58 protein-coding genes, 1 pseudogene and 3 riboswitches (2 of these 62 cut by a window edge) are annotated in these 57671 nt (G+C 36.9%); of the genes and pseudogenes, 20 read left to right on the top strand and 39 right to left on the bottom strand.

Going from position 1 to position 57671, the window contains the following annotated elements; translation table 11 throughout:
- Positions 1-4, bottom strand: partial view of a nucleotidyltransferase-like protein gene (locus tag C1N55_RS17025; RefSeq protein WP_137729906.1) — the 5' end (the start) only. The gene continues 887 nt to the left of window position 1, outside the view; 4 of the gene's 891 nt are visible here — the first part of the coding sequence; its start codon is at positions 2-4; its stop codon lies off the left edge, out of view.
- A gap of 214 nt (positions 5-218) precedes the next feature.
- Between C1N55_RS17025 and C1N55_RS17030 the strand changes: the two genes are divergently transcribed.
- Positions 219-566, top strand: a complete 348-nt coding sequence (locus C1N55_RS17030) for a YgzB family protein (RefSeq protein ID WP_137729907.1) — start codon at positions 219-221, stop codon at positions 564-566.
- Positions 567-703: 137 nt separating this feature from the next.
- Here the strand turns inward: C1N55_RS17030 and perR are convergent, their stop codons facing one another.
- The 3 genes from perR to bcp all read right to left on the bottom strand — a co-directional run bounded on the left by perR (position 704) and on the right by bcp (position 2806).
- Positions 704-1150, bottom strand: a complete 447-nt coding sequence (gene perR, locus C1N55_RS17035) for a peroxide-responsive transcriptional repressor PerR (RefSeq protein ID WP_137729908.1) — start codon at positions 1148-1150, stop codon at positions 704-706.
- 214 nt (positions 1151-1364) lie between these two features.
- A complete protein-coding gene (locus tag C1N55_RS17040; RefSeq protein ID WP_137729909.1) occupies positions 1365-2312 on the bottom strand; it encodes an NAD(P)-dependent oxidoreductase in 948 nt (315 codons plus the stop codon).
- A 35-nt stretch (positions 2313-2347) separates the two neighbouring features.
- Positions 2348-2806, bottom strand: coding sequence for a thioredoxin-dependent thiol peroxidase (bcp, locus tag C1N55_RS17045; protein ID WP_137729910.1), 459 nt, complete (start codon positions 2804-2806; stop codon positions 2348-2350).
- Positions 2807-2922: 116 nt separating this feature from the next.
- Between bcp and C1N55_RS17050 the strand changes: the two genes are divergently transcribed.
- Both C1N55_RS17050 and C1N55_RS17055 read left to right on the top strand, forming a co-directional pair.
- Entirely contained in the window at positions 2923-4212 is a 1290-nt protein-coding gene (locus tag C1N55_RS17050; protein ID WP_137729911.1) for a glutamate-1-semialdehyde 2,1-aminomutase, read from the top strand.
- Positions 4213-4359: 147 nt separating this feature from the next.
- Positions 4360-5448 carry an FUSC family protein gene (locus tag C1N55_RS17055; protein WP_137730676.1) on the top strand — a complete coding sequence of 363 codons (1089 nt, stop codon included), beginning with the start codon at positions 4360-4362 and terminating at the stop codon, positions 5446-5448.
- Between the two features lie 43 nt (positions 5449-5491).
- On the opposite strand, the gene C1N55_RS17060 is transcribed toward C1N55_RS17055, so the two are convergent.
- The gene (locus tag C1N55_RS17060; RefSeq protein WP_168193890.1) at positions 5492-6091 is read right to left on the bottom strand and encodes a Crp/Fnr family transcriptional regulator; all 600 of its coding nucleotides are present in this window, start codon (positions 6089-6091) and stop codon (positions 5492-5494) included.
- Between the two features lie 155 nt (positions 6092-6246).
- On the opposite strand from C1N55_RS17060, the gene C1N55_RS17065 reads away from it, so the two are divergent.
- From C1N55_RS17065 to cysK, 4 genes are all read left to right on the top strand, one after another.
- Positions 6247-7098: an ABC transporter ATP-binding protein gene (locus C1N55_RS17065; protein WP_137729913.1), complete on the top strand. Its 852-nt coding sequence runs from the start codon at positions 6247-6249 to the stop codon at positions 7096-7098.
- Positions 7031-7816, top strand: a complete 786-nt coding sequence (locus tag C1N55_RS17070) for an ABC transporter permease (RefSeq protein WP_137729914.1) — start codon at positions 7031-7033, stop codon at positions 7814-7816. Before C1N55_RS17065 ends, C1N55_RS17070 begins: the two co-directional genes overlap by 68 nt.
- A gap of 11 nt (positions 7817-7827) precedes the next feature.
- Entirely contained in the window at positions 7828-8844 is a 1017-nt protein-coding gene (locus tag C1N55_RS17075) for an ABC transporter substrate-binding protein (protein ID WP_137729915.1), read from the top strand.
- Between the two features lie 127 nt (positions 8845-8971).
- Positions 8972-9898, top strand: coding sequence for a cysteine synthase A (gene cysK, locus C1N55_RS17080; RefSeq protein ID WP_137729916.1), 927 nt, complete (start codon positions 8972-8974; stop codon positions 9896-9898).
- A 37-nt stretch (positions 9899-9935) separates the two neighbouring features.
- On the opposite strand, the gene C1N55_RS17085 is transcribed toward cysK, so the two are convergent.
- The 9 genes from C1N55_RS17085 to mutY all read right to left on the bottom strand — a co-directional run bounded on the left by C1N55_RS17085 (position 9936) and on the right by mutY (position 20263).
- The gene (locus C1N55_RS17085) at positions 9936-10838 is read right to left on the bottom strand and encodes an ABC transporter permease (protein WP_137729917.1); all 903 of its coding nucleotides are present in this window, start codon (positions 10836-10838) and stop codon (positions 9936-9938) included.
- 15 nt (positions 10839-10853) lie between these two features.
- Positions 10854-11858: an ABC transporter permease gene (locus C1N55_RS17090; protein ID WP_137729918.1), complete on the bottom strand. Its 1005-nt coding sequence runs from the start codon at positions 11856-11858 to the stop codon at positions 10854-10856.
- Between the two features lie 78 nt (positions 11859-11936).
- Positions 11937-13574 (bottom strand): ABC transporter substrate-binding protein, encoded by a 1638-nt coding sequence (locus tag C1N55_RS17095; RefSeq protein WP_137729919.1) that lies wholly within the window; start codon positions 13572-13574, stop codon positions 11937-11939.
- Between the two features lie 122 nt (positions 13575-13696).
- Positions 13697-14665 carry an ABC transporter ATP-binding protein gene (locus C1N55_RS17100; RefSeq protein ID WP_137729920.1) on the bottom strand — a complete coding sequence of 323 codons (969 nt, stop codon included), beginning with the start codon at positions 14663-14665 and terminating at the stop codon, positions 13697-13699.
- Entirely contained in the window at positions 14637-15662 is a 1026-nt protein-coding gene (locus C1N55_RS17105) for an ABC transporter ATP-binding protein (RefSeq protein ID WP_370452542.1), read from the bottom strand. The genes C1N55_RS17100 and C1N55_RS17105 overlap by 29 nt, the downstream gene beginning before the upstream one ends.
- Before the next feature lie 385 nt (positions 15663-16047).
- A complete protein-coding gene (locus tag C1N55_RS17110; RefSeq protein ID WP_137729922.1) occupies positions 16048-17793 on the bottom strand; it encodes an ABC transporter ATP-binding protein in 1746 nt (581 codons plus the stop codon).
- A 328-nt stretch (positions 17794-18121) separates the two neighbouring features.
- Positions 18122-18670, bottom strand: coding sequence for a nucleoside tri-diphosphate phosphatase (locus tag C1N55_RS17115; RefSeq protein WP_137729923.1), 549 nt, complete (start codon positions 18668-18670; stop codon positions 18122-18124).
- A 298-nt stretch (positions 18671-18968) separates the two neighbouring features.
- The gene (locus C1N55_RS20620; RefSeq protein WP_168193891.1) at positions 18969-19139 is read right to left on the bottom strand and encodes a hypothetical protein; all 171 of its coding nucleotides are present in this window, start codon (positions 19137-19139) and stop codon (positions 18969-18971) included.
- Between the two features lie 68 nt (positions 19140-19207).
- Positions 19208-20263, bottom strand: a complete 1056-nt coding sequence (gene mutY, locus C1N55_RS17120; protein ID WP_137729924.1) for an A/G-specific adenine glycosylase — start codon at positions 20261-20263, stop codon at positions 19208-19210.
- 143 nt (positions 20264-20406) lie between these two features.
- On the opposite strand from mutY, the gene C1N55_RS17125 reads away from it, so the two are divergent.
- Positions 20407-21393: a metal-dependent hydrolase gene (locus C1N55_RS17125; protein ID WP_137729925.1), complete on the top strand. Its 987-nt coding sequence runs from the start codon at positions 20407-20409 to the stop codon at positions 21391-21393.
- A gap of 91 nt (positions 21394-21484) precedes the next feature.
- Here the strand turns inward: C1N55_RS17125 and C1N55_RS17130 are convergent, their stop codons facing one another.
- Genes C1N55_RS17130 through recX form a run of 3 tightly spaced genes read right to left on the bottom strand, consistent with a single transcriptional unit; the run spans position 21485 to position 22896 of the window.
- A complete protein-coding gene (locus C1N55_RS17130) occupies positions 21485-21763 on the bottom strand; it encodes a YfhJ family protein (RefSeq protein ID WP_137729926.1) in 279 nt (92 codons plus the stop codon).
- Between the two features lies 1 nt (position 21764).
- The gene (locus C1N55_RS17135; RefSeq protein ID WP_137729927.1) at positions 21765-22094 is read right to left on the bottom strand and encodes a YfhH family protein; all 330 of its coding nucleotides are present in this window, start codon (positions 22092-22094) and stop codon (positions 21765-21767) included.
- Positions 22087-22896 (bottom strand): recombination regulator RecX, encoded by an 810-nt coding sequence (gene recX / locus C1N55_RS17140; protein WP_137729928.1) that lies wholly within the window; start codon positions 22894-22896, stop codon positions 22087-22089. The genes C1N55_RS17135 and recX overlap by 8 nt, the downstream gene beginning before the upstream one ends.
- 128 nt (positions 22897-23024) lie before the next feature.
- Between recX and C1N55_RS17145 the strand changes: the two genes are divergently transcribed.
- Entirely contained in the window at positions 23025-23816 is a 792-nt protein-coding gene (locus tag C1N55_RS17145; RefSeq protein WP_137729929.1) for a polysaccharide deacetylase family protein, read from the top strand.
- A gap of 40 nt (positions 23817-23856) precedes the next feature.
- On the opposite strand, the gene ribE (C1N55_RS17150) is transcribed toward C1N55_RS17145, so the two are convergent.
- The 3 genes and pseudogenes from ribE (C1N55_RS17150) to ribE (C1N55_RS17160) form a co-directional block, all read right to left on the bottom strand.
- On the bottom strand, positions 23857-24324 hold the full coding sequence (gene ribE, locus C1N55_RS17150) for a 6,7-dimethyl-8-ribityllumazine synthase (RefSeq protein WP_137729930.1): 468 nt from the start codon (positions 24322-24324) through the stop codon (positions 23857-23859).
- A gap of 80 nt (positions 24325-24404) precedes the next feature.
- A pseudogene (ribB, locus tag C1N55_RS17155) lies at positions 24405-24992 on the bottom strand (3,4-dihydroxy-2-butanone-4-phosphate synthase); the annotation flags it as partial.
- A 17-nt stretch (positions 24993-25009) separates the two neighbouring features.
- Positions 25010-25648, bottom strand: coding sequence for a riboflavin synthase (gene ribE, locus C1N55_RS17160; protein ID WP_137729932.1), 639 nt, complete (start codon positions 25646-25648; stop codon positions 25010-25012).
- A gap of 119 nt (positions 25649-25767) precedes the next feature.
- A riboswitch (FMN riboswitch) is annotated at positions 25768-25904 on the bottom strand.
- Between the two features lie 173 nt (positions 25905-26077).
- A riboswitch (FMN riboswitch) is annotated at positions 26078-26210 on the bottom strand.
- Between the two features lie 197 nt (positions 26211-26407).
- Between ribE (C1N55_RS17160) and rlmD the strand changes: the two genes are divergently transcribed.
- Positions 26408-27769 carry a 23S rRNA (uracil(1939)-C(5))-methyltransferase RlmD gene (rlmD, locus tag C1N55_RS17165; protein WP_370452625.1) on the top strand — a complete coding sequence of 454 codons (1362 nt, stop codon included), beginning with the start codon at positions 26408-26410 and terminating at the stop codon, positions 27767-27769.
- 171 nt (positions 27770-27940) lie between these two features.
- Here rlmD and C1N55_RS17170 read toward each other — a convergent pair whose 3' ends face one another.
- The 5 genes from C1N55_RS17170 to C1N55_RS17190 all read right to left on the bottom strand — a co-directional run bounded on the left by C1N55_RS17170 (position 27941) and on the right by C1N55_RS17190 (position 31429).
- Positions 27941-28720 carry an ABC transporter permease gene (locus C1N55_RS17170; protein WP_137729934.1) on the bottom strand — a complete coding sequence of 260 codons (780 nt, stop codon included), beginning with the start codon at positions 28718-28720 and terminating at the stop codon, positions 27941-27943.
- Entirely contained in the window at positions 28717-29622 is a 906-nt protein-coding gene (locus C1N55_RS17175) for an ABC transporter ATP-binding protein (protein WP_137729935.1), read from the bottom strand. The genes C1N55_RS17170 and C1N55_RS17175 overlap by 4 nt, the downstream gene beginning before the upstream one ends.
- Entirely contained in the window at positions 29622-29825 is a 204-nt protein-coding gene (locus C1N55_RS17180; RefSeq protein ID WP_137729936.1) for a PLDc N-terminal domain-containing protein, read from the bottom strand. The genes C1N55_RS17175 and C1N55_RS17180 overlap by 1 nt, the downstream gene beginning before the upstream one ends.
- Positions 29826-29943: 118 nt before the next feature.
- The gene (locus tag C1N55_RS17185; protein WP_137729937.1) at positions 29944-31038 is read right to left on the bottom strand and encodes a DUF1648 domain-containing protein; all 1095 of its coding nucleotides are present in this window, start codon (positions 31036-31038) and stop codon (positions 29944-29946) included.
- A 13-nt stretch (positions 31039-31051) separates the two neighbouring features.
- Complete coding sequence (locus tag C1N55_RS17190) at positions 31052-31429, bottom strand: GntR family transcriptional regulator (RefSeq protein WP_137729938.1); 378 nt, start codon at positions 31427-31429, stop codon at positions 31052-31054.
- Positions 31430-31997: 568 nt separating this feature from the next.
- Between C1N55_RS17190 and C1N55_RS17195 the strand changes: the two genes are divergently transcribed.
- Together C1N55_RS17195 and nspC are read left to right on the top strand one after the other, a co-directional pair.
- Positions 31998-33224, top strand: coding sequence for a saccharopine dehydrogenase family protein (locus tag C1N55_RS17195; RefSeq protein WP_137729939.1), 1227 nt, complete (start codon positions 31998-32000; stop codon positions 33222-33224).
- Positions 33225-34367, top strand: a complete 1143-nt coding sequence (gene nspC, locus C1N55_RS17200; RefSeq protein WP_137729940.1) for a carboxynorspermidine decarboxylase — start codon at positions 33225-33227, stop codon at positions 34365-34367.
- Between the two features lie 102 nt (positions 34368-34469).
- On the opposite strand, the gene C1N55_RS17205 is transcribed toward nspC, so the two are convergent.
- Positions 34470-35660, bottom strand: a complete 1191-nt coding sequence (locus C1N55_RS17205; protein ID WP_137729941.1) for an MFS transporter — start codon at positions 35658-35660, stop codon at positions 34470-34472.
- A gap of 502 nt (positions 35661-36162) precedes the next feature.
- Between C1N55_RS17205 and C1N55_RS17210 the strand changes: the two genes are divergently transcribed.
- Both C1N55_RS17210 and C1N55_RS17215 read left to right on the top strand, forming a co-directional pair.
- Entirely contained in the window at positions 36163-36360 is a 198-nt protein-coding gene (locus C1N55_RS17210) for an SE1561 family protein (RefSeq protein WP_137729942.1), read from the top strand.
- Between the two features lie 171 nt (positions 36361-36531).
- The gene (locus tag C1N55_RS17215) at positions 36532-38082 is read left to right on the top strand and encodes a fumarate hydratase (protein WP_137729943.1); all 1551 of its coding nucleotides are present in this window, start codon (positions 36532-36534) and stop codon (positions 38080-38082) included.
- A 169-nt stretch (positions 38083-38251) separates the two neighbouring features.
- Here the strand turns inward: C1N55_RS17215 and C1N55_RS17220 are convergent, their stop codons facing one another.
- On the bottom strand, positions 38252-39610 hold the full coding sequence (locus tag C1N55_RS17220; protein ID WP_137727085.1) for an IS1182 family transposase: 1359 nt from the start codon (positions 39608-39610) through the stop codon (positions 38252-38254).
- Positions 39611-40108: 498 nt separating this feature from the next.
- Here C1N55_RS17220 and C1N55_RS17225 point away from each other — a divergent pair, with 498 nt between their 5' ends.
- A complete protein-coding gene (locus C1N55_RS17225; RefSeq protein ID WP_137729944.1) occupies positions 40109-42007 on the top strand; it encodes a heavy metal translocating P-type ATPase in 1899 nt (632 codons plus the stop codon).
- A gap of 173 nt (positions 42008-42180) precedes the next feature.
- Here C1N55_RS17225 and C1N55_RS17230 read toward each other — a convergent pair whose 3' ends face one another.
- Positions 42181-43107, bottom strand: a complete 927-nt coding sequence (locus C1N55_RS17230; protein WP_240758324.1) for a YihY/virulence factor BrkB family protein — start codon at positions 43105-43107, stop codon at positions 42181-42183.
- A 26-nt stretch (positions 43108-43133) separates the two neighbouring features.
- Positions 43134-43463 carry a YtxH domain-containing protein gene (locus tag C1N55_RS17235; protein ID WP_137729945.1) on the bottom strand — a complete coding sequence of 110 codons (330 nt, stop codon included), beginning with the start codon at positions 43461-43463 and terminating at the stop codon, positions 43134-43136.
- Between the two features lie 169 nt (positions 43464-43632).
- On the opposite strand from C1N55_RS17235, the gene C1N55_RS17240 reads away from it, so the two are divergent.
- Positions 43633-43854 (top strand): DUF1128 domain-containing protein, encoded by a 222-nt coding sequence (locus tag C1N55_RS17240; RefSeq protein WP_137729946.1) that lies wholly within the window; start codon positions 43633-43635, stop codon positions 43852-43854.
- Positions 43855-43951: 97 nt separating this feature from the next.
- On the opposite strand, the gene C1N55_RS17245 is transcribed toward C1N55_RS17240, so the two are convergent.
- The 4 genes from C1N55_RS17245 to motA form a co-directional block, all read right to left on the bottom strand.
- Positions 43952-44866, bottom strand: coding sequence for a pseudouridine-5'-phosphate glycosidase (locus C1N55_RS17245; protein WP_137729947.1), 915 nt, complete (start codon positions 44864-44866; stop codon positions 43952-43954).
- Position 44867: 1 nt separating this feature from the next.
- Positions 44868-45956, bottom strand: a complete 1089-nt coding sequence (locus tag C1N55_RS17250) for a PfkB family carbohydrate kinase (RefSeq protein ID WP_137729948.1) — start codon at positions 45954-45956, stop codon at positions 44868-44870.
- Positions 45957-46311: 355 nt separating this feature from the next.
- Entirely contained in the window at positions 46312-47073 is a 762-nt protein-coding gene (gene motB / locus C1N55_RS17255; protein ID WP_137729949.1) for a flagellar motor protein MotB, read from the bottom strand.
- Positions 47057-47860: a flagellar motor stator protein MotA gene (motA, locus tag C1N55_RS17260; RefSeq protein WP_137729950.1), complete on the bottom strand. Its 804-nt coding sequence runs from the start codon at positions 47858-47860 to the stop codon at positions 47057-47059. Before motA ends, motB begins: the two co-directional genes overlap by 17 nt.
- A gap of 368 nt (positions 47861-48228) precedes the next feature.
- Between motA and C1N55_RS20625 the strand changes: the two genes are divergently transcribed.
- Positions 48229-48369, top strand: a complete 141-nt coding sequence (locus tag C1N55_RS20625) for a hypothetical protein (RefSeq protein WP_168193756.1) — start codon at positions 48229-48231, stop codon at positions 48367-48369.
- Positions 48370-48460: 91 nt separating this feature from the next.
- A complete protein-coding gene (locus C1N55_RS17265; protein WP_240758325.1) occupies positions 48461-49060 on the top strand; it encodes a beta-class carbonic anhydrase in 600 nt (199 codons plus the stop codon).
- A 73-nt stretch (positions 49061-49133) separates the two neighbouring features.
- On the opposite strand, the gene C1N55_RS17270 is transcribed toward C1N55_RS17265, so the two are convergent.
- Positions 49134-49685 (bottom strand): GNAT family N-acetyltransferase, encoded by a 552-nt coding sequence (locus C1N55_RS17270; RefSeq protein ID WP_137729951.1) that lies wholly within the window; start codon positions 49683-49685, stop codon positions 49134-49136.
- A 162-nt stretch (positions 49686-49847) separates the two neighbouring features.
- Positions 49848-50108 carry a polyphosphate kinase 2 family protein gene (locus C1N55_RS20830; RefSeq protein ID WP_240758326.1) on the bottom strand — a complete coding sequence of 87 codons (261 nt, stop codon included), beginning with the start codon at positions 50106-50108 and terminating at the stop codon, positions 49848-49850.
- A 261-nt stretch (positions 50109-50369) separates the two neighbouring features.
- On the opposite strand from C1N55_RS20830, the gene C1N55_RS17280 reads away from it, so the two are divergent.
- Complete coding sequence (locus C1N55_RS17280) at positions 50370-51101, top strand: hypothetical protein (protein ID WP_240758327.1); 732 nt, start codon at positions 50370-50372, stop codon at positions 51099-51101.
- 22 nt (positions 51102-51123) lie between these two features.
- On the opposite strand, the gene map is transcribed toward C1N55_RS17280, so the two are convergent.
- Positions 51124-51876 carry a type I methionyl aminopeptidase gene (map, locus tag C1N55_RS17285; RefSeq protein ID WP_137729952.1) on the bottom strand — a complete coding sequence of 251 codons (753 nt, stop codon included), beginning with the start codon at positions 51874-51876 and terminating at the stop codon, positions 51124-51126.
- Between the two features lie 335 nt (positions 51877-52211).
- Positions 52212-52769 (bottom strand): energy-coupled thiamine transporter ThiT, encoded by a 558-nt coding sequence (gene thiT, locus C1N55_RS17290; protein WP_137729953.1) that lies wholly within the window; start codon positions 52767-52769, stop codon positions 52212-52214.
- A 123-nt stretch (positions 52770-52892) separates the two neighbouring features.
- Positions 52893-53000, bottom strand: a riboswitch (TPP riboswitch).
- 133 nt (positions 53001-53133) lie between these two features.
- Between thiT and C1N55_RS17295 the strand changes: the two genes are divergently transcribed.
- On the top strand, positions 53134-53466 hold the full coding sequence (locus C1N55_RS17295) for a magnetosome magnetite crystal formation protein family (RefSeq protein WP_137729954.1): 333 nt from the start codon (positions 53134-53136) through the stop codon (positions 53464-53466).
- A 194-nt stretch (positions 53467-53660) separates the two neighbouring features.
- On the opposite strand, the gene C1N55_RS17300 is transcribed toward C1N55_RS17295, so the two are convergent.
- Together C1N55_RS17300 and C1N55_RS17305 are read right to left on the bottom strand one after the other, a co-directional pair.
- Positions 53661-56738, bottom strand: coding sequence for an AAA family ATPase (locus C1N55_RS17300; RefSeq protein WP_137729955.1), 3078 nt, complete (start codon positions 56736-56738; stop codon positions 53661-53663).
- Positions 56735-57671, bottom strand: partial view of an exonuclease SbcCD subunit D gene (locus tag C1N55_RS17305; RefSeq protein WP_137729956.1) — the 3' portion only. It continues 233 nt past the right edge of the window; 937 of the gene's 1170 nt are visible here — the last part of the coding sequence; the start codon falls outside the window, past its right edge; its stop codon occupies positions 56735-56737. The genes C1N55_RS17300 and C1N55_RS17305 overlap by 4 nt, the downstream gene beginning before the upstream one ends.

Raw genomic sequence — 57671 nt, forward strand, 5'->3', positions numbered from 1 at the left:
CCATAATAATCCTCCTAATACAATTACATTATTTTGTTTTTCGACATCCATAAAAAGAATCCTTCTTATTTTCTATTTGCTAATAAAGAACTTATATTGAAAGTAAAAGTTCCAACTTATATTTTATGTATCTATTCTTAAAAATTTCTATGCTTTCTTATCCTCATATGAAAAAGTTCTATGTTATAGTAGAATCTAGATTGGGAGGCTAAAGAATTATGGCAAAGACATATAAAAATAAAATAAATAAGATTCGCTCATTTGCCCTATCACTAATTTTCATCGGTTTTGTAATAATGTACGGGGCAATTTTCTTCCGCGAAAATCAAATATTGGTTATCATCTTCATGACATTAGGGTTATTATGCATTATTGGCAGTACGGCAGTATATGGTTGGATCGGTTTACTTTCAACTAGAGCTGTACAAGTAGTATGCCCGAATTGCAATAGACATACCAAGGTACTAGGACGAGTTGATATGTGTATGTATTGTAATGAACCACTTACACTAGATCCTACATTAGAAGGCAAAGAATTCAATCAAGATTACAATAAGAAAAATTAACACTTTAGTCGACTCCTAAGCAGAGTCGGCTTTTTTAATTTGCTGCTTCTTGCCAAATCATGATGTTAAGGGTTTTCATCCACGCAAGCTTTGTAAAAAAAAACCTAGCAACATACCGTTACTAGGCTTAAGCGTGACTACAATACTTGTTTACCGGCATTTTCAAGACATTCTTGACAAGTACCATATAATTCTAGACGATGTGAATGTACCTTATAGCCTGTTACATGCGATGCAAATTGTTCCACTTCGTTTAAACCTGGATAATGGAAATCCACAATCTTTCCACAGGACTCACAAATCATGTGATAATGGTCATTTGTAACGAAATCAAATCGACTTGCTGCATCTCCATATGTTAGTTCCTTCACTAAACCTGATTCACGGAAAACGCGTAGGTTATTGTAAACAGTTGCTACACTCATATTGGGAAACTTACCTTCAAGAGCTTTATATATTTCATCTGCAGTTGGATGTGTCATTGATTCAATTAAATATTCCAAAATAGCATGACGCTGCGGAGTAATTCTTACACCAGTTGTCTTTAACGTGTCTAGGGCATCTTTTAAATGCATTTCAGACATCGCCATGCACCTCTTTCTAAATAATTCTTAGTTTATAATAGTTATAATTAGTGTACTCAAATTATCGATTTGAGTCAACAAATCTCTACCTTCTACTATTAGTTTAGCGTGTTTGATAATAAAAAAATACCATTATTAATTATTTATTATTATAAACATAAGAAATATTCAGTATATGAGCCATGCTGCGTCCTTCAATACAAATATTTTATTCTCAATAACCACGTAAAATATCCATTTTATTCTCAATGCCAGTCTCACCATTTAGATATTTCTTCAGGCTTGGGATAAATATTTCAAAACTTCTCTCCAAATAACGAGAAGAGTGGCTTGAGCAATGAGGGGAAATCGTTATATTATCCAATTCCCAAAGCCTGCTATTAAGCGGAAGCGGCTCTTCCTCAAAAACATCTAGGACCGCATGCAGAATTTGATTCTCTTCAAGTGCACGAACAAGTACATCTGTACTCACTAGATTTCCTCTGCCAAAATTCAGAAAGATTGCATTATCCCTCATTAATTGGAAATGCTCGTATTTTATTAGATGCTCCGTTTCATCAGTGCTTGGCAAAACCGAAATAACGATATCTGCTTTCGGCAAGTGTTCTGCTAAATCATCTATACGATAGGTTTCATTCATATAATCTGCAGGATTTCCACTTCGATTGCAGCCGATTGTGTAAACTTCAAAAGCCTGTAACAGTCTTCCAATTTCACCACCTATTGCCCCCGGACCAATGATTAATGCCGTACTTCCATTTAGTTCTGTTGGGCGACCGCCTCTTTTATCCCAAACTTTATTTCTTTGGTTTTGATATATTGTTGGTAAAATTCGTTTTATGGACAAGATATGTGCCAGAATCGATTCCGTCATCGGCTTTTTATGAATTCCTCGAACATTTGATACGAGGATATTTCGTTCGGCAATTGCATTTTTAGGCATTTTTTCAACACCTGCGGAAGCCACGAAGATCCATTTTAGGTTTTGAGCTTTAGCGATATCTTCTTCCGATAAATCTTCACCATATGTAACAATTACTTCTGCTGATTCTAAATCCTCCACAACTATTCCCTTACGAAACGCAAACTCGATTTCAGGAAATTCATCAACTAATTGTTTTTGTAAATCGGGCCTTGAATCAAATGTAAAATATACTTTCATCGCTCTTTCCCCTCCACTATGAAAACTTGCTATATTTAACGTAAACTTTCTAAAACTTCTTCAATATGATTTTTCACTTTTACTTTACGCCATTCTTTTTCAATAATTCCCTCTTCATTAATAAGGAAAGTCGAGCGTTCGATTCCCATAAATTCGCGACCATACATTTTTTTCAATACCCAAACACCGTATTTTTCGGCTACCTCGTGATGTTCGTCAACTAGTAACGAAAAAGGCAGGCCGTACTTTTCTATAAATTTTGTATGCTTATTTGCTTCATCACCACTGACGCCAAGTATCACCGTATTTAAATTAGAAAACTCTTCATGGTGATCACGAAAATCGCATGCTTCTGTTGTACAACCCGGTGTCATATCCTTCGGGTAAAAATAGAGTACAACCTTTTTACCTCTATAATCTTTTAAAGATACTTTCTCTTCTTTTTCATTTAATAATATAAAATCTGGTGCTTCCATATTGACTAACGAATCCATAGATCTCCCTCCCTTCTCTCTATCGTACAAAAGAAGGGTACGAGTTTCAAATTCTTTGGCATTCGCTTTCGAATAGGTCTACAATAAGATGTGAAATCAATGAGGAGGCTTTACAAATGAATCATACTAAATCTGAAGAAATCCAAATACAGGCTTTAGAGCATATCGTTGGTGGAGTAAACAGTCCATCACGTTCGTATAAAGCAGTTGGCGGTGGTGCACCTGTTGTCATGGCAAAAGGAAAAGGTCAGTACTTTTGGGATGTAGACGGTAACCGCTACATTGACTACTTAGCTGCTTACGGTCCAATTATTACAGGATTTGGTCATCCACATATCGCAAAAGCAATCGCTCACGCTGCGGAAACAGGTGTTTTATACGGAACTCCTACTGAGCATGAAGTAAAATTCGCCAAAATGTTAAAAGACGCAATTCCTTCTTTAGATAAAGTGCGTTTCACAAACTCAGGTACAGAAGCAGTAATGACGACAGTACGTGTTGCCCGTGCTTATACGGGACGTACTAAAATCATTAAATTTGCTGGATGCTACCATGGACATTTTGACCAAGTACTAGTTGCTGCCGGTTCCGGTCCTGCTACACTAGGCTCTCCAGATTCAGCAGGTGTGCCTGTTGCTGTAGCTACTGAAGTAATTACAGTGCCGTTTAATAATAAAGAAGAATTCCAATTAGCGATGGATAAATGGGGCGATGAGGTTGCAGCAATTCTAATCGAGCCAATCGTAGGAAACTTTGGTATAGTTGAGCCTCAACCAGGATTCTTAGAGTTCGTTCATGCGACAGCAAAAGAAAAAGGTGCACTAACAATCCATGATGAAGTTATTACCGCTTTCCGATTCCATTATGGTGCTGCGCAGGATTTACTTGGCTTAACGCCTGATCTTACAGCTATGGGTAAAATTATTGGTGGTGGATTGCCAATCGGTGCTTATGGTGGTCGTAAAGAAATTATGGAAACTGTTGCACCACTTGGACCTGCATACCAAGCTGGAACAATGGCTGGAAACCCAGCGTCGATGCTTGCAGGAATCGCATGTCTTGAAGTGTTAAAACAACCTGGTGTTTACGAAGAGATGGATCGACTAGGTGCCCTACTCGAAAAAGGCATTTTAGAAGCTGCAGAAAAACACGGTGTACCAATTACTCTCAATCGCTTAAAAGGGGCATTAACTCTGTACTTTACAAATGTAAAAGTTGAAAACTACGAGCAAGCCGAAAACTCTGATGGTGAAATGTTCGGTCGCTTCTTCAAATTAATGCTTTCAAAAGGAGTAAATCTTGCTCCTTCTAAATATGAAGCATGGTTCTTAACAACTGAACACAAAGAAGAAGATATTGTCGAAACAATTGCAGCCGTAGATTATGCATTTTCACAATTAATATAAAAAAGATTACAAAACTTTACTAATATTTTTAATTCAATATCTATACACTAAACTAGTTGACCCAGGTGAGAAAATTAGGTAAAGTAATGTGATTTCCTCACGTTTCTGAGGGGTAAAGTATTGAAAAAAGAGAGGGCGTATTTTCACATGCAATTAGGTGCCCGTGTATTAAAGACAGGTGTAGCCATTGTATTTGCACTTTTTCTGGCAGAATTACTAAACTTACCTTCACCTGTTTTCGCTGGGATTGCGGCTATTTTTGCCATTCAACCATCTATTTACCGTTCTTACTTGTCCATCCTTGAACAAATTCAAGGAAATCTAATCGGTGCTACTGTGGCCGTATTATTTGGGTTGGTTTTTGGTCATCATATTGTTGCAATAGGGATTGCAGCCATCATAGTGATTGGATTGATGAGAAGGTTCAAGCTGGATAGTTCGATATCTTTAGCACTTGTTACCGTAGTAGCTATTATGATATTTGAAGGGGATGACTTCCTACAATTTGGTGTCGTCCGATTTGCAACGGTCATGGTAGGGGTTTTTGCAGCATTTGTCGTGAATTTAGTATTTCTTCCACCACGATATGAAATTAAATTATTCACAATGATTGACTCATTGCAGGATGACATTATTCGCTGGACTCGACTTGCAGCAAGACAAGCATCTGAACATACATCCACAAAAGCTGCACTAAATAAATTTCAGGGACGTCTTAGTGATGTTGAAAAAATGTATGACTTCTATAAAGAAGAACGACATTACTCCAAGAAAAAAAGATTTGTCCAAGCTCGTAAACTCGTCGTATATCGTCAAATGATTACTACAACGAAAAAAAGTTTAGAGCTCTTGCATCGTTTGCATAAGCATGAAAATGAAATCGCAAATTTACCTGGCCAATTCCGTGCAATGGTACAGGAACGTCTGGACTTCCTACTCACTTTCCATGAACAATTACTGTTAAAGTTTACTGGAAAGTTAAAACCGGAGCATTCAAAATGGGTTGATGAACAAGACAAAAAATATGTTGATGTAATGGAACAGCTTATACAACAAATCGCCTTCGAACAAAAGCGTGAAGGTGAAGAGGAATTCTCAAGTTACCATCTGTTTTACATTTTCTCTCGTCTTTTGGATTACGAGGAAAACTTAGAGCATTTAGATACTTTAATCGTTTCCTATAGAAGCTACCACAGTGAAGAAAAAAACTCCGATTTAGAGCAAAGCTTTTATTAAACTAACTCCCCATGAAGTAACATCATGGGGAGTTTTTTATTTTCTAAAGCTTATCGATATCTACCAATTGTATAAAACCACGATCATATTGAATGATGCCTTCCTTTTTCCACTTATTTAAATAGGTCGTTACCTTTTGTCGGCTACACCCAACCATATAAGAAATTTCTTCATGTGTTAGCGGGATATTTATAGTAGCAATCCCATTTTCCATATTAGCAAGTTTTATCAAAAACCAGCTAATTCTTTCAGGTACTGTCATTTTTGAATGGATATAAACGAATTGCTTAGCTTCAGCAAGTTGCCTAACTAATGAATAAAACACAGCACTTTCAACAGCAGGAAGATTTTCTATATGTTTTAATAATACTTCTATCGGGAATGCGAGAAGTGTGGAATCTTTTAATGCAACTGAATACTGAGTATGCTCTAAATGATTATTTAATCGATCCAAAAAACCAAACAATTCCCCATCTTGTAGTAGTGCGATTGTGACGGGATGGCCATCATCTCCATCTTCAGCTAACTTAACTAGTCCCTGTTTCAGGAAATAGACAGTATTGATGGCATCTCCTGTTTTATAAATCATCTGTCCTTTTTTCACATTTATCTTTTTGCTAAAATGTTCAAGTTCTATAAACATAGAAATCCCCCCTTCTTCCTTACTAATGTTTATTATAATAATTATTCTGAATTTTTGTAACAAAAGTGACAGAAAGATTAAAATACAAAACATAAAATTGAAACTAATTAAATCTTAGTATATTAATATGTTTTATTGGAATGGAGGGTTTAATAATGACGGAACAACATATTATTCTTCAAAATGTTCATAAAGAGTTCCAGAGAAAAGATTACACTCCTACAATCGCGTTAGATGATGTTTCCCTAACGATTAAAAAGGGAGAATTTGTTTCCTTATTGGGCCCATCCGGTTGTGGTAAATCCACACTTTTAAATATAGTGGCAGGACTGGAAAAAGAATCTTCTGGTAGCCTACTAGTTAATGATAAACCTATTAAAGGACCAGGGAACGATAGAATAGTTGTCTTCCAGGAATCCGGATTATTCCCTTGGATGAGTGTTTTGGACAATGTTATGTACGGTCTTCTTATAAAAAAAGTACCTAAAGAAGAAGCAAAAAGTCGTGCACTTGATTGGCTGCAAAAGGTTCACCTTGGAAAATTCGCTCATGCCATGCCCCATGAATTATCGGGTGGGATGAAACAACGCGTTGCCATTGCCCGAGCATTAGTAACAGATCCAGAGATCCTTTTAATGGATGAACCATTTGCTGCATTAGATGAACAGACTCGAATGGTATTACATAAGGAGCTTGAGAAGCTTTGGCGCGAAACAGGAAAAACAATCATTTTTGTAACTCATAATATTCGTGAAGCTGTTGTCTTATCAGATCGAATTGTATTAATGAAAACACGTCCTGGAGGAATAAAAAACATCTTCCCGGTGCAGGCAGCCCGCCCCAGAAGTTCTTCAGACAGCATTTTAATACATTTAGAGAATCGAATACTAACAGAGCTTGAACAAGAAATGGAAAAAGTGCTGAAGGAGGAATTAGGTAGTGATTACGCTCTTAAGACGGACCATCTTCGTGTTGATCCTGATAACAATATGGGAAGCGATATCTAAATTCGAAGTCTTCCCTGCTTTTATGTGGCCGCCATTAATCATCCCTAATGACCCTGGTGGCGTTACAGTTGTAAAAACATTAGTAAACGGAATAATAAGTGGTCAATTATTAGAGGCTACAGGCTCCTCCCTTATCCGATTATTTATCGGCTTCATCGTAGCTGTCATCATCGGATTTGTACTTGGATTCTTAATTTATAAATATAAAATTGTCGATGACACTCTTGGCTTTTTTGTAACAAGCTTACAGGCAATTCCTAATATCGTGTGGATGCCATTAGCAATTCTATGGTTTGGATTAGGTGTTGGCTCTGTTATTTTCATCGTTATTTTAGGAGCTGCCCTTTCCATTACCATTACATCAAGTACTGCTTTTAAAAGTGTTCCTCCCCTACTAATTCGTGTGGCTAGTACAATGGGGTCTTCTGGTTTCCACCTGTTTAGAACAGTCATCTTTAAATCAACCATACCCCAGCAAATTGCTGGTTTACGTTTAGCCTGGGCATTAGCTTGGCGTGCGGTTTTAGCAGGAGAGTTACTAGGTGGTAGTGGCGGACTTGGAACACTGCTTGATTTAGGTCGTTCCATCCAGGCAATGGATTTAATCTTCAGTATTATGATCATTATTGGAATTATTGGTTCCTTTATCGATAACTTTATCTTTGTAAGAATTGAACGAATTGTATTAAGAAAATGGGGTATCCAAACTACCCACTAAGGAGAAGAAAAATGAAAAAGAGTATATTATTTTTAACTATTTTAACACTGGTAATTTCAGTCCTGGCCGCTTGCGGAGGTGGCGAAGAATCAAATGCCGAAAAAGATTCTGCAACTGAAATTCGAATTGGCTACTTTCCAAATATGACCCATATCGCAACAATCGTTGCCCTTGAAAAAGGATTCTATACTGAACAATTTGGTGAAGGGATTACTATTTCTACTAGTACGTTCAATGATGGTTCAGCATTTATGGAAGCAATGTCAACAAACTCCATTGATATCGGTACAGTTGGTCCAACACCTGCCTTAAACACATATGTGAAAAATCCAGAGCATGAAATAATTGCTGGAGCTGTAAATGGTGGTGCTGTACTAGTTGTTGGAAAAGATTCAGGCATTAATAGTGTTGAAGATTTAAAAGGTAAAAAAGTTGCTGTACCAACATTCGGTAGTACGCAAGATGTAGGTTTAATGAAATCACTTCAAGATGCTGGGTTAACTGCCAGCTCTACTGGAAATGCCGACGTTACAACAATTAAGCAAGCTCCAGCTGATACTGCAGCATTAATGCTAAAGGGTGAAATTGAAGCGGCTGCTACACAAGAGCCATGGGGCGTTAACATCGAAACAAATGGTAATGCGAAGCTTCTATTAGATGCATCGGAATTTGCTTGGGGTAGTGAATCTACCAATACAGTTGTTACTGCTAGAAAAGCTTTCACTTCTAATAATCCAGAACTGACGAAAAAGACATTAAAAGCTTACAACCAAGCTGTTGAATTCATCAGCGAAAATCCTGAAGAAGCAATTCAACTATTCCTTGATCACGTAAAAGAACTTACTGGTAAAGATCTATCGAAGGATGAAGTAACAAAAGCCTTTACTCGCTTAACTCCTACGATTGATGTAAAAGAAGATATTTTAAAAGAGATGGCGACGATTTCTAAGGATGCTGGCTATATTTCTTCTGATAACATTGATGGCTTAGTAAATCTTTCTTACTTGGAAGAAGCTCTAAAAGAATAGGTACTAGACACATTAATGTTAGAAATTAGTCAACTTGTTGGAAAAGTTTTATAATTAACGTAAAAGCTAAAGCTAGGCAGTAAATTTGCCTAGCTTTTGTCAATTTACTATGAAAGGTGTTTTGATGATGAAACTTCATAATAATATTCTTGAACTAGTTGGAAATACGCCAATCGTTAAATTAAATAAATTACCGTCCGAAAACGGCGCTGAAGTTTACATGAAATTGGAATCCTTTAATCCAGGAGGTAGTGTGAAAGACCGTGCTGCCTTGAATATGATTGCACAAGCAGAAATTGAAGGTAAACTCATTCCACGTGTAAGTACAGTCATCGAGCCTACTTCAGGCAATACCGGGATTGGTCTTGCAATGGTCTGTGCAGTAAAAGGCTACCCTTGTATAATTACAATGCCTGACAACGCAACAAAAGAACGTGTACAGCTAATGCAAGCCTATGGTGCAGAAGTTCATTTAACACCTGCTAATTTACGTATGCAGGGATCTATTGATGAAGCAGTTCGCATTGCAGAGGGTATACCAAATAGCTTTATTCCCTTACAATTTGATAACCATGCAAATGCCGATGCTCATCGTACGACAACTGCAGTGGAAATTTTAGAAGCATTTGATGAACAGCTGGATGTTCTTGTGTTAACTGCCGGTACGGGTGGTACAGTAACGGGAACAGGAGAAGAGTTAAAAAAACGCCTCCCAAATTTAAAAATTTATGTAGTTGAACCTGCTGGATCCCCAGTACTAGCTGGAGGAGCCCCTGGACCTCATAAAATTCCCGGAACAGGACCAGGATTTATACCGAAAATTTTAAATCCTGAAGTATTTGATGATATTCTTCACATTGAGGATGACCATGCGCAAACTATCGCTAGAAGACTTGCTGCTGAAGAAGGAATTTTAGTAGGCGCTTCTGGTGCAGCTTCGGCATACTTTGCCATTGAGTTAGCTAAACAACTTCCTTCATCTGCAAGAGTCCTTTGTTTGGCGCCAGATACTGGGGAACGTTATTTGTCATCTGATTTATTTCCAATTGAGTAAAGAAAGAAAAGGGTGAGCCAAATTCAGCTCACCCTTTCTAATTTTTCATCTTCGGATCTAGTGCGTCACGCAATCCATCTCCCATTAGGTTGAAACCTAGAACCGTTAACATGATCGCTAGTCCCGGGAAAATCATCGTCCACGGTGCAGTCATTAAATGAACACGTGCATCCGAAAGCATTTTGCCCCACTCTGGCTGTGGTGCTTCTGCGCCTAAACCTAAAAAGCTTAAGGCAGCTGCTTCGATAATCGCAGTAGCAATGGCTAATGTCCCTTGAACGATAACCGGAGAAAACGAATTCGGCAATATATGTCTCCACAATATCCGTGAATCCTTCATGCCGATTGCTCTGGCAGCAACAATATATTCTTCTTCTTTCACACTTAATACTTTTGAACGGATCAACCGCCCAAAGTTCGGAATATTGATAATGGCAATGGCAATTAAAGCGTTCTGCAGCGACGGACCCAAGATTGAAACAATCGCAATAGCTAATAAAATACTAGGGAAAGCCAACATAATATCAAATACTCTTGAAATAATCGTATCAATTATGCGACCATAAAAGCCTGCAATAATACCTAAAAAGCTCCCCACTACTACCGACAGGATGACGGATAAAAAACCGACCGCTAAAGATATCCTTGCTCCATAAACTACTCGTGAAAAAATATCTCTACCAAAATCATCAGTTCCCAGCCAATATTCACCAGAAGGGGGGGCTAATCGCAAACTTGGATCCTGTAATTTCTGCTCATTGATTCCCTCCGGTGCTATCAATGGACCAAATATCGCAAGTAGAATGAAAAACACAACTATTGCTGTGCCAACTAGTGCCGCTTTACTTTTTCGAAAGCTTCGCCATGCTACTTTCCACGGTCCAACTATTTTCTCTTCCTTTACATTTAAGTTAACTGAATTAGAAACCAGTTCAGGCATGTATCCCACTCCCCTCTAGTTATATTTAATTCGTGAATCAATAGCCGAATATAAAATATCGACAACAAGGTTTATCATGACGAACATAAAGGCTACTATTAAGATTCCTGATTGGATTACTGTGTAATCCCGGAAACCAATTGCCTCATAAATATAGCGACCTATCCCCGGCCAACTAAATATTGTCTCCGTTAAAATTGCTCCGCCTAAAAGGAGGCCTGTTTGTAATCCAATAATCGTGATAATCGGAATTAAAGCGTTTTTTAATGCATGCTTATAAACAACTTTCCCCATTCTTTGACCTTTTGCACGAGCTGTTCGAATGTAATCAGAACGAAGCACCTCTAACATGGAAGATCGTGTCATTCGGGCAATGATGGCCATTGGAATCGTTGCAAGGGCCACACCAGGTAAAATTAAATGTTTAATCGTTACCCAGAATTGATCAATGCGACCATGTATCAACGTATCAATCAAATAGAAATGGGTTATTGCCTGGACTGGATCTCGAACCTCTTCCCGACCTGATGTTGGAAGCCACTTCAACTCCAGACTAAATGTCCATTGCTCCATCAAGCCAAGCCAAAAAATTGGCATTGATACACCTATTAAAGCTATCACCATTGCAATATAGTCAAACCATGAATTTTGGAACCATGCCGAGATAATTCCTGCATTCATTCCAATAACTACTGCTATGATCATAGCAAAAATAGCTAATTCAATTGTTGCAGCCAAATAGGGCCAAACTTCAGTTGAAATAGGCTGCCTTGTTCGAAGGGACTCTCCTAAATCACCCGTTAATAGCCCTTTTAAGTAATCAAAATATTGAATATACCATGGCTGGTCGAGACCAAGCTTTTCTCGTAACGCTTTCGTCGCTTCCTCAGTTGCTTGTTGTCCTAATATCACTTGAGCTGGATCACCTGGTATCGCACGGATTATCAAAAATACGATGAAGGTCATTCCTAATAGCACAGGAATCAAATGTAAAATCCGTTTCCCTATGTAGCGAAGCATCACGTCACCTCTTTTTTTAGTGTTTGTACCAGGTACACAAACAATTTAGAATTGTTTGTGTACCTGGTACTGTTTCTTTTACTCCATAGATACGTTTACTAAGCTTTCGGAGCCTGTTGGGTGTGGTAAATAACCTGTAACTCCTTTTTTCCCTGCTAGTAATGGAATGGAGTGAGCTAAAGGAACCCATGGCGCATCTTCATGGATTATTTCTTGTGCTTGTTTATATAAGTCAGCGCGTTTTTCTTCGTCAATTTCAGACTGTGCTGCAATTAACAATTCGTGTACTTCATCACTTGAATAGTAAGCATAGTTGTTACTGCCAATCGTATCTTTGTCTAATAATGTGTAAATGAAGTTGTCAGCATCACCATTATCACCAGTCCATCCTAATAGGAATGCATCCGCTTCTCCATTTTTCGCTTTTTCTAAATATGTTGCCCATTCAAATGTGACGATCTTAGAAGGGATACCAACATCGCTTAGATTTTTCTGAATAGCTTCAGCTACTTTTTGTCCATCCGGCATATACGGACGTGGTACAGGCATTGCCCAAAGCTCAATTTCACTACCATCATAGCCAGCTTCAGCTAATAATTTTTTCGCTTTTTCAGGATTGTATTCATATCCTGCGATTTCCTCATTATATCCGCCAATTGATGGAGGCATCGGGTTCACTGCAACTTCTGCACGCCCTTGGAAGAAAGCATCAACAATTGCTTGTTTGTCAATTGCATAGTTCACTGCTTGACGTACTAGCTTATTGTCAAATGGTGGACGAGTATTTGTTAAACCTAAATACCCAACATTCATAGATGGACGTTCAATCAATTGTAAATCTGCATTAGATTCTACAGTCGATGCATCTGATGGATTAATACCATCAGCCAAGTCAATTTCACCAGTCATTAAAGCATTTAAACGTGCTGAGTTATCAGGAATAGCACGGAAGATAATTGTATCTAATTTTGGAAGTCCTTCTTGCCAGTACTCTTCATTCTTTGCAACTGTGATTGAATCGTTTCGTTTCCATTCAACAAATTTAAATGGACCAGTACCTACTGGATTATCTCCGAATGACTCTCCGGCTGCTTCAAATGCAGTTGGTGAGGCGATACCGAATGGACTCATTGCGATATTTTTTAAGAATGGCGCTTGTGGACGAGAAAGTGTGAATACTACAGTTAAGTCATCAGTAGCTTCAACACTTGCAATGATATCCTCACCTTCTGCTTTAAACATCGAGTGGAAGTAATAGAACTGCTCTTCCGCTCCACCTTTCCAGCGTTCAACATTTTTCACAACCGCTTCTGCATTGAAGTCTGTCCCATCGTGGAACTTAACGCCTTCTTGTAAATGGAAAGTATAAGTCAAACCATCTTCACTAACTTCCCAGTCTTTTGCTAAACCTGGATTAACCGTTGTATCTTGTTCTCCAAAGTTCAGTAAAGTTTCATAAATATTTTCTGTTACTTTGAAGGATTCACCATCAGTAACAATTGCAGGGTCAAGTGATACAGAATCTCCACCACGACCGAATACTAGAGTTTGAGGAACCGCTTCTTCTGTTTCTTCTGTCGTTGTTCCATCAGTTGTTTCTTCATTAGTTTCTGTTGGCTCTTCAGTTGTTCCTTCATCAGCGCTACACGCAGCTAACACTACTGAAAGAGCAAGCAACAAAAATAGTCCTAAAGACCACAGCTTGCTTTTCTTCATAAATACCCTCCCTATTTCCCTATAATATATATGTCATTGCTGCGCATCATTAAGCAACATGAGGTTATGCGTATCTCGCAAAACCTATGTTTCTCCTATTCTGACTTCGAATTAGTAAACTTCTAATCAGTAGTATATAAATGACACGCAACAGAGTGACCTGGTTTGACTTCTATTAAATCTGGGGTTTTCATCTTGCAAGTAACTGTTGCATAAGGGCATCTAACTTGGAACTTACACCCTGTTTCTGATACTGAATTTGAGATATCACCTGTTATTATCATTTTTTCCCTCTCAAAGGTTGGGTCAGGAATCGGAACAGCCGATAGTAATGCTTTTGTATATGGATGCAGAGGCTCAGCATATAAGGATTCACTTTCTGCCAACTCTACAACACTCCCTAAATACATAACCGCCACTCGATCACTAATATGGCGAACAACCCCTAAGTCATGTGCTATGAAAACATAAGTAAGCTTCAAATCTTCCTGCAATCTCTGCATTAGATTAAGCACCTGTGCTTGGATAGAAACGTCTAAAGCCGATACTGGCTCATCTGCAATAATAAGCTTCGGATTCGTCATAAGAGCTCGCGCAATTCCAACACGTTGTCTCTGGCCGCCACTAAATTGATGTGGATATCGCTTTGCATGATAGCTATCAAGTCCCACAATATCTAAGTATTCTTCTACCTTTTCTTTTCGTTCTTGCGAATTTCCAATCCCATGAACAATCAAAGGCTCTTCTAGAATCTTCTTCACTGTATGCCTAGGATTTAAAGATGCATAGGGGTCCTGAAACACCATTTGAATATCTCTTCTTTTTTTGCGCATCATTTTTTTAGATAGCTTAGAAAGATCTTCACCTTCAAACTCTATCGAACCAGAAGTTGGTTCTAGCAATCGCATAATTGTTCGTCCCGTTGTTGATTTTCCACAACCTGACTCCCCTACAATCCCAAGGGTTTCCCCTTCATATACTTCAAATGAAACGTCATCTACTGCTTTGACATGAGTTACCGTCTTTAAAGATGACGTACGTTTTGGAAAATATTTCTTTAATTTATCTACCTTCAATAACACGTTCTGCAATATTGATTCCCTCCATTTCCTGTAAGAAGCATCTAGATTTATGAACGATTGTTTCACCAACTTCAAATAATGGAGGATTTTCAGTCACACAACGTTCTGATGCATATTCACAGCGTGGTGCAAAACGACATCCCATTTGAATAGAACCTGGCTTTGGCACATTGCCTTTGATGGAATATAAAGTTTCCTTCTTATAGCGCATATCAGGAACTGATTGAAGCAAGCCTTTAGTATAGGGATGCTGAGGGTTTTTAAAAATCTCCGCTACTGGAGCTTCTTCCACAATTTGTCCTGCATACATTACTACGACTCGTTCGCAAACTTCCGCAACAACCCCTAAATCATGAGTAATGAGTAGGACTGCGGTTTTAAATTGGTTATTCAGTTCTTTCATCAATTTTAAAATCTGAGCTTGTATGGTTACATCAAGTGCAGTAGTCGGCTCATCGGCAATTAATAACTTCGGGTTGCATAATAAGGCCATTGCGATCATTACACGCTGGCGCATTCCACCTGATAATTGATGGGGATAGTCTTTCATTAGTTCTTCAGCTCTTGGCAACCCTACTAACTTCATCATTTCAATGGCTTTACTCGCCGCTTCCTTCTTTTTCAATTTTTTGTCGTGCAATGATATTGCTTCAATTAGTTGGTTCCCAATTGTGTATAGGGGATTTAAAGATGTCATCGGTTCTTGGAAAATCATCGCCACTTCTTTCCCACGAATTTTCCTCATTTGCTTTTCGCTTTGTTTCGTTAAATCAAGCTCCCCTAGAAGAATTTGACCCGATGTAATCTTTCCAGGTGGTGAAGGGACTAACCCCATAATCGATAGAGAGGTTACACTTTTCCCACAACCCGACTCTCCTACAATTCCTAAAATTTCTCCCTCATTAATATGAAAATCAATATGATCAACCGCAGGGACTCTCCCATCTTCTGTGAAAAAAGTTGTTTCTAAATCTTTTACTTGCAGTAGTAAGTTTCTTTTCATCATGTCCCTCCATAACGATTAGTGACCATCTAAACTAGTATCACTTTTCTTTTTCTATTACTTTGAAAAATTGATAGAGTTGAAATCTAGTAATTCATATTTTTTATGCTAAAAAAATTGAAAATAGCACAAAATTTTTTCGACAGAAATCAACAGGTTCGCCACTTTATCATGCTAATTTCCTAAAATCTACTTTCATGCGCCTCGGCGAAGACCCTAGAACAAAGCTATCGAAAGGAATTTTTAGACAAAATAAAAATGCTCAGATAAGTCGAAAATTGACTTACTTGAGCATTTTATGTCGTAAATTTTTTTAATATTTTTTGGAATATTTCTAAGCCAATGATAGAAAAGAAGTAGACTTAAGCAATTTTTGGCGAAGATACAGCTAATCTAATTTTTGAATTTGGAATAAATCATAGTATACCCCTTGCTTCTCCATTAATGTTTCATGATTGCCCTCTTCTACTAATTCACCATGATCAATGACGAAAATTTTATCTGCATGAGTAATTGTAGATAATCGATGGGCAATAATAATCGTTGTTCGATTACTTGCTAAACGTTCCAAAGAATCCTGGATTAGCGCTTCACTTTCTAAATCCAATGCTGAGGTTGCTTCATCCAATACTAATATCGGCGGATTTTTTAGGAATACACGAGCAATAGCAACTCGCTGTTTTTGTCCACCTGAAAGTTTAACCCCGCGTTCCCCAACTTTTGTATCGTAACCTTCTGGTAAAGTCATTATGAAATCATGGGCATTAGCAGCTTTTGCAGCAGCAATGACTTCATCATCCGTAGCATCGGGTTTACCCATTAAAATATTCTGCTTAACAGAATCACTAAATAATATATTATCCTGAAGCACGATTCCGATTTGTGCACGCAGGGAATGAATAACCGCATCTTTTACATCGATACCATCAATTTTGACAGCACCACCTGTCACATTATAAAAACGAGGGATTAAACTAACAATTGTCGATTTACCTCCCCCACTCATTCCAACAAAGGCGGCTGTTTCACCCGGCTTAATATCCAAGTTAATATTTTTTAATATCATTTGTCCTTCTTTTTCATATTGGAAATTTACATTCTCAAATGAAACTTGTCCTTTAACAGATGGCAATGTCCGAGCATATTCCTTATCTTGAACGTCGTATTCTTCATCCATTAACTCAAACATTCGATCCATTGAAGCAATCGACTGAGTTAAAGTTGTAGATGAGTTTACCAAACGACGCAGCGGACTATATAAGCGTTCAATATAAGCATAAAAAGCAGCCATTGTTCCGACCGTTAAATCTCCTTGAATGACTTGATAACCTGCATACCCAATTACAAGTAACGGGGCAATATCTGTTATGGTGTTGACCACTGCGAAGGATTTTGCATTCCACTTTGTATGGTCAAGGGCACGATCTAGAAACTCTCCATTTTCTTTATCAAAAATCTGTTGCTCGTGCTTTTCCAGGGTAAAGCTTTTGATGATACTAATGCCACTTACCCGCTCATGCAAATAACTTTGAACATGTGCTAAAGCCTGGGAACGTTTTCTCGTTAAATCTCGGAGCTTACCGAAGAAATACTTTACACTAAAGCCGAAGAAAGGCAGTGCAATAATTGCAACGATCGTTAACTTCACATCCATTGTTAGCATGATAGCAATAGCTATTAAAATTGTAGCAACATCCAGCCAAAGGTTCATCAGGCCAATCATGATAAAGTTTTTCGTTTGTTCTACATCATTAATAACACGAGAAATAACTTCCCCTGCCCGTGTATTTGCATAATATTTCAAGCTTAATTTTTGTAAGTGGCCAAATAATTCCTGACGAATGTCAAATAACACTTTGTTACCAACATGCTGAGCAAAATATTGTCGATAATATTCAATTGGCGGACGAATGATAAAGAATAAAATGACTGTTCCGCCTAACCAATAAACCAGTTCCGTAATTTTTTGACTGTCTGTTAAATCTGGTGCATTAATGATATTATCAATAACAATTTTGATCAATATCGGGATAAATAACGGGATTGCAAATTTAATGATCCCAATCACAATCGTTAATAGAATCTCCCAGCGATAGGGCTTCACAAAACGCATATAACGTTTAATACTATCCAAAAAATTCACTTCCTTTATAAACAAAACACAATGGTTGATAGGCGTCCAAATTTGGACACTTGATTACCACTATACTCTAGTTTGATATCAATTACACATTTTTAGGTTTTTAGGGCTTGCTTACACGTTGAACTTACGTTTTGAATTAATTTTGTACAAGTTGCAATTTTGATTGTCATGATTGCAACTTGAAGTGCTATAAAACAATTACCCTATCAAGATGCATTTTATTCCACCGATATATGCATCATTAGGCAAAGATTCTCCCCAATAATGTTAGCTCCAAACAAAAAATGGAGAAAAACAAAAATGTTTTTCCCCATCCCATTTATTTTTCTTTTGATTGCATCTCTTTATTAAATAGATAACGGTTTGTCCAGACTTCGATAAAATCAGGGGCGAAGGGACCTCTTTTTTGCTTGATCCAGCTTACAAGCTTATTAACATTACGTTTTAGGATTTTATCGATTACTTCCGGGTAGCCCATTTCCTTTTTATGTTGCTCATATTCATCTTCATCTAATAATGTATAGGACATATCTGGAAAGACTTTTATATCTAAATCATAGTCAATATATTTAATGGCATTATTATCAAAAACATATGGCGAGCTCATATTACAGTAGTAATAGACGCCATCTTCGCGAAGCATACAAATAATGTTGAACCAATGCTCTGCATGAAAATAACAAATGGATGGTTCCCTCGTCAGCCAAGTTCGTCCATCGGATTCCGTTACTAGGGTACGCTCATTTGCTCCAATAAATATGTTCTTTGTTCCTTTTAAAACCATCGTTTCTTGCCAGACACGGTGGATGCGACCATTATGCTTATAACTATGTATTTGTATCGTTTCTCCTTCTATAGGTATTGTCATGTAAAGCCCACCTTTTCGTCTCTATGTATGTATTTACATCGCTTGGTGATATTTTTGTCGAATTTGAAAATTTCAATCATCTAGCAACTATTAGGTCTATTATAGCAATGCTAATCAAAAACTTGTAGCTTGAAGAACATATTTTTCAAATAAGTTGGTAAAAATTAGATTAATCTTGAATTTATTATATGTATATTATGTAAATATTTTAAGCTAAAAAATTAAGGTATAGACAGTAGATGTCTATACCTAAAAGTGAATTCACTTTATTTACACTCGAGTTAGGGTGACTATATTATTAGTCGTTGTTTTCGTTGTTGTTATTACGTTGGTTGTTTTGTTGGTTTTGTTTTTGGTTTTGTTGACGAGCTTGTTGGAAATCTTGATCTACCGCAAACTCTTCATTGTTGTTGTTGTTATTGTTGTTATTGTTGTTGTTGCGGTTATTACGGTTGTTGTTGTTAGCCATTTGTTATCACCTCCGTAAATGTATTGTGGACGGAAGGATATGAGTTTATTCGACAATTTTAAAATAAGTTAATTCAGAACATTCAAAATCTTCAACATTGGTACTGGCATTGGTAAAGTTCTGATTTGTTCAATAGGCTGAAAATGCGCATCATTCGGTAGCTCCATTTTTTGTTCAGCTTGGACCTGTATACAATCCATCTCCCAAGTTAGATGAGAAAAAACATGCTTAAACTTTAATAAATCCTTATCAATATAGTTTGCTATTTGAACATTGTAGTTTTGCTCGAACGTTTCCTCACATATCGAATTTTCGTTGGTCTCAATCATCGGGAATTGCCACATATCTGCTAATAACCCTTCACTTGGACGTTTTTCTATTAAGAATCTACCTTCTTGATCGGTAGCAATAAAAACTTTAAAGTGCACTTTTTTATTTTTAACTTTCTTCGATTTTTTGGGTAATTGGTCCGCATCGCCTTCACTAAAAGCAGTGCAATAATCTCGCACAGGACAAAGTAAACATTTCGGAGATGTGGGTGTACAAATCATGGCTCCAAGGTCCATTAAAGCTTGATTGAAATCACCCGGGTGCTGTTCATCTATCAGCATCTCAACTGCTTCTTCAAATACTTTACGAGTTTTGTGCAATGCAATATCTTCTTCTATATGTAAAACTCTACTTAATACACGCATGACATTTCCGTCTACTGCATGTTCTGCTTTTTTGTAGGCTATACTTAGAATTGCTCCTGCTGTATAAGGACCAACACCTTTAAGCTTAGAGATATCATGACGATTATCAGGTACAGCAGCATTATATTTTTCTACAACTTCTTTAACACCTGCTTGCAAATTTCGTGCACGAGAATAATAGCCGAGTCCTTCCCACATTTTTAATAATTCCTCTTGGGGAGCATAGGCAAGATCTTGCAAAGTCGGATACTTTTCTAAAAAGCGATTGTAATAAGGGATAACTGTATCAACCCTTGTTTGTTGGAGCATAACCTCTGAAACCCATATTTTATAAGGATCTGATGTACGTCTCCATGGTAAATCTCGTTTCTCCTTGTTAAACCATTCGACTAAATGATGCCGAAATTCATTTGTGTATTGATAATTCATGATTTCCTCCGACAAATCTCGATTTTAAATTATAAAATTCGGGTATAATAATTTTAATGATAGTTCATTTTATCAATATTCTACTTTAAATAATACTGGCAAGTATATGGCCAAAATCCTCCATATACGAGGAGTTGATACGTTTGGATTCAGGCACACACTTAGTAATGGGCGTTGCTTTAGGTGGATTAGCTTTAGCAGACCCTGTTGTAGCAAATAATACAATGGGATTCGCTGCCGTAATGGCAGGTACGATTATCGGTTCACAAGCACCAGATGTAGATACCGTATTAAAATTACGAAATAATGCGATTTATATTCGCCATCATCGAGGAATTACGCATTCTATACCAGCAGTGCTTTTATGGCCAATTGCCATTACGGCTCTATTAAGCTTAATTTTCCAAGAAGCGGATATCCTACACTTATGGCTTTGGACTTTTCTTGCAGTCTTTCTTCATGTATTTGTAGATATTTTTAATGCTTATGGAACACAGGCTTTGAGACCATTCTCAAAAAAATGGGTAGCACTTGGTGTAATCAATACCTTTGATCCAATAATCTTTGGTATACATTGTATTGGTATTTTACTTTGGGCGTTTGGCTTTAATCCTGTAAACACATTCTCTATCATGTACTTAATAATTATCGGCTATTACATTTTACGTTTTGTATTGCAAGCCGCAGTAAAAAGAGCGGTTCACCATACCATTCAGGACGAGGACTATGTTATTGTTGCTCCCACAATGCGTTTTTTCAATTGGCGTGTTGCAGCAAAATCAAAAACTCATTATTATGTTGGCCGTGCATACGGTAGAACGGTCAATATTTATGACAAGTTTGAAATTCACCCGCTCCCAAAAACACCGATTGTTGAAAGAGCATTGGAAGACTCAAACTTAAGCGCCTTTCTTTCCTTTTCTCCATTATACCGTTGGGAAATTTCCGAGCTTGAGAATGGTCTTACAGAAGTTCGATTGATCGATTTACGATATCGAAGTAATGATCACTATCCTTTTGTTGCAGTAGCTCATATCGATGAAGAACTAAACGTGATTAATTCCTACACTGGGTGGATCTTTAGTGAAGATAAATTGCAACAGAAGCTACAAATCGGCGCAAGTGATTAAAAGTAATGGGGAATACGCTCACAAAAGCATCCTGCAAATAGAAGGAGTTGTCCTAAAACACTAGGACAACTCCTTTTACAATCCTTCTCATTTATTGAAGTTTATTCTCATCACTTTCATCTAAAAGGTGTGCGTACTTTGGATTTCTCCCGGCAAATTCATGAATTTTATCGCCGAAGCTCGTAATCCATTGTAGAATAATTTTTTCTGTATATTCTGCCCCACGGTAATCATAGCCAGCTTTTGCATAAGTTGATTCAAAATCGGACCACAATAGCTCAATCCAAGTACGTGCCTTATTGACAGAAAGGTTTGGATTTTTTTCAGCAAGAATCTGTGTTAATTTTTCTATTGAGTGATTTTCATTCATTTTATTTGCCTGCTTTCATTGGTAATAGAATTGAAATCGGCAATGCTTCTTCAAAACGATCTCCACCTAAACGATACCCCCAAGCAAAGCGACCTTTTAAATATTCTACTTTGAAAAACTCTCCTGGTGCACCATCGATTCGATACATTTCACCTTTTACAATTGTTTGAGGATCAATTAGATATGCTGCCGCCATTGTTGCTTTTCTTTCATATACAGCAAATTCGTTTACAATGCCAAGTTGTTCAGCTTTTCTCGCTTTTTCTTTTAGCTTCGCAATTTCCTCTCTTAGTTCTTGCTCTGTCATTTCTGCATAGCTTTTTTCAGTCATTTTCTTCTGTCTCCTTCTCATCTAAAAAGCGGTCTATTATTTCTATTGGAAAACCTTTTTGATATAAGGCTTGTTTTGTTTTCATTTTAAGATCATTACCAGTAAGTTTTGAAGCATATTTGTTCCAAAGCTTCTCACCTTGATTCTCAATCATTTCGTACCACTGATCATCTTCTCGCTCTAGCTTGATTTGGTCAAGTATTTCGTTTGTAATGGAAAAAGAATACCCTTTTCGCATTAGTACATCTTGAATTTTTTGCTTTACTTGCATGGGTGTTTTGTTTTGATTTGCTCGGATTGCCTTTTCTGCAAGCTCCATAGCAATTGTTAGCTGTTCTTTATGGGAAAAAGAATCGAGTACTTTAGTTTGTGTTTCCTTATCGATTCCTTTTTTAATTAGATCTTGTTTAATGGCTCTTGGCCCTTTTTTTGCCGTTTTTTTCTTCGTTTCCAATAATGCTTTTGAATAGCTTTCATCATTTAGAAAGCCTAGTTTTTCAAGTTTTCTTAACGCCTCTAATACTACTGACTCACCAAACCCAGCATCCAGTAGCTTCTTTTTCACTTCGAATTCACTGCGCATTTGATAGCTTAAAAAATTTAATGCTCGATTGAAGGCTTTGGCAATTTCATCTTCGTAGGTTATTTCATCGACATCAAATTGTTCTAGAACTTTTCCTTTGGTTAAACCAAACTTTATAAGTGTCGATTCGTCCACTGCAAATGCATATGTATCATTTAAATAGATATTATATCGTTCTGGATTGTTTTTTTGTCGTCCTATTTTAGATATGACTTGCATTTCAAACACTCCTTCTACAACAAGTATACATGTTTTTTAAGATTGTTTCATTTGAGAATATTTGACGTTGGTTAGCATAAAGAAATTGATTTCGCACAATATAAGCAAAAAGGAGGCTAAAATTCTTTATGTGGAAACATCACATTTCTGGTTTAACATTGTGTGCAATTGTTTTTGCTATTGCCTTTTATCTAGTTAAGCCGGATGTCGCAAATGCACAAGCATACTATTGGGGTTTCACTAAATCAAAAGATGGGATGCCTGTAGATGCTGGTGCGAACTTTGAAGAACTCTTAAAAAACAATGGAGCATTTTATAGAGGAGATCCAAACAAAAAAATAATTTATTTGACTTTTGATAGTGGTTTTGAGAATGGACATACAAAAGCGATACTAGACACATTAAAAGAAGAAGAGGTACCAGCTACATTTTTCCTAGCCGGTCACTATTTAGAAAGTGCAAGTGACTTAGTCAAAAGAATGATTGACGAAGGACATATAATCGGAAATCACACATATGGCCATCCAGATTTATCAAAATTATCAGACCAAGAAATACTTAACGAGTTGCAAAAATTTGATAAGAGACTAAAAGAAACAACCGGACTAAAACGTACATATTACGTTCGTCCTCCTAAAGGAATTTTTACTGAGAGAGTATTTGATGTTGGCAATAAACACGGCTATACCTATATTTTTTGGGATACTGCTTTTGTCGATTGGAATACTGATTCTAGTGTAGGTTGGGAATATGCTTATGATGAATTAATGAATCAATTGCATCCTGGTGCAGTAATTCTTCTGCATACAATTGCTAAGCATAATGCGGACGCACTTCCGAAATTCATCAAGGACGCCAAAAAAGAGGGTTACACCTTTGGCTCACTCGATGATTTAGTAATGGATCAACTACTTCAATAAAGTAAAGGGATTCTCGTACTTCACGAGAATCCCTTTATAATTAATTAAACATCTTTTTCAAATTAGCCATTTCAATAGCAGACACAGCTGAATCATAACCTTTGTTTCCAGCCTTAGTTCCTGCTCTTTCGATTGCTTGTTCGATGTTTTCAGTTGTTACGATACCGAAAATTACTGGTACATTTGAATTTAAGGATACACTTGCAATTCCTTTTGCAGCTTCATTGTTCACATAATCGTAGTGAGTTGTTGAGCCACGAATAACAGTACCTAGTCCAATAACTGCATCATACTCCCCTGTTTCCACCATTTGTTTTGCGATAAAGGGTACTTCAAAAGCCCCTGGTACCCAAGCAATATCAATATTTCCTTCTGCTACGCCATGTCTTTTTAGACCATCCAATGCGCCATCAACTAATTGTGAAGTAATAAAATTATTAAAACGACCAACCACAATCCCTATTCTTAAATCTGTCCCGATTAAATTTGCTTCAAATAATTTTCCCATTTTATAAGCTCCCTTCGAAATCCTTAATTTTTAGAGTTTTACTCACTGATTAAAATATTGTTGTTATTACGTTTTTCACAATAGTGCACCAAATCTTCAATGGAGATGAGTTTTAAGCCATGCTGAATGGCAAAACTCATTAAACCATCTAAACGTAACATTTCTCCGTCATCCCCCATAATTTCACAAATAACGCCTGCCGGATAACTTCCGCATGCTTTTGCCAAATCTATTGCCGCTTCGGTATGGCCCCTTCTTTCTAGGACTCCACCCGCTTTTGCAACTAATGGAAAGACATGCCCGGGTCTTCTAAATTGACTTGATGTTGCCTTTTCATTAATCATCTGAAGAATTGTAAATGATCGCTCGTAAGCACTAATACCGGTTGTTGTATCAATATGGTCTACGCTCACTGTGAATGCGGTTTGATGATTATCTGTGTTGTTTTCAACCATTGCTGGCAATTCTAATTTTTTTGCAAGTTCCTTTTGTATCGGAGTGCAAATTAACCCACGCCCATATGTAGCCATAAAGTTAACGTTTTCAGGGTTTGCATACTCAGCAAGTACGACTAAATCTCCTTCATTTTCACGATTTTCATCATCCACTACAATAACAATCTTCCCTGATTTCAAATCCAGCAAAGCCTCTTCTATTGTATTAAGCATGTGGAAACACCTCCCATTTAGAATCCATTTTGTCTTAAAAATTCCATAGTGATATTTGAAGTTTGTTCTGTCTTTCTTAAATGATGCAAAACATACTTTCCAAGCATGTCTGTTTCTATATTGACCCTTTCCCCTACACCTTTATGTCCCAAAATCGTTTCTCCGTAAGTATGGGGAATGAGTGAGATTGTTACATTACTATCTGTAACTTTAAAAAGTGTAAGACTAGTTCCATCAATCGTAATAGAGCCTTTCGGAATACAATTTGTTAGTAATTCCTTTGCCACTTCAATTTCAATGTAGACAGCATTGGAAACAGGTCTTTTACTTTTAATGGTTCCTACTCCATCAACATGTCCTGAAACAAGATGTCCTCCAAATCTGCCATTTGCACTCATCGCACGCTCTAAATTAACATAATCCCCTATTTTCAGTGCATGGATAGTTGTTGCCATCACTGTTTCCGGCATTACATCGACAGTCATTTCTTCATTGTTAAACTGTGTAATTGTTAGACATACTCCATTTACTGCAATGCTGTCCCCTAAGTGTGCATCTGAGACTATTTTCTTTGTTGCAATCGTTATTTGCATACTGTTCACATCTTTTTTAATAGCCGTTACTTTTCCTTGATCTTCAATAATGCCCGTAAACATCTACTCACCTCATTTCTAATTTTAAAAATAAAAACCCCTTAGAAATCCTAAGGAGTTTGGGAGTATTCATGGCATAGCTAAAAAGCTTTTTGAAATCATCTTTTCAAAAAGTGCCACAATTCATCCTTCTCCCATCCAGACTATACTGTCGGCTTTGGACTCACACCAAATCCTGCTCATTATCTGAGCTCACGGGCTTAGAAGCATTTACTTCATCACCGTCGATTGGGAATTTCACCCGACCCCGAAGGACAATATTTACTTAAAGCATTCATCAAATAAAAAATCCCGTCATTCGGGTGACGGGATGAGTAAGTACAGGAAAAAATCATAACAAATAAGACCATCAAAAAATCAAATTTTAATGGTTTTCCTAATAGAACTTGGCGAATATCGAAAATACTCTTAACGTTAACCAAGTTTGCACTTATACTCCTTCTCCCATCCAGACTATACTGTCGGCTTTGGATTTGCACCAAATCCTGCTCATAAGAGCTCACGGGCTTAGAAGCTTTGCTTCATCACCGTCGATTGGGAATTTCACCCGACCCCGAAGGAATTTTTTATTTAATTGCTTTTAACGATATCATGAATCGCAAAATATATCCAATAAGCAATCGAATAACTCTATTTTCAGTAAAAAGGAATCACTCGAATATGTTAGGAAATATTTAGCCATTTGCTTTAAGTTACAGCTTCGTTATAATGTTTAGATGAACTTATTAAAGGACGTGAACGCTTTTGAGCGATAAAGTGATGATGGAAATTGGACAGAAATTTCCTTTAACCATAAAAAGATTAGGGATTAATGGAGAAGGTGTTGGCTTTTATAAACGCAATGTGGTGTTTGTTAAGGGAGCATTACCAGGTGAAGAAGTAACAGTAAGAGTTTCCAAGGTACAACGTAGTTTTGCAGAAGCAGACATTTTAAATGTACGAAAAGCTTCTAAAGAGCGACAAGAACCAAGCTGCCCTGTATATAACGAGTGTGGTGGGTGTCAACTCCAGCATTTAACATATGAGGGACAACTAAAAGAAAAACGAGATATGGTTGTACAATCTCTAGAAAAATACGTGAAACCTATTGCTGAAACGACAGATATTCGACCAACGATTGGAATGGACAACCCTTGGCATTACCGCAATAAGAGCTCCTTCCAGGTTCGTAAAGAAGGAAAACGTGTTTACGCTGGCCTTTATACTGAAGGAACAAACAAACTGTTGAACATCAATGACTGTACTGTTCAGCATCCATTAACATCGAAAATAACAGTTGCAACACGTAAAATATTGCAAAAGCTAAATATCTCAATTTATGACGGGAAAACTTTAGACGGATTAGTCAGAACAATTGTGGTTCGTACAGCCATGCAAACTGGAGAAACTCAAGTTTGTTTAGTAACGACAAGAAAAGACATTCCACATAAAGATGAATTAATCGAACGCATGCTAAAAATTGACCCAAGCATTGTTTCCATTACACAAAATATTAATCGCGAAAAAACATCACTTATTTTCGGTGATGAAACAATCATTCTGCATGGCAAGGAAACCATTCATGAAAAATTAGGCGAGCTTGCCTTTGACTTATCATCACGCGCCTTCTTCCAATTAAACCCGGAGCAAACAGTTCATTTATATGACGAAATTAAAAAAGCAGCTGAGTTAACCGGTAAAGAAAAGGTAGTCGATGCTTATTGTGGTGTAGGAACAATTGGCTTATGGCTAGCTCGTGAGGCAAAAGAAGTACGCGGAATGGATGTAGTTCCTGAAAGTGTTGACGATGCAAAGAAAAATGCACGAAATCACGGGTACAGGCACGCACGTTACTATACAGGTACTGCAGAAGATTGGTTGGCAAAATGGAAACGTGAAGGATTCATTCCAGATGTCGTAACTGTGGATCCCCCACGGACTGGGCTTGCACCAAGTTTTATTAAAACCGTCATGAAAATTAAACCGAAACGTTTTGTTTATACTTCTTGTAATCCCTCTACATTCGCGAAAGATTTACAGGAATTAACGAAAATTTATAAGGTTGACTACATTCAACCGGTTGATATGTTCCCTCAAACAGCCCGAGTTGAAATCGTAGCAAAATTAACACTAAAGAATAAATAATGAAATACGAAAAGGCACTGTCTCCTATGGAAGCTGGAGAAGGTGCCTTTTAATGTGGGCGTGTTTCATTAGAAGAAGAACTGCTTTTATGTGAGGGATTGTAGATCATCTTCTATTTAGAGAAAACCAGAGAGCTATTGGACATATCACTCGGAGATGTAGGCAAATATACTATTCTAGAATCTCTTTATGCTTAAAAATTTGTATAGTTAAAATGAGAACTACGATGATTAAAGCAACAGTTAGAAGAAACGTTGGCAAGAAACTGGACTGAAGTTCTCCCGATTGCAACAGATGCCCTGTGTGTCCTGTTAAGGTCGCCGGGCTCCACTTCAGCTTATTTTGCATTATTGAAGTAACCGTCGAAATAACAGCGACAACGAGGATTGTCATGAAGGCAACACTGCCGCTCCCTTTCATTACTGTGCTAAAAAACAACGTCAATGTCACAACAAAAATCAACCATAAACTATAGATACCAAAGCTTTGAAAAATTTGTTCGGCAGCAACTGATTCAATAAGCAAATTTGTATAGTACCAAGAAGCAATATACCCTAAAAACAACGAGAGTAATGTTATGCTTACTAACCCAGCCCACTTCGATAAAATGTAGGAAGAATACGGTACTGGTTTACTCATGACCATACCCGCCACTCCGTTCTGTCTTTCTGCAGAAACAGTTCCCATCGCACTCAGGACGAGAATGAGGACACCAAGCATTCCATAATTAGAAAGTACCCCCATCAATACTTCTGCTCCTGTCGGAAGCGGCATCTCTATTACTGCACCTTCAGGCAACCCACCAAAATTATCCAAGATTTCCGGCATATAATAAGAACTAATTGGCTGCATAACGCCGAGTAAAATAAAAACGAGAGGAATCCATAAAATTTTATAATTACGTATCATTTCCGTTATTTCTTTTCGATATAGTACCACCCATTGCATCATGCATTCACCACTTCCATAAATAAATCCTCTAGGGTCGTTTGTGCCAGCTCAAACTTTCGAATTGGAACTCCTTGATTTACAATTTGTTGTAATAGAGTTTGTCTTCCTTTTTCCATATCAGTTACACCGATACTAGCTAGATTTCCTTGTATCTTCACCTCAGAAACAAAGCTATAACTCTCTATGCTTTTTAGCCATTCAGAAGAGTCGGAGTCAAATTCAATCTGGATGATTGGTTTTTGATACTGCGCCATCACAGTTCCTAATTCCCCAGATATCGCTATCTCCCCATTATTAATAATTAAGATGTCATCACTAATTTCTTGCGCATCGTGAAGGACATGGGTGGAAAAGAGAATTGTCGTTTCCTGTTTAATTTCCCGCATCATATCTAGAACCTCTCTTCGCCCTAGTGGATCGAGAGCTGAGACAGGCTCATCTAAAATAAGTAACTTCGGACGATGAATAAGTGCCTGAGCTAATCCTAGGCGTTGTTTCATTCCCCCTGAATACCCGCCTATTTTCCTCTTTTTCGCATCAATTAAGCCTACACGTTCCAGCAATTCTTCACTTCTTTTTTCAGCCTCTCTTCGATTAATCTTAGCTAGCTCCGCAGCGAAAACGAGAAACTCCTTCCCGGTCATCCAATTAAAAAAAGAAGGGTATTGAGGCAGGTAGCCAATAAATTGTCTTAAGTCCTTTTGTTTAGCCTCTTGGAAATAAATACTTCCTGAAGTCGGTTCCAGTAATCCGGAAAGCATTTTTAATGTCGTTGTTTTACCCGCTCCATTTGCTCCTAGTAACGAAACACATCTTCCTTCATCTATATTAAAGGTAATTCCTTTTACAGCATTTGTTTCCCCATATTTTTTGACTAACCCTGTTACGTTTAATAGCTCCATTAATCATTTCTCCTCCCAATGACGAAGTAAAGCACTGGTCCAATTATGTTGATGAAAAGGATGATTAGAATCCACATCCATTTAGGTCCATTTGTTTTTTCTGAGCGAATGCAAAAAACTAATGCGATAATCACTAATAGTAATTGGATACCTAATATTGGTGCAATTACACCCCAAGGAACTTCATTTAACAGTTCTCTCATTTTTACCCCTCCAACTTGTTAATTGCTTTCCTTTGCTAAATCGTTCCCTTTTCAATAAATTCTATGAAAACTAAAAATCACTCTATTGATCGTTGTTAGAAAAGAATTAAGTAACTTCTTATAATAAAAGAGAGATTAAAATGATAATAATAAGTGGTACAAAGACAATTACATATCCAAACGGATTAGCCAAATTGATCGTCCAGCCCACGCCGAATCGCTTCTCAACAAAAATGGAAGGATCATTTTGATTAAAATAGAACATTCCACCCTTCCAATATTTGTCCTCATCTATGTCCATAATTCGTGCTTCAACTTGAATTTCCCTTACTTTATCTGAACGTCCTACTTTTATTGCAAAGATTAGTGTTCCTATCAATACTAATAATAAGAAACCAAATGGTATTACGATTTTCGTACCTCCATCCCCGACTTCCGGATGAATGGTCATGAGCTGGAAATAGCTCATTAACATCGTTACGCCCAACAAGACAATGTATAGCAACCAGCTAGAATATTTTCTTAAACTTAATTGACGATTACGAGATGATTCTAAAGCTGTCGCACTGAGCTTAATGCCTGATTTTTTAGTTGCTACATGGATGCCTAAAAACATCAATTGCATTGTCAATAACAATAAGGAAAGCTGTATTGCTGAAAAGTGTGTTTTGTCCGTAAAAGCATCTGCTTCTCCACTTGGTCCCCAGTGAGTAGGAATTTGATCTGGCAGAAGCTCATAGTTCAATAATGTGTAAATCAACAAACCAACAGTCGAAAGTATCGGTAGTAGGTACACATACCACGGTAACATTTCATCCTGCTTGCGAACTGATAAATCCATAACTTTCATAGGCTTTAGATTTTCAACCCATTCATTTTGCTGCTTTAGCTGCTTCGTTTTTCCATGGTAATACAAATAAAAAGACAAACTAATTAAAATTAGCGCAAACTCAATAATTACACCAGTTAACGCAATTTGGTTCTCCAGTCGTTCATCACTGAGCATCCAGCCAATATAAAATCCTAAAATGATGATTGATAATATTCCCACACTCATTGAATACTGTTTTCTATACTTTTCGATTGTTTTATCTTCAATATATTGCTCAGGGATCATAACACCAAATACAACCGTTCGATTAACTAAATAAGGGATCACCGTCTGTATCACTGCAATAAATATTGTAATAATGAAAAAAACTAAAAATGACATTTAACTTCCTCCTTTACCTTTCTTTCATTTCTTTTAATACGGCGCTGACTAAATCCTGCATTTCCAATTTGCTCATACCTATCACTAAAGCTTCTGCAATTACTGGTTTCAGTTCGTTAATAATCTGTTGTTTTCTTTCTTCGCTCAATTGTTCAGTGGGAGAAATAATGGCACCTGATTTAGGAACAATTTTTATAATCCCCTTTTTTTCAAGCTCATGATAACTTTTATTAACAGTGTGCATATTTACTCCAAGATCTGCTGCAAACGCTCTAACGGAGGGTAACGAATCTCCGTAAACAATTTCTCCTCGAGCAATTCCTTCTATTATTTGGTTTGTAAGTTGGGTATAGATTGGTATATCCGATTCGGCTTCAATTCGAATGATCACTTAAACCCCTCCAATCTGTTCTATATTTATTATAACAATCTGTTCTACATTCAATATAACACAATTGTTCTATAATGCATAGAACAAAATAAAGCGAATTAATTTATTTTTGATTGATCGTACCTTTTCATTTTCGTTTGCGACCTCTTTATAGCAAGTCAAACCAATTCTTCAGCAGCTTTCGAAAAATATGCAAATAATTCTTGAATTTTTGTTTACCCTAAAAGCAAATGGGAATACGTAAATTATGTAGTGATATGAATTCTTTACTTATTAAATACATTGAAATTTATTCATGTGTTTTACATTGGAAAACATTTGCTAGATTTAACACATTTTTTGTCGAAAAATGATTGCTACAGAAAAAATATTTCTGTATAATCTGTTTTATTGTTCATCTTTAGTTTCAGACTAAAGTTGATAGCTCAGGTGCGTTTCTCTAGGTTCGAACGAGTTTTTCCAGTAGAATGTAGGGGAGTTACTTCGCCTTGGCACAAGTATTTTATTAACATGCCTCACCTGGTTAGAAACCAGGTATGCAGGCTTAAATTTAGGGGGTTATAAAGAATTGGGTAAAGCATTGATTATTGGTGCTGGCGGTGTTGCTAGCGTTGTCGTGCACAAATGTGTACAAAATTCAGAAGTATTCGAAGAGATTATGATCGCAAGTCGAACAAAATCTAAGTGTGATGCTTTAAAAGAAAAATTAGACGGTGGAAAAACGATTATCCATACTGCGCAAGTTGATGCGGATAATACTGACGAGCTAATTGAATTAATCAATGGATTTAAACCAGATGTGGTAATTAATGTAGCTTTACCATATCAAGACTTAACAATTATGGATGCATGTTTAGCTACAGGTGTGCATTATGTTGATACTGCAAACTATGAGCCACCTGAAACAGCTAAGTTTGAATATAAATGGCAATGGGCTTACAAAGAGAAGTTCGAAAAAGCTGGCTTAACGGCACTTTTAGGTAGTGGATTTGACCCAGGTGTAACAGGCGTATTCTCTGCATATGCTTTAAAGCATTACTTCGATGAAATTCATTACATCGATATTTTAGATGCAAATGCTGGTGATCATGGGTATCCTTTCGCTACAAACTTCAACCCAGAAATCAACATTCGTGAAATTACAGCAAACGGACGTTACTGGAAAAACGGCGAGTGGGTAGAAACTGCACCACTTGAGCATAAAGAAGTTTATAACTTCCCAGAGATTGGTCCTAAAGATATGTACCTTCTTTATCATGAAGAACTAGAATCTTTAGCGAAAAACATCACAGGAATTAAGCAAATTCGTTTCTGGATGACATTCTCACAAAAATATATTACTCACTTAAATGTATTAGAAAATGTTGGGATGACTTCAATTGAACCAATCGAATACGAAGGTCAAATGATTCAACCACTACAATTCTTAAAAGCTGTTTTACCGGACCCAGCTTCACTTGGACCACGTACAAAAGGTAAAACAAATATCGGGATCATCGCTCGTGGTATTAAAGATGGCGAAGAGAAAACTTACTACGTTTATAACGTTTGTGATCATGAAGAGTGCTACCGTGAAGTTGGCTCTCAAGCAATCTCATACACTACAGGTGTTCCAGCTATGATTGGTGCAATGCTTGTTATGAATGGCACTTGGCAAAAACCAGGCGTGTACAATGTAGAAGAGTTTAATCCAGATCCATTCATGGAAGCTTTAAATAAATGGGGTCTTCCATGGCAAGAAAGCTTTAATCCTGAACTGATCGATCTTAACTTTGACGAAAAAGAGGCAAAGTAAATGAAAGCTATCGATTGGAAAGCAGCGCCGTCTCCTAGTTATGTAGTGGACGAGCGTTTGCTGTTACGTAATTTAGAAATTTTAAAGTCTGTTCAAGATCGTACAGGCTGTGATATCTTACTTGCACTTAAAGGGTTCTCGATGTTTTCAACATTCCCTATGGCGCGTAACTATCTAAAAGGTATTACATCAAGTTCTTTATTCGAAGCCCGTCTAGGCTACGAAGAATTCGGTAAAGAGGTTCATGCTTATGCACCAGCCTATTCAGAGTATGAAATTGATGAGTATCTAAAATATGTGGATCATATTGTGTTTAACTCTTTTGATCAATTACACAAGTACAAAGAAAAAGTACAAAGTGTAGAAGGTAAACACGTTTCTATCGGATTACGTGTAAATCCTGGCTATTCAGAAGTGGAAACACCTTTATATGACCCTTGCTACATCAATTCTCGCCTAGGCATTCCTGTGGATTCGTTCCGTCCCGACGAGCTTGAAGGTGTAGAAGGTATCCACTTCCATGCAATGTGTGAGCAAGGTTCTGATGTACTGGAACGTATTTTGGTTCACTTTGAAGAAAAATACGGCGAGTACTTACATCAAATGAAATGGATCAATTTCGGTGGTGGTCACCATATCACTCGTGAAGATTACGACGTAGATAAGCTTGTTTCATTGATTAACTACATGCAAGATAAGTACGATGTAAAAGTTATCCTAGAGCCAGGAGAAGCAATCGCTTTAAATACTGGTTACTTAGTAACAACTGTACTTGATGTTGTGAAAAATGGTATGGAGATCGCTATTCTAGATACTTCTGCAACATGTCATATGCCAGATGTTCTAGAAATGCCTTACCGCCCACAAATTATCGATGCGAGCACGCCAAATGACAAGGCATACACATACCGATTGGGTGGTATGACTTGTCTAGCGGGCGATGTAATCGGAGACTACTCATTTGATGCACCTCTAAAAGCTGGAGACAAAGTTGTATTTACAGATATGGCACACTACACAATGGTAAAAACCCATATGTTCAACGGTGTAAACCTGCCAAGCATCTGTCTATACAACGAAGAAGAAGGCGTAAAAGTCGTACGCCAATTCGGTTACGAAGACTACAGAAATAGATTGTCTTAAATTGTTTGTGTACCAGGTACCCAAACAATTCGGAAACATTTCTGATAATTGACCTAAAATAAAAGCTTTGCAGGAGATTTTTTTCCTGCAAAGCTTTTTTAGTTAATCTGCACTTGGTGCGGATTTGGGCATTGTTAGTTTCCCGAATAAGAGGATGATAAGGTATATCATAAATAGCATTATGGAGATAAACAGTAAAAAGCTGATAGAGTCTACTAGTTCTAAGTAAAGCCCACCTATGAATGGGCCTGCTAAGCTTCCTAGGCTAAAGAATATTCCACATAGCAGGTTACCTGTAGGCAGTAATTGTTTTGGTGTTAAATCTGCCATATAGGTAATGCCTAATGAGAACAATGAACCGAGGAACATACCTGACACTAAGAAAATACACATAACTAATATTTGAGAATGCTCCAGCTGGCTTCCTAGCGCAAATAATACAGCCCCACTGAAAATCCCGATTAGAATAACTTTTCTTCTACCAATTTTATCGCCAATTATTCCAATTGGTATTTGAGTTATAATTGCCCCTATCGAGAAGGCGGCTAGAATCATGGAAACCATCGAATTTTCAAAATTCATACGAAGAGCGTAAACTGGAAATAATGCATTTAACGATGTTTCTAATACACCATAAACAAAGGACGGCAAGAAAGCGACCCAGGCGTATTTGAAAGACAATTTATAGCGTGAAAGACCATTCGCTTCCACGTTATCCCCTTTTAAAGCTTCTGGCTTTTCATTACGAATAAAGAACACAAACGACCAAGCTATTAAACAAAGTATAGATGAAACAACAAACGGCAGTGTTTCTGAAATTCCTACTAAATTTAACATCAATGGTCCTGCTGCAAACCCTACGCCAAATGACAAACCGTAGATGGACATACTTTTCCCGAGATTCCCTTCCGGTGCAGATGTAGTTAACCAGGTTTGAGTAGAAAAGTGTAGACAGTGATCTCCTATTCCAATTAGCAAGCGTAAAATAAACCAAAACATAATATTTTCCCAAAACGGAAACATTAATAATGATAGAAAAACAATAGCTCCCCCAACAATAATAATTGGTTTATATCCGAACCTTCTTAAAGGCTGTTCAATAAATGGTGAAATTAATAATGTACCTATGTATAATCCCGTCGCATTTAATCCATTTAAAGTTGACGAAACTCCATCAGTTTCAAAAATAACTGATATAACCGGTAATAACATCCCTTGCGAAAATCCGGAAATCGACACAATGATGATCAAAGTCCAAAATCTTCTTCTTTCATAGTGATTTGCTGCTAACATAAATGTCCTCCAACCTTATACACTTCGATAATACCGTATTATGTTAACATATCATTATTAAAATAGCTTTAATATTTTGCTTAGAAAACTAAGGCTAATCGAAATGAATTGTAGCGATTAATCTTAGTTGCACTTATACAGATAAGAAAGTGTGTACTATCATATGCGCAAATTAAAAACCCTGGCATACAACAACAGTTGGACGCCAGGGTTTACAGTTCAATTTCCTCCATATTTAAATGCATAAACATCATTACGGCTTTCTTTGACAGCCGAAAACTTGTTTAAACTCCCTCCTTCTTTTTTGTAGAGTGAGTATCATTTTTTCGACCATCTCCCTTCGATTTGATAAATTTACTTTATCACGTACTTTAAATTTTGTAAATATTCAGAATTAAGATTTCTGTAAATAATACGTTTGTCCTAGCTAACGCATTTTCACATATTATTTGAACTCTATTTATAAATTCGCTATGATGGTTTTGACGAAAGAGGTGTAATTATGTCGAACTCTATTACAGATAAAAATAAACAAGTAAATTACCTAAAAGAGCGCCTTCAAATTTTTGTAGAAGTTTTAGACGCAATCGATCCAGAAACTGCTGATATTGAAGATATCGATAAACTGATTCAAATGCTTGACGATGTAGAAGATAAAATGGACCAATTTAATAACCGCAACGATTTTACAAAAGAGTAAAATGAAAAAAAGAGATGTCTCCATTCAATTTAATGATGGAGGCATTTCTTTTTTTCTACTCCTCCCACTAAAATTTCGATTATTATTGCTAAATTTCTATGACTCTTTTTTTCGTGAAATTAAAAAGGTATAATAAGTGTTGGAAATCAAAATATTCTGGGGGGAATATCCATGTCTCAAGTTGCAACTTCTTATTTACAAACTCTGGAGAAAAGTCTATATGACTTAGTAAGCGAAACTTCAACGAACTTGCCAAAAGATGTTCGTCGTGCTATCAAAAAAGCAAAAGATGCTGAAAATGCTGGTACTCGTGCAGCGATGAGTCTAGACACAATTGCTAATAATATCGTAATGGCAGAGGATAATGTTTCACCAATTTGCCAAGACACTGGTCTACCAACATTTAAAGTGAAAACTCCCGTTGGGGTTAACCAACTAGAAATTAAAGCTGCTATTAAAAATGCAGTTGTACAAGCAACACAAGATGCAAAATTACGTCCAAACTCTGTAGATTCATTAACTGGTAAAAACAGTGGAGATAACCTGGGTGACGGCCTTCCAGTTGTGAAGTTTGAGCAATGGGAAAAAGACTACATTGAAGTAAAATTAATTCTTAAAGGCGGCGGCTGTGAAAACAAGAATATTCAATACAGCTTACCTTGTGAATTAGAAGGTCTTGGCCGTGCTGGTCGTGACTTAGATGGTATCCGTAAATGTATTCTGCACTCTGTATGGCAATCACAAGGACAAGGCTGTTCTGCTGGTTTCATCGGTGTAGGTATTGGCGGAGACCGTTCTTCTGGTTATGATCTTGCGAAAGAACAATTATTCCGTCATGTTGACGACGTAAATCCAAATGAAGACTTAGCAAAACTTGAAGAATACATTGTTGAGAAAGCGAATACATTTGGAATTGGTACAATGGGCTTCGGCGGTGAAGCAACGTTACTTGGCTGTAAGATTGGCGTTATGCACCGTATTCCAGCTTCATTCTACGTTTCTGTAGCTTATAACTGCTGGGCTTACCGTCGTATGGCTATCGACATCGATGTAAATACAGGCGAAGTTACAAATTGGCATTATCAAGAAGGTGAAAAAATCACTTTCCGAGATGAACCAAAATCACAAGAACAATCAGAAAACAAAGTGGTTGAACTTACTGCTCCTATTTCAGAAGAACAAATTCGTGAGCTTAAAGTTGGTGACGTTGTTAAAATCAACGGTCGTATGTACACTGGTCGCGATGCAATTCACCATCACTTAATGAGCCACGATGCACCAGTAGATTTAAATGGTCAAGTGATTTACCACTGTGGTCCTGTTATGGCGAAAGACGAAGAAGGCAATTGGACAGTAAAAGCTGCTGGCCCAACAACTTCAATTCGTGAGGAGCCATACCAAGGCGATATTATGAAAAAGTTTGGTATCCGTGCCGTAATCGGTAAAGGTGGTATGGGACCAAAAACTCTTGCTGCGTTACAAGAACACGGTGGCGTATACTTAAATGCTATCGGTGGAGCTGCACAATACTATGCTGACTGCATTAAAAGTGTAGATGGCGTTGATTTACAAGAGTTTGGTATTCCTGAAGCTATGTGGCATTTAAATGTTGAAGGCTTCACAGCTGTTGTAACAATGGACTCGCACGGCAACTCTTTACACGCTGATGTTGAAAAATCATCCTTAGAAAAACTAGCTCAATTTGCTGAACGTGTTTTCTAACTAAAACCATACTTAAAACCTGTAAGAATCTATTATTCTTACAGGTTTCAGATTGTCGACAAAAGGCCTTCAGAATGGTCACATTCTGGAAGCCTTTTGTATTTTTTGAGATTCTTTTGGGTATTTTTTAGTCCGATTTTAGTCAAAAGTACTCTTCGAGTATTATAATTTAGACCATTTCTGGAGCTTGCCATGTCCAATTGGCAAGCTTCTTTAAATTCATGGCAGCAAAAGTAAGCATCGCCTGCATGGACAATTTTTTAATCCCTCGTAGGGTTGTCCAGCGCATACCATGCTTCTCTTTCGCATCCGCAAAGACACGTTCAATCGTCTCTTTACGTCTCGCATATATTTGTTTGGTCTCGTTTTGATGACGAAGATGATCCGCTTCCTCTACATATTCTGCCCAAATATGACGCTCAATGATTTTCCGGTGATCTTTACTATTCGTACATTGAGTAAGCAAAGGACAGGTTGCACATTGAGAAGGGTTTGATTTGTACTGGCGTTTACCTTCTTTAGTGGTAGTCGAATATTTAAGAACTTGCCCTTCCGGACAAAGGTAGCAATCATAGTACTCGTCATATACATAATCGTGTTTCCGTAAAAATCCATCCTTCGTTTTTGGACGTGTATAAGGGAGTGCAGGTTGAATCTCTTGGTCAAATAAGAATTTAGTAATCGCAGGAGTTTTATAAGCAGCATCGGCAGCAACAGCAAGTGGCTTCTTCACTTTATCCATAATCTTTTCAACAAGTGGCTGAAGCATATGACTATCATGAACATTCCCAGGTGTCACAATCGATCCAAGTATAAATCCATACCGATCAGCTGCAGCATGGAATGAATAAGCAAACTGTTTGGTTCTTTCATCTTTTACATAGTATCCACTTTCAGGATCTGTCGTACTTTGCTTAATTTCCTTCACTTCTTCTTTTTCAAATTTATCAGGTGGAAATGGCTTCTTCCCGTGATCGATACGATCTTGATTCAATTCTTCTTGAAGTTTGGCTTCATATGCACGAGTCTCTTTACGGACAATCTTCTTTTCGAATTTACGTTTATTCGCACTGGCTTTTACATGAGTTGAATCGATGAAGACATGGTCAGCACTTAGTAATCCCTTATCTGCAATTTCTTTAAGAATACGATAGAAAATCTGTTCAAAGATATCAGTATCTTGGAATCGACGTTCATAATTTTTACCGAAGGTAGAAAAGTGCGGGATTTCTGAATGAAAGCCAAACCCTAAAAACCAGCGATATGCCATATTGGTTTCAATTTCTTTTATTGTCTGACGCATTGAACGAATTCCAAATACATATTGCACAAATGTCATTTTAATTAATACAACTGGATCTACACTAGGTCTACCTAGGGTAGAATACAGTGGTTCTACCAGTGGATAGATGAAAGAAAAATCAATAGCTGACTCAAGCTTTCTGACAAGATGATTCTGTGGTACAAGTTGTTCAATTGTAATCATCTCAATTTGATCCCGTTCATTTATTTGATTTTTCGACATCATATCCAATCACCTCAACCTATATTTAGAAACTAGTTGATTGTAGTGTAGGCGGTGACTCCTGCGGGACAAGCGTGACGGCCGATACCCCGCAGGAGCACAGCGACGAGGAGGATTGGGCCACGCCCGCGGAAAGCTTCCGCCGAAACGGAAATCAACTAACTCTATTTTCAAAAGCAATTATCTAATCTATATTTTATAAGAAAAAAGACTGTAGGCAAACTCGAAAATTCGAGTTTGTCTACAGTCTGAAACCTGTAAGAATCTATTATTCTTACAGGTTTTTTATTTTCCCATGGGAACTTGTGCCCTCCTTAAGTAACACTTTATTCACCTTTTACATAAAAACCGTTTTATTGGATTTACAATCCGCATCCTCTATATTATAATCATTATAAATTAATAATTATTATTTAAATTTTATAATTTAATTGAAAATCATTATCATATATACAAAATCATTACTATGATAGTGATATTCATTATCAAAAGGAGGTTAACATGAGACATACTAATCGAGAAAATGAACATTTAATTGAGAATATAAAGGAACATGGTGAGCTGATTGCAGCAATTGGTTCGGGTCTTATTATTTTACTAGCTTGGCGAATGGAATCTACCGGCTTGTCTACAGCTTCCGTTATTGCATATCTTACTGCCTTTGTTATTGGTGGTTACGCAAAAGCAAAAGAAGGAGTTCTAGACACCATTCAAAATAAAAATTTAAATGTAGAATTACTGATGATCTTAGCGGCTATCGGTTCAGCTATTATCGGTTACTGGACAGAGGGTGCTATCCTTATCTTTATCTTTGCATTAAGTGGTGCTCTCGAAACTTATGCCATGAATAAAAGTCATCGTGAAATTTCTTCCTTGATGAATTTGCAGCCTGAGGAAGCCTGGTTAGTTCGTGGTGGTTTTGAACCTATAAAAGTAGCTGTTTCTTCATTAAGGGTAGGCGATCATTTATTAATCAAACCTGGTGAAAGGATACCTGCAGATGGTCAAATCTTTAAAGGCACTTCCTCAATCGATGAATCAGCAATTAGCGGTGAATCTATGCCTGTTACGAAACAGGCATCCGATGAGGTTTATGCTGGAACTGTTAACTTAAATGGGACTCTAACAATCAAAATGACCAAACCTAATTCAGAATCTCTTTTCCAAAAAATTATTACCCTTGTACAGTCAGCACAAAGCGAAAAATCACCTTCTCAACAATTCATCGAACGTTTTGAGGGGACTTACGTAAAATTTGTTCTATTCATGGTATTTCTAATGCTATTCCTTCCCCACTTTTTACTTGGATGGGACTGGACAACAACCTTTTACAGAGCAATGGTTTTATTGGTAGTGGCTTCACCTTGTGCATTAGTCGCTTCCATTATGCCTGCCACTTTAGCAGCTATTTCAAATGGTGCTAAAAATGGCATTCTCTTTAAAGGTGGCGTGCATTTAGAACATTTAAGTATTCTAAAACTATTAGCCTTGGATAAAACAGGTACATTAACTGTCGGAACACCTGTCGTGACGGATGTGATTGTTAGAGATTCTTTAAACAAGAGAGAAACAATTGTCACTTTAGCGTCGATCGAATCCCAATCAAATCATCCACTGGCACAAGCAATAGCAAGATATGCAAAAGAAAATAATATCCAGCCTACTCAAGGAATTGAAATTGAAGATGTGCCTGGCTGGGGATTGAAAGCCAACATTCAAACCTCAACATACCTAGTTGGAAAAGCAGATTTTGTGGGAAAAGACGAAGCTGTGCAATTTGCAAATCATGCAGCTGAAAAGCTTGCTGAAGAAGGTAAAACGGTTATTTTTCTGAAGGATCAAGAAGGCATTGCAGCACTAGTCGCCTTAAAAGACAGAGTACGCGATGAAGCAAAACAAGCAGTTAAGCTTTTAAAAGAGCTAGGCATTCATGTCACTATGCTTACCGGTGATAATGATAAAACAGCCAAATCCATCGCAACTGAAGCCTGTGTAAATGAGTACATTGCCGAATGTTTGCCTGAAACGAAAGTAAATCTTGTGAAAGACTATTTAGCAAAATACAAAAATGTCGGAATGGTAGGAGATGGCATTAATGATGCCCCTGCTCTTGCAACAGCTACTGTTGGAATTGCTATGGGTGGAGGAACAGATGTCGCATTAGAGACAGCTGATGTAGTATTAATGAAAAATGATTTATCGAAAATTGCCTATGCGGTATCTTTATCCAAAAAAATGCAAAGAATCGTAAAGCAAAATATTATCTTTTCCATTACAGTTATTGCCCTATTAATCATTTCAAACTTTTTACAGTTTGTTGATTTACCTTTCGGAGTTATTGGCCATGAAGGTAGTACAATCTTAGTGATTTTAAATGGATTAAGGATGTTAAAATCATAAAGAAAAAGGAGGTGTCTCACCGATCATGAGACACCTCCTTATTTGCCAGAAGCTTTTACAAGAGTCGAAAAAAGGGCTTTCGCTTGAAAATCAAAAGCTTTTTCAAGTGAAGTATTAGGGTTCAATCGCTAGAAACGTAATATGTAAACAAAGTACTCCATAGTTGAGCACCTTTATTCCTTATACCCTTTTTTTACTAAACTTCTTTTATGCATGGTTGCATTTAGCAGTCCGCCAAATATTAAAATCATACCGGTAAAATACAGCCAAAGCATTAAGATGATTACCCCTGCGATACTTCCATAGGTTGATGCGTAGTTGCCGAAATTATTAACATAGATAGAAAATCCGTAAATTAGTGCAACCCATGCGATTGTCGAAAAAGTTGCACCTGGTAAAGTGCTTAAAACACGCAGCCTCGGATCGGTATTTGGAATAATCCAGTACATTAAGCTTAAAACGACGAAGATTAATGCCGGTGGGAGAATCCATCTTATCATTTCCCAAAAGCTTGCGAAAGTCTCTTCTACCCCTAAATAATTAAACAAATTATAGGCAAACTGATGGCCGAATATTGAGATGAACAAAACAATCAAAATTACAGCAACAAGTGCAATGGTAAATACCAATGACATCCCTCGATTAATCAAACCGGATTTTGGCTCTGTTTCATATGCTCCATTTAGGGTTTTGATTAATGCATTTACGCCTCTTGAAGCAGACCAGACGGTACCCAAGATCCCGATTGATAGTAACCCACCACCATTTTGAGTTGTTAATATTTCCGTCAAGGTTCCTTGTGTTAATAAAAAGACTTCTGTCGGAACTATCGTTTGAATGAAGTCAAATACATCATCCTGATCTAAATTTAGATATGGCAATAATGTCACGATAAATATTAATAAAGGAAAGAATGACAATAAGAAGAAGTAAGCTAATTGCGCTCCCATACCTGATATATCAACGTCTTTCATCCGTACAATTAAATCCTGGAAAAAGCCTTTTGTGGTTGTTACATCAATTTTGGACTCATCTGGGTCTACAAAGGATTTAGCTATGGATAATACATTATCATTATGCGTTTTTTTCTCTGCACTCACAACTTGCCCACTCCCCCTCGCTCCACTTAGTTCAAATTTTCAGGTAGAATAATTTCACTCTTTGTTTCTTTATAATTTTTTTGAACAGTTGCAGGAATTTCTTTTGTTTCTTCAATTTTGCTTACGATCGCATTAATATTTTCTGAGGTATTCACATATATTTTTTGTGCTGCCTCTACTTTTTGTTCAATCATTTGTTGTAGCTCATCTCGATTTTTCGCATAATAAACAACTTGATCCTTCGCTTTTTTTGTTGCTTCTATAGTATGTTCTCTCGTCTTACGGTCAAACATACTAACAATCGCACCGACAATGGCACCTGCTACAATTGATTTCACTAATTTACTTTCACTCATATTTTTACCTCCTACACAAAATTAAAACTCGAATTTTATGGTAATATTTTCTTTACATTACCCATTGTAATAAAAATATAATCCTTTTTAAAGTTAGCACCAATTGTTATTGACAAAGAAGGGCATGGAATGGAATGATAATATGGACACTTTGAAAGGTGGGGATAAAATGGATTTAACAAAACCATCAAAAGAAAATGTTTTTTATATGATCGAACAAATTAAAGAAAAACTACGTATGGTAAATGTTGACGCTATGAAATCAGATCATTTCACAGATGAACATTATGAAGATATATTGTATCTTTACGAAATGGTGATGAAACGCAACACATTCAGTCCGAGTGAAATGCAAGCGATTGTTTCGGAACTTGGCACATTAAGAAAATAAAAAAGTTTCCGACGCTAGAGTTCTTTCTAGCGAGGAAACTTTTTTTTTGAGTAAAATTTTAACAGTTTAAATTCTTTTTCAAAGCTGTAATGGTATTTTACTTATTTTGATTTAGTGAAACAGCGATTGCTGCTCCGACTCTTGCGTTATTTTTCACAAGCGCAATATTTGCTTCTAGAGATTTACCTTCAGTTAATTCTTTCACTTTGCCAAGTAGGAATGGTGTTACTTCTTTCCCTTTAATTCCATTTTCTTCAGCTTCAACTAGAGCTTTTTCGATAATTCCGTTTATGAAGCTGGCTTCTAATGCTTCTTCAACTGGAATTGGGTTAGCAATAACAGCTCCACCCTGTAAACCTAAATCCCATTTAGCTCTCATCATATCTGCCACTTCCTGAGCTGTATCTAAACGGAAGTTTACAGAGAACTCGCTATCTCTTGTATAGAATGCTGGTAACACATCTGTTTCATAACCTACAACTGGAACACCTTTTGTTTCAAGATATTCAAGTGTTAAACCAATGTCTAGAATCGATTTTGCACCAGCACAAACAACCGCTACATTTGTTTGAGAAAGTTCTTCTAAGTCTGCAGAAATATCCATTGTGTTTTCCGCTCCTCTATGAACCCCACCAATACCGCCTGTAACAAAAAGTTCAATTCCAGCTAATTCAGCTGCAATCATTGTCGCTGCTACAGTTGTAGCGCCAAGTTTCTTCGTTGCTAATAGATAGCCTAGGTCACGGCGAGAAGTTTTCGCTACATTGTCCGCATTACCGAACATTTCCAGCTCCTCATCTGTTAAGCCGATTTTAATTTTTCCATCTATGATGGCAATTGTTGCTGGCACAGCACCATTATCTCGAATAATTTGTTCTACTTCTCTTGCTGTTCGGACATTTTGTGGGTAAGGCATCCCGTGTGAGATAATTGTAGATTCTAAAGCTACAATCGGTAACCCTTTTTCCTTTGCTTCTAGTACTTCTTGTGAATAAGATAAATATTTTTCCATGTTAGTTATTCCTCCAATTAGTTAATTCATCCGTTGCAATATTTTGTCTTACCGTTTTATCAGACTGTAAGGTTTTCGTTGCATTGTCTTGACCAAATTTAACTGCACTCATAAATGGTTCATCGTTTAGCATGCCGTGAATAAATCCACCAACAAATGCGTCTCCTGCACCGGTTACATCGATAATCTCGTTTAGCTTTTCTGCCTTCAAATAAAAGATGCCTTCCACACTTCCGACCATTGCCCCTTGATCACCCAAAGTTAAGATGACATTACTTGCACCTTTTTCCATCAGCATTTTAACTGCCCTTGAATAATCTTGGTCGTTTAATATTCGGATATTGAGGTAAGCTTCGGCTTCATCACGATTACATATAAAATAAGTAACCCCCATTAGATTATCAGGCATGTTTTTAATTTTTGGTGCTGATACTGGAATAATGGCAAACGGGATATTTCGTTTAGTCGCAAGATTTTGTAAATACACTACCGTTTCTTTTGGACAGTTTAGATCGACAATAATGCACTTTGCATTACTTAAAAGTGCCTCGTGTTTCGTTAAGAATTTTGGCAACAAAGAATCATAAATTGACATATCGGCCATAGCCAGAATCAATTCACCTTTAGAATCCAATACTGCACTATATGAACCCGTCTTTAAATCCGGCAACATTTCGACATAGTCAAGGTTCATAAATGCCTGACTTTCTTTTTCGATAAACTTCGCTCCTTGATCCTGACCCATCAATGTAATTAACTTAACCTCATTCCCAAAACGACCTAAATTCTCAGCTATATTTCTTGCGACACCGCCTACACTTTCGGTAACAGTCGAGGGATTGGACGTACTATATTGAACGTGTCCAGCAATGTGAAACTTCCGGTCAACATTCGCCCCACCTATTGTGAAAATTGAATTTCTTTCTGGCAGCACATAAGCTCGTCCTACAATCTCACCTTTTTTAATAAGGCCCGAAATAATATTGGCTAGAGTAGGACGAGACATATTCAACGCTTCAGCCATTTCTTGTTGTGATAAAAAAGGGTTGTTCTTGATAGTTTGAAGAACGAGCTGCTCTTTTTCATTCACTCGGTATTCCACCTCAATCTATAAACATTTGTTTTAAATTATAAACTTTTGTTTGTAATTAGTCAAAGGATAATTAAATTTTTTAATTCTTAGATATTTTTGGAGAGATGGAAACAATTTATCCAAGAAAACTAGGTACTTGGAGAAATTTTGATGAAAGGCTAAAGGTTTCCCCTTTAGAATCACGCTTGTGGACAAGATTTGGTGAAATGAGCAATAGTTGTCCATGTGCATGAGTTTTATCGCATAGCTAGTTAGGCTTGCCGAAATTTTATAATCTTATTAGTTTCTAGTTACTTTTCAACAAAAAAAACTCGAAAGCATAGATACTTCCGAGTCCTGGTGTGGGTAAGTTTTATTCATTTACTTTACTGCCATCTTCTTGTACCAATTGTTGAATAAGTACTTCTACACGGCGGTTTTGAGTTCGTCCAGCTGCCGTGTCGTTTGATGCTATCGGGTTAAATTCGCCGTAACCTTTTGCACTGAAAAATTTAGGATCCAACTCAGGATTACTGTCAATAATCATTTTCATTAAGTTTACTGCACGCATAACAGATAGTTCCCAGTTTGAGCTAAACTCTTCTGTATTTTGAGGAATATTGTCTGTATGTCCAGTAACCACAATATGTCTTGCTGGGTCTAATTTCAAAATTTTTGATAATTCATCGGCAATTTCAACATAATCTTGCTTTACATCTGCTTGCCCCGGATCAAACAAAATACTATCTCGGATTGTTATTAATAACCCCTCATCGGTCATTTTTGTGGCAAATGTACTTTCTAATTCATTAACCGCGATAAAATTATCAAGTCGATCTTGAATTTCCTTTAGTTCCTGCTGATCTTGAAGATAGGCGGCTTCCTCTGCGGAAATTCCATCTGTTACGGCATCAGGCTTTTCCACCACCGAAGTATGATCCATAAAGCCTGTACCACCGTCAAGAATCTCATTAAACACAGCTGACATTTTATCAAGTTTTTCTTGATCTATTGAACTTGAAGCAAATAAAACAATAAACAGGGCTAACAATAGGGTCATTAAATCCGAATAGGGTAATAGCCATGATTCATCTACATGCTCATCATGTTTTTTCTTTTTAGACTTCTTTGCCATTACCACCCGCCCCACTTTCGTCTGTGATTTTACGGCGTTCCTCCGTTGGTAAATAAGATGCTAGCTTTTGTTCAATGACACGAGGTGCTTCCCCTTCCAATACAGATAAGATGCCTTCGATCATTAAACTTTTTTGTTTCACTTCAACTGCAGATTTACGCTTTAGTTTATTCGCAAACGGGTTCCAAAGTACATAACCAGTGAAAATACCGAGTAAGGTTGCAACGAATGCACCTGTTATGGCATGTCCTAATTTATCGATATCACTCATATCCCCTAATGCGGCCATTAAACCAACAACGGCACCAAGTACCCCTAAGGTTGGCGCATATGTACCTGCTTGCGAGAAAATTAGTGCACCACTCGCATGTCTCTCTTCAAGTGCTTCTACTTCTTCTGTCAGCACATCGCGAATATAATCAGCATTTTGACCATCGATTGCCAATGTTAACCCATTCTTTAAGAATGGATCTTCCACTTCACTTGCTTTACTTTCAAGTGCTAACAACCCTTCTCGGCGAGCTAAATCTGCCCACTGGGAAAACATTTTTATAATCTCAACTTCACTTGTACCCTTTTGTTCAGTGAAAAGAATTTTAAATAACTTAGGGACTCTTTTTAACTCACTCATCGGAAACGCCACAGCAATTGTAGCGACTGTTCCGACAATTATTATTAGAAAGGCCGCAGGGTTAATTAAAATACTTAAGCTTGCACCTTTTACAACCATCCCGACAAATACAGCAATTATTCCGAGTACGATTCCGACTAACGTTGATATATCCATATATGTTCCTCCAAATCTTCTACTATTCTTTTTTTCGACAAATAATTTATTTTTTTTACAGTCATATGACAGATTGATTGAAACAAGTTAAATATATTTCAAAATTTCTACAAACTTTTAAATTCCTTTAACTAAATAGATATTTTTTTCTATAAATGGTATTAACATTTAGTTTTTCGCGGGACATAAATTTTTTTCATACTGCTAGCTTTACTGCTTTTACTCATAAATTTTATGAAAAGGCTAACGCTTCTCAGTCCTTCATGAAATTGGCAAGATATTTTTTCGTTCCATCTTACAATTCATAAAAGATATATAGTATAATAGGTTCCAAGACAATTGTTAGTTTAGAAAGGAGTCTTTCAACAATGGGTATGTTTATTTCAACTGTAGCTGGCTTTTTCGTTGTGTTAATGATTGCAATGGCAATGTTCATTCACTATTTACGTGTTGGATTAGATTCTAAATCTTCAGTACGAATCGATCCAAAACCAACAGAAAAATTCTAAAATATTAAGTCAACAAAATTCTCTAACGAGTTTTGTTGACTTTTTTCGTATATAATGAATTTGTATAAATATATGAATAGGAGTTGAGTGAATGATGGGAACTTCTTTAAATGAAATCCTAAGCTTTAATGAGTCCTTTGTTAAATTCAAACAGTACGAGCCTTACATTACATCCAAATATCCTGACAAAAAATCGGTGATCTTAACTTGTATGGATACTCGTCTAGTCGAATTACTGCCTAAAGCAATGAATTTGAAAAATGGTGATGTCAAAATAGTAAAAAGTGCAGGAGCTCAAGTCAGTCATCCTTTCGGAGCTGTTATGCGAAGCATATTAGTAGCTGTGTATGAATTAAAAGCCGACGAGGTTTATGTAATCGGACATCATGATTGTGGCATGAGTGCCATAGATCCAGAAGTAATGATTCAGCATATGGTTGAACGTGGAATCAATGAAGATATTTTTAATACGGTTAAATATTCTGGAATCGACATTGTTGACTGGCTTCGAGGGTTTGGGGATGTTTCGACAAGTGTTTTAAAAAGTGTTGATATGATTCGTAATCATCCTTTGATGCCAAAAATGACACCGGTTCACGGACTTGTCATCGATCCGAATACTGGTAAATTAGATTTACTTGCTGATGGGAATACCAATTTAAAGGAAAGTGAAACAGAAACACTCCTTTAAGAAATAAAGAGGGCTACCTACCTAAATACAATTGCACTAAAACAAATTGTATGATAAGCAGGATAGCCCCATTTTATTTTCTAAGATCATCTTGAAGTAAAGAATATAAATAATGATCTTCCCAGCTCCCATTAATATACAAAAGCTCTCTTAATAAACCTTCCCGAACAAATTGGGCATTTTCCAGTACTTTAATGGAACCTTCATTCTTGGGTGATACATAAGCCTCAATCCGATGCAGCTTCACATTATGAAATGCAAATTTAATAACTTCTTTTATCGCTTCAGTTGCAATCCCTTTACGTGTATACCTTTCATCAATTGAGTAGCCGATAAATGCACTATTGTATGGAAGCCTCTTAATGGCATACAAGGATATATGTCCAATTAATGCATTGCTGCCTTTGGGATAAATCCCAAATGAGAATTCCCGATTTGCACGAAGTAAATGAATACTTTCTAATATTTTCTTAAATTGCGCCTCTTCAGTGTAAAATTCTTCTTCATGAAGCGGCTCATGTATGGACCAGAAAAATTTATTCCTTCTCATGAGTTCAGCTAAACTTCTAGCATCGGACTCTACAAAGGTGCGTAATAATAAGCGATCCCCCTCAATCTTTACCAACTTATCACCCTTTTTATGTAATAAATTCAAAAACTTTTTCACCATCACAAAAGTACCCTAAAGCCTTTCTTGAAGTATCTTACGACTAGCCATGTTTCCATTATTTTGCACATTATCTATTTCTTTAATTCAAGCTTCTTTTATTAATTCCTTCTTTCAAAATTAAAAATTAGTAATCGTTAATCCTTTTTGTCCTGCCGCCTGCTTTAAATGAGTAATTGTTTCTCTTAATACTTTTATGCGAGCATAATGCTTATTATTTCCTGAAATCAAAACCCAAGGTGCGTTAAAGGAATCCGTTTTCTCAAACATTTCATTAGCACATTCCACATACTCATCAAACTTTTCACGATTACGCCAGTCTTCAGCGGTCAATTTCCATGCCTTCATCGGATTAGTTTGACGCTCATTAAAACGGGCCAATTGTTCTTCTCCATCCATTCAAATACAATTATTAGACTAAATTTATTTTTAAGAGAAATTGTTGAATATTAAGCATTTCATATTGGAGCTTTTCTAGTTCTTTTTTGTATTCTTATTTATCGATTGTTATATTTAAGTCTAGAGCTTCAATTCTTTGCATCACGTTCACTCCTAAATATCTTTATTATTATTGTATGTTAATGGAAAATGTTGTTCAAAGCTTTGTTAATGTATATAATTTTATAGAAAGGAGAGGAATGAATGAGTCGACTAATCTTATTATTTACTTCGGTCATTGTAGCCACACTCTTTACACTAAATGCATTTTGGCTACAATTAAATGGGCATTCAACAATAGATATCATAAATCGATTGCCATTATTATTTGCACCAGCAAATTATGTTTACTACATATGGATTATTATTTTCATATCTCTTTTCCTTTGGATTTATCACTATATCAAGTACCGACGGACTGACCTCTTTATTACGAATTTTCAAACGATATTGTTCATAGTCGTAGTGATTCTTCAAATTGCCACACTTTGGAGCTGGCATAGCGATTATTTCGTTTTATCAACTGTACTTTTATTCATACAAGTTGTAACGTTATTCGTACTTTATTATTCTTATCCGTTGAAAAAAGAGATGCTTACAATACGAATACCCGTTTCGATTTACTTTAGTTGGTCAACCTTCTTACTGATTTTAAATTGCTGTTACCTTTTAGTAGAATATCAATGGTCAGGTTTTGGAATAAGTAATGCTCTTTGGGCCGTGATTCTAATGACCTTTGGAACAGCCATTGCACTACATCTGAGATTTCATCATTTTGATATTGCCTATCCAGCCGTGTTTATATGGTGTTATATCGGAATTGCAGTTCAAAACGGTTTTGACGAACTTTTAGTTACGACAGCAGCTCTATTCTTAGCAGGCGTTATGATTGTGGGCCTGTTCCTAATAAAAAAGAATCCTGTACACTTGAAATAACCTCAAGTGCCAGGATTCTTTTTTAGTCCTCAATTTGTGTAAGAATAATCGGTTTATCTTTTGTAACAACAATCGTATGTTCAATCTGGGCAACAAGGGATTTATCTGGTGTGATAAATGTCCAACCATCTCCCGCTTCCACAATATGCTCCGCTTTTTCGGAAATAAATGGTTCTACCGCTAACACCATTCCTTCTTTCAGGATGGTAGTATCCCAAGCATCAAAATAGTTTAATACATGTTCTGGCTTTTCATGTAAAGCACGCCCTACACCATGACCAGTTAAATTCATAATCACTGTTAACCCATTATCTCTAGCTTCACGTTCTACTGCTTTACCAATTTGATTTAGTTTTGATCCCGCTTTAACTTTTGTCATTGCTCGTTCAAATGCAGATTTTGCTACTTTACAAAGCTTTTCTTTTTCAGGGTGACCATCTCCCACAACAAAAGAAATTCCTGTATCTGCAAAATAGCCATCGAATGAACCAGATACATCAATATTTACCATGTCACCTTCATTTATAACTCTAGAACCGGGAATACCATGTGCTACCTCGTGGTTGACACTAATACAAGTAAAGCCAGGGAAATCATACTCCCCTTTAGGACCTGAAATTGCTCCTGCTTCTTCAAACATACGGCCGCCAATTTCGTCTAATTCCTTTGTTGTAATACCTGGTTTTGTTGCTGCTTTCATGGCATCACGAATTTCAGCACAAATTCGTCCAATCTTTTTTAACGCTGCTAACTCTTCACTTGTTTGTACAATCATCTTAAATGTTCCTTCTTCCTATTTACATATCTCTATATAATATACCACAATCATAACAAATTATTGGGCATGTAATCTTGAAGAAGGGCTTTTGAATTCAAATATTATAATACGTTCTTTAGCCAACATATAATTCACAAATATAAATTTTGATTTAGTGTTCCTTAGGTGAGTAGCCTGAGTACACACGAAGCTCGAGCCAATTTGGGATAGCAATGTGTTTCATCCACCTTATGAATCGCATCTCACTTCCATCTCTCCCTAACAATACGTTTCCTCGACGGTTTAATAAATTGAAAAAGACGACCTTAATTACTTCTGGTCGTCTTTGTCATTTATTTTGTTTGTAAAAGTCTTGGGGCTGCAGTGAAAATTAATGAACCTACGATGGCTGTTAGGATGATTGCTGGAATCATATAAGAACCATTATAAATTATTGTATATAGCCAAACATTTTGATCGCCTGCGTATTCACTAAAGAAAACAGCACCGGCAATTGCATGTGCTGCGTAGCGCAATAGTCCGCCAACTACTATCCCCAATACAATATAAAGGGTAATGTTTTTCTTATTAACTTCATGAGCTGCTCGAAGAATTTGTTTTCGGAATATGCCTGCAAGACCTACAACTGAGAATGCTACTCCATAATCAAGTAACGCTTGAACCCAATGTAAGATGTAAGCTCCAAAACTCATTTGTAAAACACCAATTAGTAAGCCTGTGGTAATACCTGCTAAGATTCCCCAACGCACCGCCATGATGAGGATAGGTAACATTACAAAGCTAATGGAGCCACCTTGAGCCCAGAATTTAAATGAAATTTGGTCCAGTACCAGACCAATACCCGCAAAAATCGCAATCTCAACGAGCATTAATAGTTTTTTATTGTTCATAACAAATCTCCTCTCTTTAATTCAATTGGAACCTAAGAGAAGGATAGAAATCCTAATAATATAAAGTCTAGATTTCTCCAAAAATAAAAATGGCGCCAGGACAGAGCCTAAACGCCAATTGGAGTCGGTTTCTATCCACATCCCTACGCAAGTACTAGCTTACAGGTTCAAAGAGTTAATGCAACAAGTGCATAATCTCAGCTGACTTCATCAGCTCCCCTTGTGGTAAATACATTTTGTTTAATTGTTAGAACATTACTAATTGTATCAAACTATATGTTTTTTTCAACTAGAATATGAATACGAATCCTTTATATTGTCAATCACTTCCATATATAATTAAAAATTATAACGAGGTGAATACATGGAAAATAATAATAAAATACTTTCTGCCATTTGTTATGTTAGTTTATTGTTTGCACCTTTTTTATTGCCTATTATCGTTTACTTCGTCATTAAAGATAAAGAAGTAAAGTACCATGCAAAACGCGCAATGCTATCACACTCCATTCCCACAGTTCTTTCTATTCTTTTAGTTATCTTGGGGTTAATCGGCGTATTTTCTATGAACTATGACAATATGAACGGATACATTATGAAGATGTTCATTTTGATGGGAATTTATTTTGCTATCACGATCGGAGTGATCATTTGGAATTTAGTTCAAGCCTATCGAGTTTTCCGGGTAGGTTTCTAAAGTACCTTTTAAGGGTATAGTTCTTATAAAGGTGAAGGAGTGCATTATCTATGAAATTGGGAAAAACCATAAAAACGATTATGAAGGTGGCACCAATTGTATATCCCATAATCAAAAAAGTAATGGATAAGAAAAAATCATCAAGGACAGGCTATAAAATAAACGGCAGAGACTACTAAGGTCTCCGCCGTTTTTTACTTAAGCAGAAAGGACGTTTTACTATAGCCCTCTTTTAATTTTTCGACCTGTAAAATGGCAGGAATTGCTGCTTTCAACTCGGATACGTGTGAGATAACGCCAATGATTCGTCCGGATTTTTGAAGATCAATCAATGTATCAATTGCTTTCATTAGGGATTCTTCATCTAAGGAGCCAAAACCTTCATCGATAAACATCGTATCGATTTTCACATTCCCTCGGAAGCTTTGAATTACATCCGCCATTCCTAGAGCCAGACATAAGGAAGCATTAAACTTCTCTCCACCGGATAACGATTTAACATCTCGCGATTGACCTGTATACGTATCGTACACATCTAGGCTTAAACCACTTTGGCGTCCGTGGGATTCCTGTCTATCTGAACATTGTAAATAATATTGTCCATTTGATAGATTTTTTAATCGAATATTGGCCGCTTCTGTAATTTGTTCTAAATAACCCATTTGTACATATCGTTCAAAGGATATTTTTTTACCATTTTGACCGCGCAATAGATTGTATAAATCGATTATTTGACTAGACATCTCCTCAAGCTGGAATATCTTATCTGCAACGTGATCTAATTTCTCGGAGAAGTCTATGGCTTGGCGTTCATATTCGAGTGAGCGATTAAGTGTTTGAAGCGTATTTTCATATTCGAGCTTTAATGTATTTAACGCCTCTTCAATTTTTGCTAAATCTACTTTTTCTTTTCCTTCCAGCTCTTCACTCTCTTGCTCAACTTGAGTAATTATTGTATGAAGCACTTTCGAAAACTCCATATATTGATTCTGGAGATGATTAATTTGGAAATCATCTCGAATAGCAGACTCAAAATGCTTATAGTTCTCAAAGGCAGCTTCATGCATTGCCCGTTTAAACTCTTCTTTTGCTCGGTGAAGCTTTTCTTCAAGATTCTCAATTTGTTTTGCTGTTTGGTTTACAACTTCTTCTGTTGTAGCAACATACTTCTCCACCTCATGTAAATGCTTTTGCACCTTTTCCCATTGAGAAAATAAAGTTAGCTTATGCTGTTCAGAATCTGCAATTGCCTTGTGTAATTGTGAAATATGCTGTAATTCACTTGGTATAGACTTTTGCTGTTCTGTTAAAACTGTACTTTCCTTTAAAAGTTGTTCTTTCGTTTGATGGTGTTTTCCTTCTAGCTGTCTTTGTCTTCCTTCTAATTGTTCAAGTACTAATTTCAACTGTTTTTGATTCTTTTTATAGGCTACTAGTTTTGCATCGTCATTTTTCAGTTGCTCAATTGTTAGATTCAAATTATTGAACTGTTGAACAAACTGCTGTTCTTTTTCTGGTGTTGCATGATGTCTTTCAAGCTCTTGTTCACATTGAGTTACTCTTGCTTTAAGGGCGCTTATATTTGCTTCATCTCTATACTTCTTTTGCTCAACTTCGGCAAGACTTGCCTTTAACTTTTTAATAGTTGCTTCATCAACAATCTCAGTATGTTCAGCAAGGATCTGCCCATGTTCTTTGCTGCCGCAGACAGGACAAGGTGACCCAGGAACTAAACTAGCTGCTAGTCGTGATGCCTGGTTCGTTAGCCATTTTCCTTCTTCTAATTCGTAAGTTTCTTGTGCAATCTCGTATTCTTTTTCCACTTGATTTGCATTCGCTTGTAGGCCATTCAAGTCATTTTTCAACTGATTATAGTTTGAAAATAGGTTAATCACTTCTTTTAAGTTACTTTGCTGTTCTAGAAGCTCCTTGAAGTTTTCCGTTTTCTCTTCTAGCTGTTCGATTAGCTGGTTAAGCTGAACATCTTTTTCCTTTTCCCCATTAAACTCTTGCTCAATTTTTGCTAAAGCAGTTCGAGCGTCCTTTTCAGCAAGCTGTAGAGACTGAACCTTTTTGCTTAATGCTTCAATTTGTTCATAACGCGGTAATAATTTTTGAAGATCATTTAAATGTTGAGCTGCATGATCACGTTCCTGTTGTTTAGCACTCTCTATCTCAAACGCTATATTTGCTTCCGACAGATTCTTTTTAGCCACTTCTAAGCTTTGCTTTACACTTTCTAAATGGCTTTGCTTTTCCACCTTTTCTTTGTGTAATGCATGGCATTGTTGATTTAATGGCTGAATCTTGCTCGCACGAATGGCCGCTTCATATTCATTTTTCATTTGTTCGTGAATTGGTTTTTGTTGTTCTAATTCTTTAAGCTTTTGCTTTTTCTTTTCATAGTTATCAATTCGGTCATTTATTGCCTTATTATGTACAAATAGATTGTACTGTTCATCATGTTTTTTAACGGCTTTGGCATAGAGTTTTTTGTCTTCTACAATTTTTTCTTTATAATAATTAATTTCCTCATCCAGTGCATCTTGAATTTGATAGACATTTGACTCTTGCGCTAAGACAGCAAACAATAAGGAATCTCTTTTTGGCAAGGTTCCTTCAATTTGAGCGATATAGCTATTTTTCAAAGTACGGGCACGATCTAATTCTGTCTCTGCTTTTCGTTTCTTTTCCTCAAGCTTTTGAGTCATTTCACCATAACGATTGGTTTTGAAAATTTTACGTAAGATTTCTTCTTTATTATCTGATTGCGAGGTTAATAGCTTACGGAATTCCCCTTGCGGAAGCATGACAATTTGATTGAACTGATCATAAGATAATCCAATAAGTTCCTCAATTTTTTGATTGATATCCGTTACTCTTTGTCGTTCCACCGAAGCTACTTCTTGTCCATCATTTTGCAATTCAAACAGCTCATATTTCTCCCCGGTAGCTGTTTTCCGCCCTTCCTTTACATGTGAAAGCTGGCGTAAAACACGGTAGGTTTTCTCATGGATCTCAAACACTAATTCAACCGCAGTGTGAACTGAATCTTCGGCAAAGTCACTTCTTAATGTTTTCGTCTCTTTACGATCCTGTCCACTTCCAAAGCCATATAAAGCAAAGCAAATGCCATCAAAGATCGTTGTTTTGCCCGCTCCTGTAGAACCTGAAATGACAAATAATCGGTTGTCTTTTAGCTCCTTGAAATCAATAACTTCCTCACTTTTATATGGCCCAAAAGCTCTCATTGTTAGTTTAATTGGCTTCATCTTGCTACCACCTCTTTCGTTTCACGTTCTTCACTTAGCAGCTCCTGTAAAACCTCTTCAAACAATTGCTGAGCTATTTCACTTGGCTCCTGTCCTACTATTTCTTTATGGAAAGCCTTAAATAGGCTGAAGTCATCCAACTGCTCTCTTCGAACAATAGCTGCTTCCCCTTCAATTGTTTCTCTTGGAAGTGCTTTACGCTCGACATGCATTGCATTTGGATAAACTGTACGAATTTGCTCCATTGCACCTACCACTGGCGTTTTGTCGGTTAATCGAACAAATACATAATCCTCGTTTACAGGTGTTCTTAATATCTCTTGAATGGAGCCTTCAACAATTCTTAAATCTCTTCTTGGTTTAAATGGACGCTTCTCGATTGAAACTTGTCCTTCTTGGTCTAACTCTACAATTAAATAACCCTTTTCATGATTCTCTTCCGAAGACGAATATTTTAAAGGTGATCCTGAATAGCGGATTTTTTCATTTAACACATAATGTGCTTTATGCAGATGTCCCAGTGCTGTGTAATGGAATGAATTAAAGTATTCCGCACTTACACACTCCGATCCGCCAATTGCTAATGGTCGCTCTGAGTCACTAGTATTTTCTATTTTTTCACCATACGGGGTTACAAAGGCATGTCCAATAAATACATGTCTTTTGGAGTTGTCCATCTTTTCTTCTATCTTTTCTACTATTTTTTTCATCGCATCATCGTGGGTACTAATGGAGTCGTCCTCAAATAAACTTTTCACTGTAGAAGGTTCAGCAAAAGGTACTAAATGGAAATGAACATCTCCAAACCCATCATTTAGAATAATAGGTTCTAGATTCTTTATATCTCCCGAAATGTGCAAGCCCGTTTCCTTCATCAATTTGCTTCCAAATTGAAGTCGCGTCGGGCTATCATGATTTCCCGCAATACTTAGC

The organism is Lysinibacillus sp. SGAir0095 (genome assembly GCF_005491425.1).
GTDB lineage: Bacteria > Bacillota > Bacilli > Bacillales_A > Planococcaceae > Ureibacillus.

What these genes read in the sequence shown, in the direction of transcription:
- C1N55_RS17030 (WP_137729907.1), top strand. Translation starts at nt 219, where the DNA reads ATGGCAAAGACATATAAAAATAAAATAAATAAGATTCGCTCATTTGCC.
- perR (WP_137729908.1), bottom strand. Translation starts at nt 1,150, where the DNA reads ATGTCTGAAATGCATTTAAAAGATGCCCTAGACACGTTAAAGACAACT.
- C1N55_RS17040 (WP_137729909.1), bottom strand. Translation starts at nt 2,312, where the DNA reads ATGAAAGTATATTTTACATTTGATTCAAGGCCCGATTTACAAAAACAA.
- bcp (WP_137729910.1), bottom strand. Translation starts at nt 2,806, where the DNA reads ATGGATTCGTTAGTCAATATGGAAGCACCAGATTTTATATTATTAAAT.
- C1N55_RS17050 (WP_137729911.1), top strand. Translation starts at nt 2,923, where the DNA reads ATGAATCATACTAAATCTGAAGAAATCCAAATACAGGCTTTAGAGCAT.
- C1N55_RS17055 (WP_137730676.1), top strand. Translation starts at nt 4,360, where the DNA reads ATGCAATTAGGTGCCCGTGTATTAAAGACAGGTGTAGCCATTGTATTT.
- C1N55_RS17060 (WP_168193890.1), bottom strand. Translation starts at nt 6,091, where the DNA reads ATGTTTATAGAACTTGAACATTTTAGCAAAAAGATAAATGTGAAAAAA.
- C1N55_RS17065 (WP_137729913.1), top strand. Translation starts at nt 6,247, where the DNA reads ATGACGGAACAACATATTATTCTTCAAAATGTTCATAAAGAGTTCCAG.
- C1N55_RS17075 (WP_137729915.1), top strand. Translation starts at nt 7,828, where the DNA reads ATGAAAAAGAGTATATTATTTTTAACTATTTTAACACTGGTAATTTCA.
- cysK (WP_137729916.1), top strand. Translation starts at nt 8,972, where the DNA reads ATGAAACTTCATAATAATATTCTTGAACTAGTTGGAAATACGCCAATC.
- C1N55_RS17085 (WP_137729917.1), bottom strand. Translation starts at nt 10,838, where the DNA reads ATGCCTGAACTGGTTTCTAATTCAGTTAACTTAAATGTAAAGGAAGAG.
- C1N55_RS17090 (WP_137729918.1), bottom strand. Translation starts at nt 11,858, where the DNA reads ATGCTTCGCTACATAGGGAAACGGATTTTACATTTGATTCCTGTGCTA.
- C1N55_RS17095 (WP_137729919.1), bottom strand. Translation starts at nt 13,574, where the DNA reads ATGAAGAAAAGCAAGCTGTGGTCTTTAGGACTATTTTTGTTGCTTGCT.
- C1N55_RS17105 (WP_370452542.1), bottom strand. Translation starts at nt 15,662, where the DNA reads ATGATGAAAAGAAACTTACTACTGCAAGTAAAAGATTTAGAAACAACT.
- C1N55_RS17115 (WP_137729923.1), bottom strand. Translation starts at nt 18,670, where the DNA reads ATGACAATACCTATAGAAGGAGAAACGATACAAATACATAGTTATAAG.
- C1N55_RS20620 (WP_168193891.1), bottom strand. Translation starts at nt 19,139, where the DNA reads ATGGCTAACAACAACAACCGTAATAACCGCAACAACAACAATAACAAC.
- mutY (WP_137729924.1), bottom strand. Translation starts at nt 20,263, where the DNA reads ATGAATTATCAATACACAAATGAATTTCGGCATCATTTAGTCGAATGG.
- C1N55_RS17130 (WP_137729926.1), bottom strand. Translation starts at nt 21,763, where the DNA reads ATGAATGAAAATCACTCAATAGAAAAATTAACACAGATTCTTGCTGAA.
- C1N55_RS17135 (WP_137729927.1), bottom strand. Translation starts at nt 22,094, where the DNA reads ATGACTGAAAAAAGCTATGCAGAAATGACAGAGCAAGAACTAAGAGAG.
- recX (WP_137729928.1), bottom strand. Translation starts at nt 22,896, where the DNA reads ATGCAAGTCATATCTAAAATAGGACGACAAAAAAACAATCCAGAACGA.
- C1N55_RS17145 (WP_137729929.1), top strand. Translation starts at nt 23,025, where the DNA reads ATGTGGAAACATCACATTTCTGGTTTAACATTGTGTGCAATTGTTTTT.
- ribE (WP_137729930.1), bottom strand. Translation starts at nt 24,324, where the DNA reads ATGGGAAAATTATTTGAAGCAAATTTAATCGGGACAGATTTAAGAATA.
- ribE (WP_137729932.1), bottom strand. Translation starts at nt 25,648, where the DNA reads ATGTTTACGGGCATTATTGAAGATCAAGGAAAAGTAACGGCTATTAAA.
- rlmD (WP_370452625.1), top strand. Translation starts at nt 26,408, where the DNA reads ATGGAAATTGGACAGAAATTTCCTTTAACCATAAAAAGATTAGGGATT.
- C1N55_RS17170 (WP_137729934.1), bottom strand. Translation starts at nt 28,720, where the DNA reads ATGATGCAATGGGTGGTACTATATCGAAAAGAAATAACGGAAATGATA.
- C1N55_RS17175 (WP_137729935.1), bottom strand. Translation starts at nt 29,622, where the DNA reads ATGGAGCTATTAAACGTAACAGGGTTAGTCAAAAAATATGGGGAAACA.
- C1N55_RS17180 (WP_137729936.1), bottom strand. Translation starts at nt 29,825, where the DNA reads ATGAGAGAACTGTTAAATGAAGTTCCTTGGGGTGTAATTGCACCAATA.
- C1N55_RS17185 (WP_137729937.1), bottom strand. Translation starts at nt 31,038, where the DNA reads ATGTCATTTTTAGTTTTTTTCATTATTACAATATTTATTGCAGTGATA.
- nspC (WP_137729940.1), top strand. Translation starts at nt 33,225, where the DNA reads ATGAAAGCTATCGATTGGAAAGCAGCGCCGTCTCCTAGTTATGTAGTG.
- C1N55_RS17205 (WP_137729941.1), bottom strand. Translation starts at nt 35,660, where the DNA reads ATGTTAGCAGCAAATCACTATGAAAGAAGAAGATTTTGGACTTTGATC.
- C1N55_RS17210 (WP_137729942.1), top strand. Translation starts at nt 36,163, where the DNA reads ATGTCGAACTCTATTACAGATAAAAATAAACAAGTAAATTACCTAAAA.
- C1N55_RS17215 (WP_137729943.1), top strand. Translation starts at nt 36,532, where the DNA reads ATGTCTCAAGTTGCAACTTCTTATTTACAAACTCTGGAGAAAAGTCTA.
- C1N55_RS17220 (WP_137727085.1), bottom strand. Translation starts at nt 39,610, where the DNA reads ATGATGTCGAAAAATCAAATAAATGAACGGGATCAAATTGAGATGATT.
- C1N55_RS17225 (WP_137729944.1), top strand. Translation starts at nt 40,109, where the DNA reads ATGAGACATACTAATCGAGAAAATGAACATTTAATTGAGAATATAAAG.
- C1N55_RS17235 (WP_137729945.1), bottom strand. Translation starts at nt 43,463, where the DNA reads ATGAGTGAAAGTAAATTAGTGAAATCAATTGTAGCAGGTGCCATTGTC.
- C1N55_RS17240 (WP_137729946.1), top strand. Translation starts at nt 43,633, where the DNA reads ATGGATTTAACAAAACCATCAAAAGAAAATGTTTTTTATATGATCGAA.
- C1N55_RS17245 (WP_137729947.1), bottom strand. Translation starts at nt 44,866, where the DNA reads ATGGAAAAATATTTATCTTATTCACAAGAAGTACTAGAAGCAAAGGAA.
- motB (WP_137729949.1), bottom strand. Translation starts at nt 47,073, where the DNA reads ATGGCAAAGAAGTCTAAAAAGAAAAAACATGATGAGCATGTAGATGAA.
- motA (WP_137729950.1), bottom strand. Translation starts at nt 47,860, where the DNA reads ATGGATATATCAACGTTAGTCGGAATCGTACTCGGAATAATTGCTGTA.
- C1N55_RS20625 (WP_168193756.1), top strand. Translation starts at nt 48,229, where the DNA reads ATGGGTATGTTTATTTCAACTGTAGCTGGCTTTTTCGTTGTGTTAATG.
- C1N55_RS17265 (WP_240758325.1), top strand. Translation starts at nt 48,461, where the DNA reads ATGATGGGAACTTCTTTAAATGAAATCCTAAGCTTTAATGAGTCCTTT.
- C1N55_RS17280 (WP_240758327.1), top strand. Translation starts at nt 50,370, where the DNA reads ATGAGTCGACTAATCTTATTATTTACTTCGGTCATTGTAGCCACACTC.
- map (WP_137729952.1), bottom strand. Translation starts at nt 51,876, where the DNA reads ATGATTGTACAAACAAGTGAAGAGTTAGCAGCGTTAAAAAAGATTGGA.
- thiT (WP_137729953.1), bottom strand. Translation starts at nt 52,769, where the DNA reads ATGAACAATAAAAAACTATTAATGCTCGTTGAGATTGCGATTTTTGCG.
- C1N55_RS17295 (WP_137729954.1), top strand. Translation starts at nt 53,134, where the DNA reads ATGGAAAATAATAATAAAATACTTTCTGCCATTTGTTATGTTAGTTTA.
- C1N55_RS17300 (WP_137729955.1), bottom strand. Translation starts at nt 56,738, where the DNA reads ATGAAGCCAATTAAACTAACAATGAGAGCTTTTGGGCCATATAAAAGT.